Raw genomic sequence first — 57,671 nt, 5'->3', positions numbered from 1 at the left:
AAGGCAGCGGTTAAAAACCCCTAATTTTAAATTAGAAAAGTTCACGCTTGGGGTAGAAACCAAAACTGAAGTCAATATCGCTTATTTGATAAATGCAGTTAACTTGGATGTCTTAGCTGAGTTAAAAGAGCGAATTTCGAGAATGAAGAAAATTAATGTTCTTGACACCTCTTTTATTGAAGAGTGGATTGAGGATTCGACTTATTCCCCATTCCCTCAATACCGCTATACAGAACGGCCGGATACCGCTACTGCAGCTTTGTTGGATGGTAAAATCATCGTGCTCGTCGAAGGCACAGGTTCGATTTTACTATGTCCGGGACTTTTTACAGAAATGTATCAATCCTCGGAAGACTTTTACCAAAGAAGTATAATTGCCTCCTTAGTTCGCATAATGAGGATAATTGCATTTTTTATTGCTTTAAGCTTGCCCAGCATATATATTGCTTTAACGACTTTTCATCCAGAATTGATTCCTACCGTCCTTTTACTTGCCCTTATGAATGCGCGTGAGGGCATTCCTTTCCCTGCATTTTATGAAGCCGCGATAATGGAATTCTTCTTTGAACTTCTTCGGGAAGCTGGAGCGCGATTGCCAAGACAGATTGGCTCCACTATAAGTATTGTTGGCGCTCTCGTTATTGGTGAAGCAGCCATATCTGCAGGTATTGCCTCTCCATCGATGGTCGTGGTCGTTTCCTTAACCGGAATTGCTTCATTTGCCATTCCTCAATATAACATGGCTACTGCTTTAAGAATTATAAAGATTCCGCTCATGATTTTAAGCACATTCCTGGGTGGATTCGGTCTGATGATAGGTTTTCTCTGGATCTTGCTGCATTTAACAAGTCTCAGATCCCTTGGGCAGCCGTATCTAACCCCTCTAGCTCCTCTTCAACCTAAGCAATTACTGGATACACTCATTCGTGCGCCGTTAAAAATTTTACTGCGTTCACCACGCAATAAGTTATTCGGATCTAAAAAATAAAAGGCATTTTTTTGAGAGAAGGCTCTTTTATGCGAAAAACGGCATTTGCCGCCTGTATGATGGTCTGCTTACTATTGCTGCCGGGTTGCTGGGACAAGACAGAACTTACGGATCGGTCCTTAATCCTAGGCCTTGCCATCGACAAGGCCGATAAAGGAATGATTGAGCTTACTGTGCAAATATACAAGCCGGGACTTTCCGGCGGTTCACAAGGAAAGCAAAGCGGAGATGTTTCTTATATCAATGTGCAAACTAAGAGTAATACGATGTTTGATGGGATTCGTGATATTATCCTTCAAATTGGACGCAAAGCACAATGGAGCCATTTGCGGACTATCATTGTAGAAGATCAGTTAGTACAACTATATCCTATCGGTGAGGTTTTGGATTTCTTTTACCGGGATCATGAGGCTAGACTTAGTTCTTCGTTTTTTATTGCCCACGGGAAAGCATCGCAATATTTAAAAATGAAGCCTTTAATCGAAAAAACAGTAAGTCAACAATTGTGGCAAGTTACAAAAAAATCCGATCAGCACAATTACAAAACGACCAACACTTCGTTACTTGAACTATTCATCGGTCTACGCAGCCAGACGGGGATTTCGTTAGCTCCTTACATCACTAAAGGCGGAGATAAAGGAGAGCATCTGGTGGCCACCGGAATGGCAGTCTTACAAAAGGGAAAATGGAAGGGAATCGTTTCTCCTCAAGATTCGCAAATGATACATATGTTAAATAATAAGTTCAAGAGTGGAATTATCCGCGTGCCGTGCGAAACTCAAAACGATTCGAGCGATGCAAGCAATAATTCTCTGGAAATATTATCTTTCCACTCCAAACTAAAACCACAAATTGAAGGTGAAGCAGTCAAGCTTCAAGTAGTCGTTCAGTTGTCAGGAGCTATTGGAGAGATGAGGTGCATGACATTAAAAACACCGGAAGATGAAAAAAAAATTACCGAAGCCGTGGCTCGGACAGTTGAACAAGCTTTAAGAAAAACTTTCAATCGAATGAAAAAAAAGGAATTAGACCTAATTGGTTTAGGAGATCGGATATATCGTAAAGATCCAGCCCTATGGAAACGGTGGAAGAAGAATTGGGGAGAGCGTTTCGCTCATACTCAAATCGACATTAAAGTAAAAGTTGAAATAAAGAATAGCGGAACTGCAATACCAAAACCGCTTTCCATAGACCAGCAGTGAGGGAGCAAGAACGGATGGCTGAAAAAATGATTGTTGTGATTTCGAGTTATTTGTTAATGACGTTCTATAATCTTTCCAAAATAAAGAATATGGTGCTGCGCGACAAGGTCGCATATGGCGTGATCGTTTTTGTCTCTATTTATCTTTGTGTTGAGTATGTTGGAGGGTTTGGAATGCCGTTTCTTCATGACATCGCATCATGGCTGTATAAAGATTGGGCTCATCATATTGTTGAGTATTTAGACTAAGATTCAGAAAAGGAGCAGCATAATCTTTATGAATAAACAAACCATTAGTCAAGATCAATTGATCGTATTGTTTTTTGTTTATTTGACTGGCTCAGTTATTGTAAACCTTCCCGGTCCGTTAATTGGATTCGCCCATAACGGTGTGTGGATATCTCTGCTGATCTCCGGCACGGTTGCCATGATTCAATTGCTGCTTGTTCTTTACTTGGATAAGGAATATCCCGGAAAATCATTTAGTGAATACAGTCAAGCTGTTTTGGGAACCTGGCCCACCATTGTGATTGTGATCCCGTTTATTTCGCTCTTATTTGAAATGAGTACTGATATCGTACATGAAGTAGGTAAATATGTTAACAGTTCTTTAATGAGGCAAACTCCTCAGTACATATTTGATATCTTTATCTTCACCACAGTGGCCATAACAGTACGAGCAGGAATTGAAGTCATGAGTAGAATGTTTACCATTCTCATCTTTATCATGATGCTGTTCATCGTCTTGACTTTGTTGTTTTCTATTCCTAATTATCACACAGAATTTCTTTTTCCTATTCTTCCTGACGGAATAAAACCTGTATTACATGGCGCCTACCTTTCATATGGTTTCACCCACGCAGAACCGGTTTTACTCGCCCTACTCCTGCCTTTTGTTCGTCAGCCGACCCGGAATTTACATAAAAAACTGGTTATTGTGTTTGGCATCAGCATCATCCTATTGATTGCGGTCGCTATAGCAACCATTCTTGTTTTCGGACCCTTGGCCGGGGAAAGAAAGTATTCGATGGTAGAGGTTGCACGAATGATTGATCTACAACCTATTCAACGGGTCGAATTCATTGTTGGGATAGCTTTAATCGTAGGTTCCTACATGAAGGCTTGCATTATAATTTTCATATTAAATCATTTAGTTGTACGTATATGTAAATTAAAGGATGAGAACGTGTTTATATTACCTTTGACTTTTATCAATATGATAAGTGCTTTTCTTTTACAAAGAAGCGAAGCAAAATTGACCGAGCACATCACGGTGATTCTTCCAATTTGGAAGTTGACCGGATTTACAATTCCTTTGTTGCTCGTGGTTGCCATTCATCTGCTGAAGAAAATGCTTGGCTTTCAAAAGACGCCAACCAAATGAGAGGATCAGCATTTCTTGGCAATAGAACCTATATCTCATTAAATTTGAATTGCTTTTTCCAATTCAAGTTGCGGTTTTAATAAAAATTCCCCCTACAGAAGTAGGAGGAATTTAGCCTCGGGGAATGCCGAGAGGCTATTTAAATAAGCGGAGAATATCTTCATCTTTTGCACGATTCATTTCATCCAGAGATATCCTAGCCCTACGCCGTTCACGGCTCCGTTCCCCATTGGAGAGCACCTGCGATGTAGCCGGTCGTTTTGCTCCAATCGGCGTAAGCCGTATGGGTCGGGTCGAAGGAGTAATCCCCCGTCTGCGAGTAATTCGACCAATCGGACTTGGACACGCGCAGCTGAATCTCAATGCTGGCTCCCGCAGCCAAGCTTCCGGCTCCGCTCGTAAAGCCGATCTCCAGATAGTGGTCGGCCCCGGTCAGGGGAGTCGCCAGCTTGACGAAGGTGCCCGTTACATTGCTGCTGTCAACATGCGACCAGTCACAGAAAAAGTTCTGAGCGATCTCCCCATCAATCGTGTAATAATATCGCAGCAACACGTCGGACATATTAATGGCGGAAGTGCCGGTGTTCGTCAGCTTGATCCGCGGGTTCAGCGTATTGCTAGTTGCTGTAACGGTGGAATTATACTGCTGCACCTTGATGGCCCCGCTGCCGCTGGAGGTGGTATTTATCACGGATACCGTTAGAGCCGCATTCGCTCCCGCGCTGAAGTTGAACGTCAGCGTCGTTGTTCCCACCGGCTGGGCGGCCAGATAAGCCTTCTGAATCGTCACCGTCGTGCCCGATACAGTGTAGTCCGTACCGGCAACCAGGGTAGCTGTGCCATTCTTAATATTAGCAAGCGTGTTGCCGTTCAACGTCAGCGTCACTGGAATATTCGCCTGTATGGCGGTATTCTTGTCAAAGCTAGCGGTCGTCGGGCTGATGGCCGAGTTGCTAACCGACGAATCACTCACTGCGATGGATAGCGAAGCAGAGGAACCAGCGTTAAACAGAAAAGTGAGATTCGTCGTTCCTACGGCTTGCTGAGCGAGATAGTTTTTTTGCAGAGTGACCGTGCTGCCTGAAACGATGTAGTCCGTGCCCGCAACGAGGGACGCCGTACCGTTCTTAATGCTGGTGAGCGTATTGCCGTTCAGCGTCAGCGTCACCGGGATGTTCGCCTGCATGGCGGTATTTTTGTCAAAGGCAGCGGTCGTTGGACTGATAACCGAGCTGCTGCCGCTTCCCGTTGCGAATGCAGCAACAAACACCAGCCCCGAATTCCAATAGACGGTATGCTCGTTTGTCGTCCACTCTTGGAAGTTATCGTGATAGTTTTTCGCTGCAAATCTCGAAATCTGATTCCCTACCGTCTCATCGTTGGAGTATCTATTCGGTCCTCCGACCAAATACCCCTTCGGCACCCCCGGCAAGCCATCTGTTCTGAACATAATGCTGAATGGATACTTAACGCTGTTATCGCCATACCCCGATACGAAAGATACGCCTACCGGATTCTGGCCAAGGATCCAGCCTAACTGGCTATAAGTAATATCATTAATAATCGCGCGGTTGGTCTCGAAGGTTCCCAGCAATTTGGTGCCAATGATCATTTCCATCGGCGTATCAGCATACTGCATTGTGATTCCCCAATAATAGTTGCCGTCTTTTACGATACTTTTCCAGGCGCTTTCGTTGTATCTGTTCACTTTATCATTGAACCATTGCTGGAATTTGGTCGTATACCAGCTTACGACTCCAGCATTTTTATTAGCAGCCTTCATATAGCTGAAGAAGCCCGTATTCCACGTATTTTCCCAACCGCTGGCGAAATCAAGGGGATGCTCGAAAAACTGCCCCATTTCCGTGTAGTTTGCAACAAAATAATCGTTGTATTTGGCAACTTCGGTCGACCTATACAGGGAGCCTGCAGCCCAAAGTCGGTTAGCCGAGTCGTCCGTCACATCGTAAGGCCATCTGCCTGTGTTAGGCGTTTTGATCAGCTCCGGGTGCGCCTCCAAATACCCCCATGCCGCTACTGCCGCATCTAAACATTGCTGAGCAAAAGTCGGATCGATATTTTGATAAATCAGATAGGCATGTGCCAATGCGCCGGCCGCAGTAGCCGTATCTGAGGTCGTTTTGATATTTGTCCGTGGACTTACCGTATCTTTATCAATAATTTCTCGGTTCAGTAAATTGTCATCATCTTGATAAGTTACACGCGCATAAAAACCGCCGCTTGCTGCATCCTGCATTTTGAGCATCCATTCCAGTTCCCACCGTGCCTCATCCAAAATATCAGGAATGCCGTTTCCGCTCTCCGGAATATTAAATTGGCTGTCGGTAAATTTCTCCGGCATGATTTCATAGGCCCAGAACAGATCGGACAATGCTTTGGCTCCAGCGTTTACGTACTTGCCTTTATCGCCCGCATCATACCAGCCCTTGGAAACATCTTTCTTGATGGAAGGGTTGGACATTAGAGGGACCGCGGTGTCTGGCGTAAAGTCCGTTCTCTGATAATTTTGAGTGTACGGGCTGGTAATATTAATGCCTGTCCGCTGGTAATAAAAATATCTGGATACGTCAACTAGAAACGGCCCATAAATATCATTCGGATTGCCAATGGAGAATTCAGGAGAATTCTGAAGTCCCTGCAGCGCCACATAATATTTTCCCGGTACCGTTAAATTAGTAAAGTCAGCCGTGAAAATTCGCTCTCCACTGTCTATGGCATCATAGTTTTCGGTGAGGACAAGCGTTCCGGAGTAGGCTGTGGAATGATTGCCCGCGTTAATAACGCTAAATGGAGTCCCCTCATCGACCGTGAGAACATCCTCAAACCCTGTCACAAGCGCCTGCTTTACGCCATTTACAGGATACCCCACTTGATTGACCTTAATAGGTGCATACTCTTTCTCCTTATCGGGAGACGTAACCCTAATATCATTGAGCCACACCTTTAAAGGTTGAAAACCATTGTTCTTGATAGATAACGTATCTATCGAAGAAGGGTCAATTCCTTGCGAGACCTGGATGAGATCCTTTAACGGTATCTTCACATGGGTCCAGTTCGTCGTAATGCTGGCATAGCTGCTAATGTTTACTGTAGTGGTAATTTCTTCGCCAGCAGCCCTTTCGAATACTCTGTCTTTAAAGCCAAGGAGGAAGGACTCTCCGCCTGCATTCCCCTTGATATTGAACTCAAGAAAACCGTTTGCATAATAAGGCGTAAAATTATACGCTTTCCACCCGGCAACCGCGACCAGCGCGTTGAACCAGGACGGACTGGTGGGCGTCTTCGTATTTAATAATAAGGAAGGCAATCCATTGTACGTAACTGTCCAATCAATCGGCAGCTTGCTATTTTCCGTTTCCAAGCCGAATCCGCTATCTCCTGCCCAGCCGTCCGTTGTATTGCTGAATATTTGGTAATCCAGCAAGTTTCTCCACCCTGCAGGCGCTTCGGGGGTAGCGGCGTTCGTCTCGATTGGATTGGAAAATAAGATGGTAACGAACATCGTAAACGCAAGGATTAAACTGACTTTTTTCCTCATTAACTCTCCTCCTTTAAATTTGTGAAAATTTGCTCCCATTGAATCGAAACCGAATTCGCTGCGACTTCTTATCGGTATCTGCGCACCATCACCTCTTTTTCATGAAAACGCTTTCTAATGAAATTATTTTAATTCCTGAAGAGACCCCGGTATATAGAAGAAATAAACAATTATAGAAGAAAACAAGCAATTGTGCTCATCATCCTAAAAAAAAGAAGGAGGCCGTATCCGATGATCCGAATGCGGCCTCCCTTCGATTTGGTGATCGAAACGCTGTTATTGCTTGTTGTCCTTATACCAATCATTAACTTCCTTCGTAATCACGTCGCCGCCATTTTTGTAAAATTGGGCCACGAACTCATCAAAGTAAGAGAGTGGCTTCTCGCCATAAATGATGCTCAGATAGCTCTCCGTTGCGAGCTTCTGCAGGAACACCCCGTGCTTCTCCATCCCGTCTGTTAACGGCCCGTGGTACCGGTTCGGGATTTCGAGCTCCTGCTCAGAAATTGCGATCCCGGCTGCCAGCAGTTGGGCCGAATTCAGCCCTTTGATGCCCTGTTCGATCGGCGTCAGCACCTCGGCGTCCGAATTGTTCAATAATTTTTTTAGCGCATCTGCGTTCATATACGGCAGCGCCGGTGCGCCGCCGGTCAGCGGATAAAGCATCCAGCGCATATCCAAGGATGAACCGTCTGCAAGCGGCCATTCGTTATTCGGCACGCCTTCGGCTTCGAAATCGACGGTGATGACCTTGCCGTCCTTGATCACATAATCGTAGCCCTCGTGAAACCCTTGTTCGAAACGAGGATCGAAGTATGGATCCTCCGGGCCAAAATTTTTAGCAAGCAGCTTATTATAATAGGCAAACCAGGCTTCAATATGATTAAAGTCTTTGCTGAAAACCGTGTAGATGCCGTACAATGGCTTCTGCGCCTTGCCCTTTAGTCCGTCCGGTCCGGCAGGAAGGGGATACGCCTGCCAATTTGCTTTTGGATCAACCTTCACCGTGTCGCCGAGCGGCCAGGCCCCCATCCAGAACGGACCGAACATGACGCCTGCCATTCCTTTGACCGCTAGCTCGGACGCTTGGCTCGAGTCCTTCATGCCTGCATTTTTGTCCATGTAGCCCTTTGCCATCCAGGACGCCATCGTCTCCAAATATTTCTTGGCATCTGGGTGAACGGCGCCATAGATCAGGCTGCCATTTTTGTCCTCATTCCAGAACATATTGATGTTGGAGGTGCTAAGCATCTGTTTGGAGAAAGCCCCAGCTATTGCGTCAGTCTGCCCCATCCAGTTCCATGGGCCTTCCTTCAGCGGAACTGCCAGGCCGACTTCGTCGTCATTGCCATTCCCGTTAGGGTCTTGCTCGGAAAATGCCTGCAGTACGTTCTCCAACTCGGTGATCGTCGTCGGCGGTTTCAACGAAAGCTTCTCGAGCCAATCCTCACGGATCCACATGACCGTTCCTTCATCCCCCACGTTGAAGCGAGGAAGTCCGTAAATCTTGCCGTCTTTGGTTACCTCCGTCATCGTATAAGCGTACTTCTCCAGCGCTTCCTTTAGCTTAGGATGCGCGAACTTCTCAATGGCATCGTTCAACGGAAGCAGTTTACCCGCTTTAAGCAGATCCTTCAGGATGTCTCCATCTGCACCGAAGGTGTCCGGCAGTTTGCCGTTCACGGCCAGCGCCAGCCGGATTTTTGTATCTATGTCCTCGAACTTGCTGACGATCCAGTCAAATTTCGTGATCATACCCAGGTTTTCTTCCATCCAGCGGGTATGCACATTGTTCGTAAGGCTCTCGCCTGGCTTGAAGGCGTTAGGCCGATTCTCATCCACGATTGCCGTCGTAATTGTAATCGGCGGAGCATATTGAAAGTCCCATATCGGCTTCATTTCATCACTCACGGGACTGGTCTTGGTCGACTCCCCACCGCTATTCAAACAGTCGGCAACGGCAAGCAGCAGACTCCCTATCAGAACTGCCAATAGAAAGCTTCTCCACCTCCTTTGCCTCTTCACCAGCCCGACTCTCCCCGCTCCATTCCTGATCGGTATCTGTCCCTGAATTCCTGCGGTGTCACCTGATAATAGTCACGGAATTTACGAATAAACCAGTTCGTATTCGGGTAACCGATGCTTTCTCCAATATGGTAAATTTTATAATCCGTATGCTTCAGCAGCTCGCAGGCCTTGAGCATGCGCTGCTCGTAAATATATTGGGAAACGGTCGTATCCGTACATTGCTTAAAGAGTTTAGAGAGATGGTTAGGATGTACGAAGACGCGTCTAGCCAACATCGTAAGCGACAAGTCCTTGTCAATTTCCTGCCGGATGTAAGACTGCGTCTTGCGGACGATCGCCTGGCTATGGTCCTCGGATTCCTCCCCCAGCTTATCGCGAAGCGTGCGCAGCGAGTCCAGTGCCCAGCCTTCCAGCTGCGACGCGTGCAGCATCGCTTTCCCCTTTACATAAGCGGACTGTCCGGGAGTGAGCATCTGCGCCAGCGTCCTGCCGCTGCGATTCGCAATATACTGGAATGCATTGGATAGAAAGAAAAAAACGTCGCGCATGAGATCCGGCGAACCCGTGTGCAGCAATGGCGACACGAACGCGCGGATTTTAAGCTCCGCCTCTTCCCACTTCTCAGACTCTAAAAGATGCGTCAGAAGCGGCGTCTCGTAGAGCTTTCGCATGAGGCGCGCTTCCTCCTCGTTGCGCTCAGTCACCTGCCCGGGCGAACGCCCAGCACTGTCCAGGCGCGTTATGACCGCCATGTAACTGGCTTGCAGCCCTTCCGGGAAGAGACAGTCAGCCTCACCCACGGATATTTCACCTTTGAGCAAGTTCTGTACTTCCCGCTTTAACTGGTCTATCCGCTCGTGCACCCAATCCTGATCCGGCGGAGCACCCGATAGATCGTACACGAGGACTAGCAGGGTCCCTTCATCGTCCGCAGCCGACCAGCAATCATACCGCTCCATCAGCAGTTCTTCCAGCATGTTCGTTACCGCGAACCGGATCAGAGACTGCGAGTAAAGATCCTGTCCGTCGAAAGGGGGACCTAACCGAACGAGGCACAGTGAGACGTGACCTGATATCAGCAGCGGGAGGTCGAACAGCTTCAACTTTTCCGCAAGCGCCTCGCCGTTTAGGCTGCCGCTGAGCGCCTTGAGCAGCAAGCCTGCCTTCAGCTCGGCGCTGTTGTCCTGATATATACGGAAGCCCTGTTCGATCGCTCGCTCCTGCTCAAGCTGCTTAACGATTCGGCCCATTGCCTCCAATAGCTGCTCGTCCTTAGCCGGCTTCATCAAGTAATCGAGCGCTTGAAGCTCAATCGCTTTGCGAGCATAATCGAAGTCCGCATAACCTGTGTGCAGCAAGCATTTCAATTGGGGAATGCGCCTCCTGGCCTGCTCGATCAGTTCTAGGCCATTCATGCGCGGCATACGGATATCCGTCATGAGGATGTCGACAGGAAAAGCTTCCATCAGTGCAAGCGCCTCGCTTGCGCTGTAAGCTTTCAAAACCGGGGAGATGCCGAGCTTCGTCCATGGAATCGTATCTGCCAGACTGTCTGCATAGTGTTTCTCGTCATCAACCACAAGCAGGCTATTCATGGCTTTTCCTCCTTATCGTTACGTCTCCAATCTGCATTCTTCATTCTTCAGTCTCCAGACTAAGCTGACGGCTAGCCCGCCCAGCCTGGATGGAATAAATGTAATTTTGGCGTCTGCGCCATAGTTGCCCTGCAGTCGCTGATACACATTCCATAGGCCGCAGCCGGCATATTCACCAGCCGGGACACGAAGCTCCTTGTGCAGCTGGTTGATCTGCTCCATATTCAATCCTTTGCCGTTATCCTCCACTTCCAAGTGCACCCAGCTATCCTTGACGTAGACCCTGATTTCCACCCGGCCCGGGTATTCGACGTTCTCAAGTCCATGCACCAGCGCATTCTCCACGATCGGCTGGATGAGAAGCCGGGGGACGCGGAGCTGTGCAAGCTCCTCCGGCAGCTCGATGCTGTAGGTCAGCGTCTCATTGCGAAGCCTGAGAATTTCCAAGTGAATGCGTACGAACGCAAGCTCTTCGCCCATGCTGACTCCCTGATTGTCCATACGTGTTGTATACCGGTAATAGTCGGCCAAGTGATAGGCCATGTCGATGACTGCCCGATCCTTCCCCATCTTGGTCATGTTAATGATGAAACCCAGGCAGTTGTACAAAAAATGAGGATGAATCTGCGCCTGTAATTGCTTCAGCGTTGCATCGCGAGCAAGGATACGCGATTGCAAGTCATGCTCGATTAGATCTTGGATCTGCGTCGCCATCTCATTGAAGTTTTGCATGAGGAACGCGAATTCATTGTTTGATTTTTTCGGCAGACGGTAGGCGTAATCGCCTCGCTTGATCTGCTGCACCGCGTGCACGAGCCGTAAGATCGGCCTCTGTACGTTCCAGTACAAGGCAGTCGCGGCGGCGATACCGGATAGAAGCAAAATGAAAGATGACGCTCCAAACAGCACCCTCTGCTGCTTAATTGGCCCGATTATTTGGTCGAGCGGAACGGAATCGATGAGCTGCCAGTCAAGAAGGTTAGAATAATGATAGGTGATCAGATAAGGCCTGCCATCGAACGAATGAATCAAGAAACCGGAAGTACGGCTATTGACCCTGTCTCCCAGCTCTGCGACGATTCCATCCATCTTAAGTCCTTCTGCGGACCGGCTGGCGATGATGGCATGTCCCTCTTTGTAAAAAAACGGATTGTTGGAGTGGCCAGCCTTGTAGGTGTCGAGCAGATTCTCGAAGCTCCACTTGTACAGATTAATGCGAACGGCAACATCTAGCTCGTTCGGACGAGCCGGTTTGTAACCCGTAGTGACATAGGTTCGAGTAAAACCGGAGCCTATCCCCAAATCTTCACTGTAGCTCCACCCCAGCGAGAATCGGCCCTCAAACTCTTCAAGATCATATTCATAGGAGGGAGAAGAAGATATGCTATCGCCTTTTTGCGGAAAAAAGATCGTCATATCATTGCGCCAGTTGCCCGACGCGCTGGCCAGCGACAGCTTCTCCTGAATCAGCAGCCGGGTTTTCATGAGGGAATAATCGCTCATGTTGAGGCTGTACCGGTATTCCAGTACATTCGTGTCAACGAGCATGGGGGCGGAGACCAGATCGAATTTCTCTATGCTGGCATCCAGCTGTGCCATGAAAAGCTCCATCTGGTTTAGACTCGCCTTGATGAGCTCCTCCTGTATGACATTGATGCTCTTGTACGTTGAATAATAGTAAAGCGCCACGACAGGCGTCAGCAAAATCAGCAGCAACACAAGCAATTTCTGAAAGATGTTGAATTTGAATCGCATGTCATTTCCATCCTTGCTTCGAAATTGCACTTCACCCGATATATTACAATATATTGAAAGCGTTTACTATATCAATTCTTTGCTTAGAATACCTCAATCATGATAGACGCTATCTTTATAATTACACTCGCTAATTTTAAAGCTGCCGCCCTCCTATGACACCTAAGCAAAAAAAAGCCTGCCAAATGGTTCTGGCAGACCTACTATTAGTATTTCCCAAATCCATCTTCACACGTAATATCCAATTCAAGAATATCGTATAGATCTTGTTTGGAATTTTCTAATTTATTTTGAGCTTCTTCAATTTCCGAAATTTTCCCTTTAATGATGCGTATTTGTTCCTCTTTTGATATTCCTTTTTTCGAAATCATGGATTTTATATCGTGAATCGAAAATCCAACAGCCAAACAATTTTTAACAGTGTTTAGATGATTAACAATTTCTAAAGCGTAATTCCGATAGTTATTCTGTTCTCTCAATATATATTCATCCGTAATAATGCCTATTTTCTCATAGTAACGGATCGTTGATATCGGAAGATCAACCATTTTTGCTACTTCACTAATTTTCAACTTAAACACCCCGTTTTTGCTCTTGCTATAAAGTATACTTCATAGTTTACAATCCTCATAGTGCAGATAAGTTGCAGTACAATTTTGAAAACAATAGATAAAGGAGAGAAATTCACATGAGCAAAATCACCAGCAAATTCCACAAAACAAACGATTTTAATCAAATCGTCTTGGAGCGCCAATCCGTTAAAGTTTACGATCCTGAAGTGAAAATCAGCCGGGAGGAAATGACCGAAATGTTGGCGAAAGCTTCCCGCGCCCCTTCTGCCATTAACATGCAGCCATGGCGTTTCCTTGTCATCGACAGTGCTGAAGGCAAAGAAAAGCTTGCACCGCTGGCCTCCTTCAACCAGACGCAAGCTCTAACCTCCTCGGCTGTCATTGCGGTATTTTACGATGCAAGCAATATTGAATATATGGACGAAATTTTCGGCAAAGCCGTGGAGCTTGGATACATGCCTCAGGATATTATGGATATGCAATTGCAACAAGCGAAGCCTTATTATGCGAGTATGGCTGCATCCGATCTGCGTGACATGAACCTGATTGACTCGGGCCTCATTTCGATGCAGCTGATGCTTGTAGCCCGTGCTCACGGATATGACACCAACCCGATGGCCGGTTATGATAAGGAGCAGATCGCTGAAGCCTTTGGCCTGGACAAGGATCGGTTCCAACCGGTCATGTTGATTTCTATAGGAAAAGCAGCCAAGGAGGGCTATCCCTCCTACCGCCTCCCGGTTGAAACGATTACGACCTGGGCCTAATCAACCGTTACACTTGGAGACTAACCTAACGATGGATGTTGTTATTCATCAATATCATTCGAGAGTAAAGCTCGGTTTCGGGTCACGTCCAAGTGATCCAAAACCGAGCTTTTTTTGTTTTAAGCGATAGATATGTGAAGCAGCGGACATCCGTTGATCAAAACTAAGGAAATGCCACTTTGATAGCGGGGCGCACGCCGTCACGAGCTAAGTTAACACGGCCATAACTGCGTATACTGCTGCGTGGGCCAATAAAATAAGCACGTGAACAACTAACCGGCTGGGTTCTCAGCCACCACCAAGAGCAGCCTAATTCCTCACCCTTCTCGATGATATAGTCAGCTTTGACGGTTTTATCATACACATACAGGTGACAGCCATCTTCCTTTTTCAGTTTGGAAAATTCCGTTCCTATTGTCCGACGTTTCACGCTTAAAGCGACTTCATCATGTTTAGAGGTCAGTTCTTTCACCTCCGAAACACTGAGCAGAAAAACCTTGTCATCCGTGTCAGCGCTCGCCTCTCCGTTGTCCGTGCAATATGCAGTCTTGATGAACCGCTTCTCGGAATCATTGAATGCAGTGATATAAAATTCATCGTTCAGCCATTTTCGCATATCAGAATCACGCCATGAGATATCGACAAATTCACCATGATACCGCCTGCAGTCCAAAATGTATTCGCTCAACAGGAACAGCTCGCTGCCTGAATTTTGCAGCACCCGCCACCTGATCGGCGTTCTGTCTGCGCCGCCCGCGGTCTGAGGATAAATGCCGAAAGTAATGATTGCGCCGGGCTCTGCGCTTCGAAACGGCGTGCAGGCAAAATTAACATTTTCCAAAAAAATCTCCAACTTTCGTTTTTAATTCAATTGTACAACGTTGATGCAATAACTAAGCTGGCTTCCTCAAACCCTTGATTTACCGCACTATGTATTTCAAAAAAACTTAACATACGTACTTTAATGTTTTACTTTAAGTAAAGACGGCAGTTCGAGAAAGTCGGCAAGCTATTCATAGCCAAAACCGGCTCACTGCACGAAGTTAGGAGTGGGCTGGCTTTTACACATAAAGAAGACCCGATGATCTAGAAAGGCATCATCGGGTTATCGCTTCCTTATTCCATTAACGTGTCCATTAGCGGAATGGAGTATAGTTGGGCAGCCATTCCTTGCAATTATCAGCACGTAATTGCAGCTCATTATACAGCATCCCGGCATGGTAACCGTCGCATATAGCATGGTGGAATTGCCCGGATAGTGGCAGCAGTATTTTGTCTTCCTGCTGAAAGTATTTCCCCATTGTAAGGATGGGGAGCAAAAAGGTCCCCTCGTTATAGATGTTCAAATTAAAGCCTGTGAAGCTAACCCAAGGAATGCTGGAAATAGGGAAAGTATTGGGCGGTTCGTTTGGTTTAGAGGCAAATTGTTTAACCTTTCCGTAATTTTTCATATCATCAAGATAACGACTGTAGAAATCATTAAAATCTTCGCCGTACAAAGTCCACATGCTTGAAAAAGTCTTATCATCATCATGGAAAATGGTAAAGCTAGGAGACAAACGATCCCAATAGCCTAATGTCCCCTCCGAATTAAAGCATGTGCGAAATTCATGATGGCGGTTTACCACAGTAGCTATCATATGGATGAGTGCGGGATAAAGCTTTATTTCCTGACTCTTGAGTTCTTTCAGCAGCCGGGTAATATCCATATTTGCCGTCATGCTAAAGGTGCATCTGACCTTGTTTAAATAATGCTCAAAGTATGGTTTCCTACTCCAGTTATCCATAATAATCGGATTGAAGTTCATTTATAATAACCTCCTAAAATGATTGTTTTTTCGTTTTAGGAGGTTTGATCCACTGCTTTAACCATGTCCTCTTCACAATCCCTTTTATTATTTTAATGTGGAGAAAAAAAAGCCGCTCTCTTTGCGACTTTTTTCATTTATGTTATCCGGTATCTTATGTGTTTTCATCTAAAATCCCAACCGAGAGGGAGTGCCATTATAACAAAGGCGCACCCAAGGAGTAGCCTACAATCATCAGCAGCAGCACCGTGATGTGGTTCAGCGAAAAAATGAACATCGAACGCGCCCACTTTTCCTCCGGCTTCCGACGATATCCGTCGACGCTCAGAATTAACCAGGCCAAGCTCAGGAGCGCATTCGCCACAGCGATGTACGGATTAAAGGACCAGAACATGAAGCTGCTCAGGAACAATGCAACCAGATATACATTCATCTGCACGTACGTTCTGCGAATGCCCTTGACGACCGGCAGCATCGGGATGTTAGCCGCCCGGTATTCCTCCATACGACGAATCCCGATGGCATAAAAATGTGGCATCTGCCAAATCACCATTAACAGGAACAACGCCATTGCACCAGGGTGAAAAATGTCAGGTGAGATTGCGGCCCAACCGATCAGCGGAGGCATTGCACCTGACAAGCTGCCCACCTCCGTATTATAGATGGTTCTGCGCTTCGTCCACATGGTATAAGGCACGACATAGAGGAACAGCCCCAGAAAGCCGCAGTAAGCGGCAAGCGGAGATGAAATATACAACGCGACAAGGCCGCCTGCCGCGATCCAGATCCCCATGATCAGCCCGCTCCCGACGTCAACGATTCCGGATACAGTCGGCCGATTTTTCGTCCGTTCCATAATGGCGTCGATATCGCGATCGTATAAATTATTGAAGATGCCGGCCGCTCCGATCACCAAGGCAGATCCGATCAAAGCCAGCACAATGTTGCCGATCTTATCGAAGAACGATAAGTGATGAACGTACAGCGCCATGCTAAGCCCTGCGATCATCGCAATGAGATTCGACTTGATAATACCAAACTTTATCGTTTCAAAGAGCACCTTCGTAATGGAGATCGGCATTCGTTCGATACTATTTGTATTGCTTTGCATCAGCATGAGAATAACACTCCCTGTATGTGTTTTCATTTCTATAGGTTATTTCTTTAGGTTACTTCTATAGGTTACCATAAAGCTTCATTAGATGTGCCATTATTCCATCAACCCTCATGATTCTGTCAAAAACCCTTGTCGCTTTCGTGAACAACCCGTTTGCATGTCCAAGACGGCACTGTAATCAAGCTTTAGACTGACTCTTGAAATTTATGAACTAAATTCAGTTTACTCCTATAAATTGGATTTATTCACAAATAAAAAATGAGTTGAGGAAGCTAATAAGCATAGAAAAAGAGGATCGTTCAACTGGATAAAGAGGAGGTAAGAGAAAAGGGGCAGGCTGCAAGCCAATAGGAAAAAATCGAAAAATTTCATTAACTTTACCGCAGAAATGTTGGGATGAAATAGATCAAATAAGGGTAGCCCTATAAATAACTTAGGGCTACCCTTGATGAATCAACAATCATTGTAGTGACCAAATTTTAAGGTCTAATCAATACTTTGAGCGCTTTACGGTTGTCAATGGCTTGATACCCCTCCGGTACGCCATCAAATCAACCGTTACGTCAAACACGCGTCCTGGTTCGAGGGTTCCGTCCAGAATGTCCGGCAATAATTCTTCCATGTATGCACGTGTTGGTTGATAGAAGAATCCTTAAAACCCAGGAAGCCTTAAAAACAGCCGTTATTGAACTTATGTCTGAGAAAAGTTTTGACGATATTACCATTCAGGATCTTTCGGATCAAGCAAACGTCAGCCGTGGAACGATATATCTTCACTATATGGATAAATACGATTTGCTGGATAAGCTCATCGAGAAGCATATTGACGAGCTCCGGGAAAGATGCGAAGCATCAGCAGATTTGGATTTTGTAACGGGGTCCGTAATATGGACGGAGTATTTTGAAACTAATTACGCATTTTTCTCCACCATGCTGGCTAGCAAAGGAGCCTCCCTCTTCCGCAGCCGTTTTCTCGAATTTCTTATTGAAGAGTTCCAAGACGAAGTGGATAACAACCATGGCAAGAATGAAGGGTTGAATAAAGAGCTTGTCGTGCAATTCGTGGCATCTTCCTATGTAGGCGTAATCGAATGGTGGTTTATGAACGAGAGACCGGTAACTTATATCGTATTAGCAGAGCAATTAGGGGCTTTATTGGAAAGAATTTGTGAGTAGGAAGCTATACATTCGTCATTAATCAAATCGGTAATAAGACCAGGTTTATTTATACAGCCCACACAAGGCGATTCCTAAAGGGTCAATTTCCCTTACTGTCCATAATGAATTATGATTCTATAAAAAGGGAAGTGACTCCTCTGCCCATGAAATTAACGAGGTCTCAGCAATTAGCTCAAGATCATATAACAAATTACGCAAGAAGCCGCAAAAATGAGGTGGAGCAAACCATTAGGGAAATTCTTCGAATGTCCAACATCGAGCCGAAGACATTTGAAGAGGCTATCACTAAACTAAAATCTCACGCAAATGTTGCGCTACACTTTCACCCAGATAGATTAGACCCGACCATGAAAAGCGTTGCTGAAGCACTACTTGAGCAGGGAATTTATAAAAGCCAGTTTGAGACTTTCCTATCGAATGGAAGTGTATCAGCATTTTCAGGTGGTGAACGTGACGTTTGGGAGAAGAAAATGTTTGGAGGAGCGTACCAAATAAATGGCTCAACCAATAGCGAACGGCCCAAGTATGGGGCACTCAATGTCATGTTACATCCCGATGGACCTGCTCCACGTTTTGGATCATGCTATTTCCTTTTATCCACTGAGGTCTCTCATCGTTGCACTTATACTTATATGGATTCTCACCAAGACCCCACGGAAAAAGGGACGTATGAGGAATTTGACCTCATTTTGGCCGCTCTCATGAGGGATGCGTTCTATAGTGATTTTGCCATTGGTGAAAAAAACCTGACGGTTCAAAAGTTAATCGACCATATGCTCGTTAATCTTGAGAAACCATTCCAAAATCCATCAAATAAAGAGCCAAACCGAAATCTTAACCACTATATCGAAGCTCAGGTTCATGGTGACATTTTTCTTAAAGAAGACGTAAAGATGCTTGTTGCCGATCCATCATTTAAGGGCACCCATATAGGACGAATCTTAGAACAGATATGTTTAAAGTATTCAATTGATCTTTACTGGCACATGGGCTTTACACTTTTGGTTGATGAGGTTCCTATGAATTTTAGAGGTCCTTCGATGCCTTCACTAGCCAAAAGAATTGCGCAAAGTCATTTTATTGATGCAAATATGATTGGCTCTGCAGCTATGGACTTGAAACGAAATCCAAGCAATTGGAGCGATAGAGGAACCTATAATGAAGTTCTGCAACAATTAAAATTACTCTGGCATGTTTTAGTGAGATATGGAAAGCCAATGGAAAAGTGAAGATGGAGCAATTCTGTACCCTTCTCCTTCAGTCACAAGGAGTTTGAATTGTTGGCAAGTTTCTGGAGGATCCTCTAGTTTGGCGTCTTGGCCAACCCAATTTACATTAGACACTTATATAAGTTCGTGATATAGTTTTATACATGAAACCTAAAAATAACCTGACTGAGTTGAACGTTAGCGACTTCGCTATGGTGTTCGAAGATTTAACGAGGATTTTCATTCGGATGCCGTCCATTGAAAAACTAAGCTTCACTACCCTTTCCGTCCTGCACACGTTGTCCCTCAAGAGTCCCATGCGGCTTACTGAGCTGACCGTTAATGAGCAAGTTACGCAGTCGGGAATCACACAATTGGTGACCCGACTTGAACGAGACGGGCTCGTCGAGCGCCGGCCAGATCCAAATGATGGCCGAGTCGTTCAAGTGCACATTACCGCGCTGGGGGCAAATGTTATTGATTCTCGTCGTTTGAATCGCATAACGAAGCTCTCGAAATTCAGTGAAGGACTCACTGAGGAGGAAAAACAGGCAATTGCCTCCGCCATTCCCGCATTGAAGCGTCTGGTCGAACTGGGAACCGATTCGTAGTCGCGGTTGCATTTCCGTTGTTCATACCCGAGTGACGGACGAAACAAACGAATACAAGGAGGAACACTTATGACAACAGCTCCTTTCGTGCTTGAACCGAGTCCGATCCACGTATCAGATGATTTACTTGCTGATCTTCAAAATCGTTTAAAGGCCACCAGATGGCCTCTCGATGCCGGTAATGATGACTGGTTTTACGGTGTTAGTCGGAACTACCTTGAGAAACTCGTCGACTACTGGATTAACGAGTTTGACTGGCGCAAATCCGAGAAGGCGATCAACGCCTACGAACACTATAAAGTAAATGTTGACGGAGTTCCTGTGCACTTTATGCGTAAACCTGGCGTGGGGCCTAACCCTATACCCTTGATCCTGTCCCATGGCTGGCCTTGGACGTTCTGGCATTGGTCCAAGGTCATTGATCCACTAGCGGACCCTGGCGCATTCGGGGGCGATCCGGCTGAAGCATTCGACGTAATCGTGCCCTCCCTTCCTGGCTTTGGATTCTCGACGCCACTGCCGAGCCATCCAGACATGAACTTTTGGAAAATTGCCGATCTCTGGCATACGCTCATGACCGATACTCTCGGCTATGCGAAATACGCGGCAGGGGGATGCGATGTAGGTGCTCTCGTGACCGGTCAACTGGGACACAAATATAGTGACGAGCTCTACGCCATACACATCGGGTCTGCTCTAAAACTGAACTTCTTTAACGGAGATCGCGGTTGGGATTTCGCCGGAGGCCGTCCCATTCCCGACAACATCCCTGAGAAAATCAAATCGCAAATTTTGGAGTTTGATCGCCGTTTCGCATCGCATCTCGCCGTACACGTTCTTGATCCCAGCACACTCGCCTACAGTCTGAGCGACTCGCCAGTTGGAATGCTCGCATGGATTTTGGAACGATGGACCAAATGGAGTGACAATAACGGCAATGTCGAGAATGTCTTTACTAAGGACGACATCCTTACACACGCAACCATCTTCTGGGTCAACAACGCCATTGAAACCTCAATGCGCATCTATGCAAACAATAACCGCTATCCATGGACACCCGATCATAGTCGCTCGCCTGTCATTGAGGCACCAACCGGTATTACCTTTGTGGGCTACGAAAATCCGCCGGGTATCACGACCGAAAATCGCGTACCGAATTTTCTCGAAAGCGATCGGGCTCCTTGGTATAAACATGTCAACATCACAGCCCACGAGCATGGTGGACACTTCATCCCCTGGGAAGTTCCGGACAAGTGGGTTGAGGATTTGCGCCGCACCTTCCGAGGACGTCGATAAAGGATTCAACCGAATCGAGCTTTCAATAAAGGTTCGCGGTTCTTTGGTCGTTTAGGATAATTAAACAAAAAGGGAACCTCCTATTAGTCATGCATAATAGGTAGAACCCTTTTTGTTATTTGATTTTATTAAGTTTAGGTCTTGATAAATCTTAGTCTAATTCTTTTGAGGCTTCTTAATCATTTCTACGCCGTCAAAGGTAAGGCTTTCAATTTCCGTTTCCTTTTTCAACATATATCTATCAAAAAACGCCTTTGTATAAGAGGTAATAATATTGCGCTGTTCCATGGCATCTCGGGTTCCTCTGGAGGCTTCATTTGTAGTAGTAAACAAGGAATCGGAGAAGTCACCATGAGTCACATTATCAATAATGGCAAAGTAGGTTTCCTGGCTGTTGGATTCAAGAAGAAATGCATTCGTATTATACGCAAGCACGGTGCCGAGCTGCATGAAGGGTTTCTTAAGGTCGCTATCCAGGGCACCTAACATATTACCGTCAAGATTTACAGCGCCGACAAATCGGTCATCGTCACGGCTAACAATTGCCGCTGTCGTTCCTCCAAAAGAATGTCCAAACACACCCATACCGATTTCAAGCTGCAATTTGCCTTTAAACATGGATTCAATGTCACCTGTATTCATTTTGTACAGACTATCTGCGACATATCTAATATCCTCGCTCTGTAAAACGGCATATTTTGCAAACTTCACTGCTTCAGGCGCCGAAGTCAATTTGCGAGCAATCTCAATCGCTTCTTCTTCCTCGAGCTTCTCTGTCACAATTTCAGGGGGAGTTAGGGCGGCCGCTTCCATTCCGTATTTCGTTAATTCGTCCATAAATTCCTCTGTCATACCAACAGTTCGTCCATCCTTGAGTTTGTACACACCACTTTCGGCATGGCCGATTGATACCACAATATAGCCGGAGCTTGCCAGGTCTTGAGAGAACAAAGTGCCTTGCTGCGGGTAAGCGCCTGCGCCATGAACAAAGAATAAAACCGGATATTGCTTTTCCTTTTCAGACAAGGCCAGATCTTCGTAAGACCATGTCTTAAAATTGGAGTCAAAAAGCTGCTCACCACCCGCTGTAGCCCCTAATCTAACCAGAAGCTCATCCCTCAATGAATGAAACTCCGGAAATGCATATTCTGCCGTTGGCTTGCCTTCACTGCTGTCGGACGGATAGAAAAATAACGCCGTCAGTTCCCTTTCTGAATTGTCTGATGCTTTGTACTTGAAGTCCATCTGTGTACGCCCGACCGTATAACTTCCGACCGGTTTTGGAAATTCATCCTGTGCAGAAGTGCCGCTATTTTCCGGTTTCGGAGATTCCTCATGTGCGGAAGTACTGCTATTTTCCGGTTTCGGAAATTCCTCATGTGCGGAAGTGCCGCTATTTTTGCCGCAGGCGGAGAGCATGGTCAGTGCGAGAACAATTGCCAGTGTCGCTGTCAGTATTTTTTTCATAATTTCTCCTCCAATTTAAGTTATTGAATCGTGTTAACTTGTCCTGTGAAGAAGCATTCACCGAAGAGCATTCGACTCACTACTCTTCATATTCAGAGTCTTTTATTAATCCATGAAGGAAAAATTTATCAAAATATTTGCGAACCTTGAGTTGCAGATCTTCTTCCTCAATGCCGGCCTCCCTGTAAAATAAAATCAGATTAAACTGTACAGTCGCATATATAAAGGCAATCAGGTCGTCGTCAATGTCGGGCCGGAGCTTGCCGTCGTACCTCAACCGGCGCAAACTGTCCTTGAATATGGCGATGGATTCGTCTTTGAACAGATCCAGGTATAAGTGAAGCAAGACATCCACGGGAAGATTTATTACTGTTTTAACAAACTTGACTTCTAATTCATTCAATGGCTCAGCCGTGTTGTCACGAACCATAAGTTCGTAAACGTACTCTTGACCATCGTTTTTTAAAAAATCCTTTTTTTTCTGCGAAACATTACATAACATTACATAATAAAGATCATCCTTATCCTTAAAATACCTGTAAAATGTTGCCGGATGCAGAGACAATGTTTCAAGAATCAGCTTTATCGTGACGTCTTCGTACTTGTGATCGATAAAAAGTTGCATGGCCTTATTCAGCAGCTCATCCTGCTTCTCTTTATCCAAATTAAGAAATGCCTTTTGGAACATGTGAATCACCTCTCAAATAGTTGTGAATTAATTCATATTATAATGATAAAATATTATCAAGTCAAATCAAGTCAATTTTCACTAATTTAATGCCTGCTGAACAAATGCAATTTTCTACTGGGCAGTGCCCATGGCAGCAAGACCATGAGAATTTGGTAAAGAGCGCACTGAATTTCATCGGTGTCTTTTAGGAAGCTCTTTAACACGTCGGTAGAAAGTTGATTTTGATAGTCCACTCCGATTTTCAAACTGCTCGGTACACAACTTCTGCACTCACATTACTGTCGACATGCCAACTTATTGTCATTGGACACTTTTAAGTTTTTTTGAATCAACACTTAAATCAATAATATCAAAAATCCTCATCTGCTCATGCAATGTTGTTAGACTAAAAAGTAGACACGGAGAACCGAGAATCGGATAAAATAGACCTATCCAAATTTGAGATGAACGAAGTGACAAAGAAACATTATGATCAAGCATTTAAAAGACAAGTTGTCCAGATGATTCAAGAAGAGGGAAAAACCGCCCCTCAGGTTGCAGAGGAATTAGGGCTGCTGTATAAAGCCAATTTAACGGTTTTATTAGTAAACCAATATCACTTTAACAACCTCGCAAAGATTTAGAAGAGAACAAGACTTTATTGTATTAATTTTAAAAAAACAAAACTTTATTGTTCAGAACAACATTTTATTGTAATGAATTAATCATTGTAGAAAGAAAATAAAGTATTAAACTGGTCCCAACTATGAAAACAGCGGCAGCTGTGGACGAGAAAATAAAGTCCTAGACTACCGCTGTTTTATTGAGCTAACGTTTAATAAGAATCTTATAAAAATCCACGCCTTGATCAGGAATATGATCAATGAAATATGCTGATTTGAAAGCAAGAAAGTGTCTCCGCAAGACATCTAATAGTCCTCGCATATCTTCATCGTTAAATAAAGAAAAATTTGATTTAATCAATTGTTCTCTGAATGGCGCGTAACAAGCTTTCTATGCCAGGTAGCATAGGTAAGCACAAGCGGCTATTATCGCTGGTGCAGTACCGAAGCTCCAATACCTCTCTCCTATCCTTTTTGTTCGATTAAAACACAAATGACTCGCAAGATGGTCACTTTTTTCAAATTGTCCATCTTACGGGTCACAGTTCACGCTTCAAGTCTCGATAGCCTTTTTTTATACCTAAAATATTTTGCCAGATGTACAGACTGAGCAAGTAATTTAATTTTATCGTTAAGAACATCTTCGTTTAGCCCTCTTCATATTCACTTTAATCAAGCAAATTGCAGTTCACATTCAAGGGGGATATAGGCAGCAATGTTTTTTCCTGTAGAAGTTAATAATTGGCGATATCTCTGAGTTAAAATAGTTCGAGTGCCACATTCGCTATCAGGCAATGTGGTATTTCATTTTCAATAAGAAAAATTCACTAATTTTTATTAAATATCATCATTGTTCATGATATCGTGAAATTCAATGATATTTGTTGACAAATTGAACCCAAGGAATTACGATGTAATCATATTAAAGTCACTCATGTTTATTAAATTTCAAAATGATCAAAGAATATGGAATAAGGGAAGGAGGGGCGGTCACAGTTAGCATTTTGTAAGCGTTATACATTGAATCGGCCGGTCACGGCCTTCAAGTAGGAAAAGAGAGAACCTAACTGACAAGGAGAGTTATACATGAAATTCGCAACTAGACTTAATTCTTTTTCCAATGGCTCTATCGTCGAGACTATTGACCAAATCGCTGCGGTATCGGGCCTCACGCATGTGGACCTGAATTACCCGGAGCATTTTCAAACAAACTCGGTCGAAGACATCAAAGATGCACTAGAACGGAACAACATCAAGCTGAACGCTATTGCCCCGAGGTTCCGGAGTGAGTTCATTAACGGCGAGCTCGGAAACTCTGATCCGGAAGTGGCACGCAAAGCTATTGATCTGTGCAAGAAATCAATTGACGTTTGCAGAGAACTGGGCGGAGAGCACATTATTATTTGGTTGGGTTATGAGGGATTCGATTACTCCTTTCAGATCAATTATGCGCAGGTATGGAACCAAGTCGCTCGTGCATTCGAAGAAATTTGCCGTTACGGTTCCAATTTGAAAATCAGTATCGAGTATAAACCATTTCAGCCGCGTGCCTATTCGTTCATCTCTAGTTATGCAGATACTCTGCTGATGGTTGGAGATGTAGGTGCTGCCAATCTGGGTGTCACTCTTGATTTCTGCCACATGCTGATGAAGGCCGAAAATCCATCCTATGGACTAAGCTTGGTAGCAGAGCGGAACAAACTGCATGGCGTTCATTTGAATGACGGAAATAAGCTCAATGATGACGGCCTGATGGTGGGCTCGGTCAACTTCATTCAAACGCTCGAGTTCATCTTTTATCTGAAGAAGTATAATTATCAAGGAGTTGTCTACTTCGATACCTTCCCGGTCCGTGAACAGCCTTTGGAAGAGCTCAAGGCGAACATTGCCATGTTCGACAAACTGGATCAGTTGATTGACGAAATCGGAATCATTCAAATCCAATCCATCATTGATCGTAACGATGCCGTTGCAGCGCAGGCAATCATGTTCGCCTGCCTGAAATAAGTACCAATTAAAGTATTTTTTTATGCGCTGTCCCAGCCCGCATTGCAGTCGGGCTGGGAATATAGACGATGATGGTTGTAATCGGGTTTAGGTTGTAAGACGAAATGCTGATAGTCAGTATGAGAAACAAGAATAGATTCATAAGCACTCGTACGAAAGCAGGAGGAAAAAAGTAATTTGGATGGTTCAAGGAAACCTTGGTCCCACCTACCTCGGCGAATGCCTAGAGAATATACTATTATTGGGGGAAACAAGAATGAAAAGAACAGGTAATTTGAAAGCGCTTGTATTGATCTTGTTCATCGTAATATTTGTAACAGCATGTAGCTCAAAAAACGAAACAGTCAATGATACGGTTGCATCCACCGCTCCGGCAGAAACCGCAGCTTTCAATCCGGATGAGGCGGATGGCGTCGATTTTAAGCAAATGAGAGAACAAAATGGTGCAGTGCCGAAACCGTCAGGATCCATTAAACTAGGCAGTGTGTCCAAAGCATTCGAGAATGAATATTGGAGAACGTTGAAAGAAGGAATGGAACTGGGTGCCAAGACGATGAAGGAATCCGGTATTGATGTTAGCATTGACGTCAAGTCGGCTCAAGGCGAAGGGGACGAGCAAGGTCAGCTTTCAATCGTCAAAGATATGGTCAATAAGAAATATTCTGCTTTGCTGCTCTCCCCGATTTCCGACGGCAATCTTACGCCAGGTGTGGAAGATGCGAAGAAAGCCGGTATTCCGGTCATTAACGTCAATGACGGCCTGATCGCCACTGCTCCGAATTTCGTAGGTCCTAAAGCAATTGAAAACGGAGAATTAGCGGCGAAGTGGATTGCAGGTAAATTAAATAATCAAGGTGAAATCGCGATTGTGATCGGAATGCCGAAAGCGTTTGCAGCCCGTCAACGCACGGCTGGTTTTGAGAACTGGATGAAAGAGAATGCACCGGACGTAAAAATTGTAGAGAAGCAAAATGCGGATTGGGATCGGTCCAAAGCGAGGGATCTCGCCGAAACCTGGATCAAGAAACATCCTGACCTGAAAGCGATTTTTGCAAATAATGACACGATGGCACTTGGTATTGTGGAAGCGGTTAAGGCATCCGGCAAGCAAATCCTTGTGGTTGGCGTTGACGGCATCGGTGAAGCTTATGAGTCTATCAAGAAAGGAGAAATGTCAGCCACGATTGATTCTTTCCCGAAATACAAAGGACAAATTTCCGTGGAAGTAGCGCTTCGCATCCTAGGAGGACAGCAGCTGCCGCGCGTCATTTGGACGCCTCAGGCTTTAATTGATAGCACTAATGTGAATACGCCGGCTGAGGAAATCATCGGCTGGGAGAACGCGAAGTTTGAATAATCAATTAAACTGATCCAAAAGAAATAGCCGGACAGACGTCCTTGAATCTTCCGGCTATTTCTTCACAAAGAGGGTGGAGAATGATGTCAAATCCAATCATTAGCTTCAAGACGATATCGAAGACATTTCCCGGTGTTAAGGCGCTCGACAACATTAATTACGATGTGATGGAGGGTGAAATACATGCGTTAATTGGGGAGAATGGAGCTGGAAAGTCCACTTTGCTCAACATTCTGCATGGCATCTACAACGAGTACGAAGGTGAAGTCTGGATTGCAGGAAAGAAAGCCGCCTTCAAGAATACGCATGATGCGATTAAGGCCGGTATCTCCAAGGTTCATCAAGAGGTGAGCTTGATTGCGGATTTGACCGTTGGTCAAAACGTAGCACTCGGGCATGAGCCGAAGAACGGCCCCTTTATCGACTTTAAAACCCTGCATACCAAAGTGGACGTGATACTCCAACGTCTGCGCTGCAAGTTCAGGAGTATTGATCTGGTTAGTACACTGAGTACAGGTGAGATGCAGATGCTTTCGATTGCCAAGGCTCTTTTTCACGAATCTCGCATCATCTCTTTTGATGAGCCTACTGCGGCATTGACGGAAACCGAGTCACGTGCGTTGTTTGAAATCATTCGAGAATTGAAGGCAAATGGAATCACTGTGATTTTTATTTCGCATCGTCTTGATGAATTGTTTCAGATTTCGGATCGCATCACGGTGTTGCGGGATGGTAAACATGTTGGCACCTATCAAACAGCAGAAATGACACGTCAAAAGCTGATTCAAAGCATGGTGGGTCGGGATGTTGCGGCGTTCGCGGAACGCAAGAAGCTGGGATTGAAAACAAATGAGATCGTACTGGAAGTAAAGAATCTTTCCAGAACTGGCGTTTTTGAGAATATAAGCTTTCAACTGAACAAGGGAGAAATTTTGGGGGTTTCGGGTCTAGTCGGTTCCAAGCGTACCGATGTTGTTCGTGCCGTCTTCGGCGCCGACCCGAAGACGTCCGGTGATATATATATGAAAGGCAAGAAAGTGAAGATTCAGACACCGAAGCAGGGGTTAAAGCACGGCATCGGACTGATTCCGGAAAACAGAAAAACGCAAGGATTTATCCATAATCTGAACAATGCCGAAAATATGGGACTTGCCTCTTTAGAAAAATTTTCTCACCTAGGCTTCATCAACCATAAACAGAAAATTGAAAACTGTAACCATCTCACGAAGGAGCTTCAGTTAAACCCAAAAGATCCCTATTATATGACCTATAATCTCAGCGGAGGCAATCAGCAAAAGGTTGTCCTCGGGAAGTGGCTCACCACTGACGTGGATGTCTTGATTTTTGACGAGCCGACCAAAGGTGTTGACGTCGGTGCCAAAGCCGAAATTTACAGGCTGATGGAAGATCTTTTGGCGGCAGGCAAATCAATCATCATGGTGTCATCTGAGCTGCCGGAAGTTATCGGAATGAGCGATAGGGTAATGGTCATGCATGAAGGGAAAATGATTAAGGAGCTTCAGAGGCAGGAACTGGATGAAGAAACGATATTACATTACGCCATGGGTGGATCGGAGCAAAAGTCATGAATTTAATAAATCGTTTGACCAAAGGTATGGGTAGGGAAATAGGCTTGCTCGTCACCCTATTCCTGATGATTGCGATTTTCGCGCTTATTGATCCTATCTATTTAAGTCCTGGTAACCTGCTGGACATCGTGGATCAAAGCACCATCAACGGTATTCTCGCTATTGGTATCACCTTCGTCATTATTACGGGCGGAATCGATTTGTCTATTGGATCGATAATGGCGATCGTCATTGTCAGTGTAGGCTGGTTTCTAACCAAACAGGGGATGAATCCTATTCTGGCTATCATTTTAGGAATTTTGCTCGGCGCGGTTATCGGGCTCTTTAACGGCCTGCTCGTAACTAAGTTTAAGCTCCAGCCGTTTATCGCAACACTAGCAACCATGAGCGCCTTTCGGGGTGTGGCTTATATCATCACCAACGGCTGGCCTGTATTGGATATTCCCCAGAACTATCGGGATATGATGGATGGAGATCTGGTCGGGAACTTCCCGATATCAATTCCGATCTTGTTAGCCTTTGCAATCATTAGCCACATCATTCTCAAGAAGACGAGAACAGGCACCTTTGTGTTCTCCATTGGAGGCAATGAGGAGGCGACGCGCTTGTCCGGCATTAACGTTGATTTCACCAAAATGGTTACTTACGCTTTGTGCGGCGTTGGGGCAGCGCTGGCCGGGATGGTTATGCTGGCTCGACTAGGCACTGGTGAGCCTGCAGCGGGGCAAGGCTATGAGCTTTATGCCATCGCGGCAGCCGCCATTGGCGGAACTAGCCTGGCAGGCGGGAAAGGAAGCATTCTCGGCACGCTGCTCGGCGCGCTGATATTATCAGCGCTAAAAACAGGTCTGGTTGTTGTTGGCGTAGATTCGTTCTGGCAATATATCGCTACGGGTTCTATTATTGCAGTAGCCGCTTATTTCGAAATTATTCAAAGTAAATTCAGTGGTTTTGGAAAAAGATTGTCCTGAAAAAGATAATCGGACCACAAGGTGGATAAGGTGAAAGCAGGATAGGAGTGGGCAGAGTGAAAGAGAAGATCATTACTGTGATTGGTAGTTTAAATTTCGATATAATCTTTAAGCAGCAGCGGTTAGCTGTAATTGGAGAAACCTACTCGGCTGATAATATGACCATCACGGCTGGAGGCAAAGGGGCTAATCAGGCCGTTCAATGCGCCAAGCTTGGCGCACCCACCTACCTGGTCGGTTCAGTTGGCCGGGATGTTCTGGGGGATCAATTACTGCAGGATTTGGCCGATTATGGCGTAAATACCGATTACGTCACCCGAGTGGATGCAACGACAGGTGTCGGGGTCGTTAATGCCTTAGAGGATGGAGCCCTGATGTCGACGATCTCCAAGGGAGCAAACTATGCGATGACTACAGAGAGAATCGATGAAATCGAGTCTCTGCTGAAACGCAGCTCAATCGTGATTCTACAGTTGGAAATTCCGATCGAAGTCGTGGAATACTGTATTCATAAGGCCCATGACCTAGGCTGTTTTGTTATCCTTAATGCCGCCCCTGCAGCAGCCATTTCTGTGGATGCACTAGCGAAAGTGAATTGTTTGGTTGTAAATGAACCCGAAGCCACTTTCTATTGTGGAGAGTTGATTGATGATCTGGAGTCCGCATTGAAGTGTGGACGCGAGCTCTACGAAAAAACAGGCGAGCTGCTGATCATTACGTTAGGCAAAATCGGGAGCGTGCTGTTTGACGCAGCCTCCCACGTTCACGTGAAAGCAACGGAGGTTGAGGCGATTGAAACGACCGGCGCGGGCGATTCCTATATTGGTGCGTTCGCCTGTCAGCTTCTCGACGGGAAAGAAATTGCCGCTGCGGCGGGGTATGCGACAAGGGCGGCGGCGATAACCGTAACAAAAATCGGTGGACAGCCTGCGATGCCAACATTAAGAGAGCTTGAAATGCCCGTTCCTAATGAAACTGGGCATATGGTATAATCGAATTAACTTTTTTAGACTAATAAGGCTGTATTGCTTAAGGGCTGAGGTGGATCAATCATGATTCCGTATGTACGCAGAAAGCAGATTCTTGAAGAGGTCGAAAAGAAAGAAATTGTATATGTCGAAGAACTGACTCAATCGATGAAAAGCACTTCGGTGTCTACGATCCGCCGGGATCTCAAAATTCTGGCTGACGAAGGGCAAATTGAGCTTTTGCGGGGCGGCGCCGTCCGAATCAAAGAGGATGCCTATGAAACTCCGATCCAAACCAAAGTGTTATTGAATATTGAGAAAAAGGATCAAATTGCGAAGTTTGCAGCTTCGCTTGTGAATGAAGGGGATGTCATCTATATCGATTCTGGGACTACCGTGTTCGAGATGATCAAATATTTGAAAGAGAAAAATATCAAAGTGGTCACTTCCAACACTAAAGTGATCGCCGAAATTGATGATGCCAAATTCAGCTGTATCGTCCTGGGCGGAGAAGTTACGAAGTCTATCGCTTCCATTGCGGGCCCGTTAACAGAAACCCAACTGGACAGCATGTTTTTTGACAAGGCGTTCCTTGGCGCCAGCGGTTACAGTCTCAAGAGCGGGATCAATACGCCGGATCCGAAAGAAGCCAAGAAGAAGGAAATCGTAAAGAACAACTCGGCGGATATATATGTTCTGTTGGATAGCACCAAGGCAAATAAAACAACCTTCTGCAAGGCGTTCGGCATCGAAGAATGTATTATCATTACCGATGAGTCCAACGATACCCTGGAGAAACATGCAAAGTATTTCGTAGCAACATGATCCGAATTGGATTTATTCGTCACGGGACGACGGAGTGGAATTTGTATGGCCGTATGCAGGGACTAATGGACATCCCGCTTGCGCATATTGGCCGAGATCAAGCTGTATTATTGGGAAAATCTCTTCAGCATGCGGATTGGGATGGGATCTTATCCAGCGATTTGGACAGAGCGAGACAAACAGCAGAGCTGTTAGCAAGCTCATCCGAGATTCCCTTCCTGGGCGTGGATGAACGGCTTCGTGAACGCGGATTCGGGGTATTAGAAGGGACCACCCTATCGCAAAGGATTGCAAGATGGGGAGAGAACTGGCGTGAGTTGAATTTGGGAAGAGAGTCGCTGGAATCCGTGCTCTTTCGTTGGGACTCTTTTTTAGAGGAAAACTCGCGTATTTATGACGGAAAACGAATTCTGATCGTTAGCCATGGGGGAATTATTGAACCTGTACTGGCCAATCGATATGGTACGGTGGTACAGCAGCATTTGACGAACACTTCCTTGTCTATCCTGGGCTTTTACACGTCCGGTTGGCGCTGTGATTTGCTGAATTGTAGTAAGCATTTGGAATGAGTTTACACGAGATTCTAATCGATTTCGATTCAATGTTAAGAAGTAATTTCTGTGGCAAGGAGCTCGGTTCGCCTCCATACTGAAAACCCGCTCAGTGAGTGGGTTTTTGCTTTTCCAATGGCGGAATTTTAGAAGGATTGTGGACAGGAAGTTTAGACTAGTTGTCTACAATAGAATCATCATAAGTAGATATATGTGGAGTGCTGTACGTAGCTGAAGCTGAAGGATTACTATTTCCCATTTCAATTTCACTCAAGTTCCCTTGAGAAATCCCGATGGCCTTTGCGAATTGAGATTGGTTTTGATTATTCTCTTTTCGAATACATTTTATTCGATATCCGATTTCTCCCATACCTTTCACCACCAAATATCGATTTAATAAAAAAGAGGAAAGCCCGGAATCATTCCCTCAGACTCCCCTCTAGATGCATCATCATCTTACATGCTGGTTCCACACATTTTTTACTGGTTCCACAGTTTTTCATCACCGAACAAGGTGTCCAAAGAAAATAAAGACCTAAGTATAATGAGGAAGTGGATCCTCAGCATGTAGCTATGTATATTATATCCTGTATAGAAGGTGGCCTTTTACTTCAAAAATTATACCCTGAGTCTGCTTCAATAAATATTGTTTATGAACAGCTTATTAAATTTATTGACAATGAATTAGCGATTGCTTCCGTATGATTTATTTACCCTCTAATTATTAAATATAGTACCTTATTGATTTTATTGAGCTATCGTTTCCCGCACAATGACCATTTACATAAGTCCTGATTTAACTCCTACTTCTCGCTTCGCTAGACTCATTGTTCTTTCTGTTTGGTTTAAACACATAAATCCTTATCAGAATGAACAATAAAATTATGATTAACAAGGTAACCCCGTCTAGGACAACATATTACATTCCCATTCCCGAAACAAAAAATTCGCTAATTTAGCGATTTTGATCGAAAAAGATTTTCTTTTCATCAACCAATTTGGATGGGGTGACATCATTACCTTTAGAATCTACCACGGATACCGCAAGCATCGTTGTTTGAACTTGCCCTCGAATCATTTTCAAGTAATTTTGCCGAAGCTCCTTCTGTTCTGATCTCTCCTGGTCGGTCAAACCACTATTACTTTGTTTCCTGCTTAATTCATTAATTCTGTCCAGATATGGGATAAGCATGTTCATACGCTCCTCTGTTTTTATTTGTGGAACCAAGCTTGATTAAACTTAGCAAATTTGATCATACATATTTAGCAAGCTAAATATATGTCGAAGAAATAGAGAGTCATACTATATTCCTCTCCATTTGTTGCATTAAATGTCTTAAAATCAACCGATCTTCCTTAGAAATGGATTGAAGCAATTTCTCCTGCTGCTCCCTCCATTTCATCTCAACCGGTTTTTCTAATTCTTTTCCTTTGTCCGTTAGAAAAATACGCATGATTCTTGCATCTTGTACATCACGTTTACGATATATAAATCCGTTCTGCTCCAGTGATTTAACCATGTTCGTTACCGTAGGCGGTTCGCACTTCAAGTGTTCACATAGTTGCATCTGTGTTACCCCATCACCCAACCACAGACGATACAACAAATTATCTTGTCCTACATAGAGATTAAGTTCCCTAAGAGATTCACTATAATTTCGACGCATTTGGAAGGAAATCCTATCCAACGACTGTCGAATATCACAATCTACTGCATCTGTCATGAACTATCCCTCCGAGTCATCCAATTGATATTTAGCAGACTAAATGTATCACGGTGAACTACAGGTGTCAATTTACCTTAGAGCTACCGCCTATTGGGGGGCAGCTCTAAGGTTCAAAAGGACTTTGTTCGAAACTTATTTTTTGGCAAATCCTTGTTTGTTCAAATACTCCATCATTTGAGGCTGAATACTTCTCTGGAGATGATCTTGGATGTGGTCACTCCATCCTTTTACTTTTTTCACGGTGAAAGGGGCTCTCGTCGGACGATTTTCATAATACTTCAACATGGTTTCATCATAGATAGCTAATTTTTCTTGATCAAGAGATTGATACTGATTTTCAAGTAAAACCATGGATTGAGGCAGCCGAGGTTTCAGCTCAGGCTTTTTTTCAGCTGGATGACCGATGCATAGCCCCACTAAAGGAATCACATACTTCGGTAAACCCAATACGTCAGATAGTTCGTTAATATTTGCTCTGATCCCACCAATATATACCCCGCCTAGCCCCATGGATTCGGCAGCAGTCAATGCATTTTGTGCTACCAGTCCGGCGTCGAATGAACCGATTAACAGAAATTCAATATATTCGATATCCACTTCCGGAGCAATTTGATGATTCCGGTTGAAATCTGCACAGAAAATCCAAAACTCAGCCGCTTCTTCAACATAAGGTTGATTGACAGAAAGGTGTCTGACTTTTTTTCGAAGAATCGGATCGGTGATTCGAATAATGGACACGGCCTGCAGGAGACTGAACGATGAAGTTTGATTCGCTGCCTGAAAGATCGCATCGATTTGTTCCTGAGTCAGGGGTTGAGATGTGTAAGAACGAAATGATGTATGGTTATGAAGCAATTCAAGTGTATGATTCATTAAAATTCTCTCCTCTATTCGTTTATTCCATATTCCCGCATTCCATATTCGTAAGGAATGCTCATATTCTCGCGTAGTGTTTTTCCTTCATATTCCTTATGGAACAAACCACGCTCCTGCAAGATGGGTATAACCTGATTTACAAAATCCGCAACACCATCAAAAGATACGTCGGGTACGACTGAGAATCCGTCACATGCTTCAGCCAAAAACCATTCTTCTAAAAAGTCAGCAACCTGTGTGGGTGTGCCTGCAACGACGGGATGATAGTTGATTACCCCGTGAGCGAGAACATCCCGAACGGATAGACCTTGCAACAACAATTTCAAGGCTATTGGAGAACGTGGGTCCCTTGGGTTGGCATATGCATTTTTCAACAAGTCAGCCGGTATTGGCTTATCGATATCAACCAAGTTTACCGATAAGGGTACACCAATCATGGAACCGAGATAACTTACCCTATTGGGGATTTCCTGGGGATTGAAGTTCATAAGCTGTTTCCGACGATTCAGAGCTTCTTCTTCCGTTGAAGCCAGAGAAAACATAAAACCTGCAAACATCTTGATATCATCAGGGTTTCGACCGAAACGGACAGCACTTTGTCGGATTGCTTGTCTGTGTTCACGAGCAGACGCTATATCATAAGGATTGGCGTAGACACCCGAAGCATATTTCCCCGCCAATTCTAGTCCTTCTCTTCCTCCACCTGCCTGGAAAATAACAGGCTGTCCTTGCTCGGAAGGGGGAATGGGCAGAGGACCACGAGATGCATAATATTGACCCTGAAGGTTTATAGGCTGGATTTTGTCCATATCGGCAAATCTCCCTCCTTCTACATCTAACGTCCATGCGTCTGATTCCCAACTCCCCCACAAGGCCTGAACAATTTGTATGCTCTCATGTGCCTTGTCATATCGCTCTTTGCGTTCGGTAACCCGGGCACCGAAATTTGCTGCCGCTAAGGGGTCGGATGTGGTAACCGCATTCCATCCCACACGTCCATGACTGATTACATCCAGTGCTTTGAACTGACGTGCGATGTTGTATGGGTAATTAAATGTCGTAGAGAGAGTAGCAACAAGCCCAATGTGTTTCGTCTCTCTTGCTACAGCCATCAGTGCCAACATAGGATCCATAGGGAACATAGGCGTCTGAGAACCTAAGTTGTTGGATAATACGGGAGTATCGGCAATGAAGATCATTTGAAATTTTCCTTGTTCAGCTAATTTAGCCCGCTCCACATAACTATCCATATTGGTGTAAGCTGCAGGGTCCGTGCCAGGCATCCTCCATGCGCTGAATTCAGCACCATATCCAGAAACCATCTGTAGTGCCAGTTGCATCTTACTTCTTTTTTCCATAACGTTCTTCTCCTTCATTACGGATGGGCCAAGAGTGGAATCACCCTTTTGTAGCGCCATAATAATTAGCCTACTAAATAAATATTAAATGATTTTGTTCTGTTCAGTGACATTGACACCATCATAAATTTATTTGTTACATCTGCAAAGAGGGCAATTTGAATGAACATAGTACAACTTTTTGTACCTTTAGATTAGGAGTGTTTGCAAACGGTAAAAAATCCGCAGCTGCAATGTGCTTGCTTGTTCGCTGCGGATTCGAGTTTTTAAACATTAAAAGTATTGACGTTCACCGGTCTGTGCTGATTTTTCGATAGCATCCAGTAACTGATGAAGTTTCACCGCATCCGCGAAAGTAGGAGCTAAGGATGTTCCCTCTTGAATATCTTGGGCGAACTTACGATAAGCTTGAGCCATATTCAGAACAAACCCTGAGTCATTCTTTAGAGATTGCGGGGCCCAGTAATAGGAATCCGGAATGGTTAGTTCACGAAGCTCGTTATCAGTAGGTCAGAACAAACCCTGAGTCATTCTTTAGAGATTGCGGGGCCCAGTAATAGGAATCCGGAATGGTTAGTTCACGAAGCTCGTTATCAGTAGGTCCTGCACCACGTAATTGGTGTGATCCGAATTGAATGGATGCAGGCGCACTCAGCACGATTGTGCCCTTATCTCCAAAAATTTCAAGTGTTAGTCCTGTTTGATGAATTAGCTCAATAACTGCATGATATCCATAGGGAATGTCTCTTCTGCTTGTATTCTACGCTCGTATAGGTCGTACCAGCCTCTGGCCAACTCAATTACTATTCCAATTACTGTCCTTAATCCCCCTCAACTCTTTGGTCAAATCGGTCTGCAAACTGCAGGCGCAGGCACAAATCTCAGAGTTCAAGTTCTTGCCCTTGGCTCGGGACAAGAACTTGTAACGAAAAAGTACGTTTACCATCAAGCTCAAACCGATCAACGACTTCAAGAGAAGCCGTTCTTGCACCAAAGCCCGACATTAAGTGCCTGTGGAGTCTTTTGATAATTATTGCTGATCAGCATATTGACTCTCTCCCAACGATATTTTTTATTTGCTATCAGCTTTAATTGAGGCATAGCTTGGTAACAATGAAACCGACAGTCATAGAAGGATGAAATTAATGGCCTGTTGCTGTTTGGGTCGCCATATCGTTAAGTTGCATTACAAAAGTTCCTTCATTCGGGCCTTGATTATCACGAATCATTTTCGCTTGTTCCACTAGAACCTCTTCAGCATCCGTACCGAGTAATCTTATTGTTTCTTCAATGAATGCTCCAAGTGGCATCGCATGCGGACTGTCACTAAGATCTGTCATGAGTTCCGTTTGAACCCCAGGTGGTATGATTTCTAATACTTTTACTGTTGTATCTTTAAACAAATAACGTTGTGATAAGGTATAGGAATGGAGCGCTGCTTTGGTCGCCGAATACACCGCAGTCGCTGCGTACGGAACAAACCCGACCGCAGAAGTCGTATTAATGATCACAGCTTCTTCTTTAGACTTCAAATGTTCGATTAATGAAGACGTCATTCGAATTGGTCCAAGCAAGTTTGTTGAGACCGTTGAAACCAGAACCTCTTCATTAATCACACCCGCAGCCTCATCGAAAAGCATGATGCCAGCGTTATTAAATAAGACATTCAAATCAGGGAAGTCCCGAATAAGTTGCTTAGCGGTTGCCTCAATACTGGAAAGATCCTGTATGTCCAGTTCAACTGAAGACATTCCGGGATTAGCACTTATTACTTCCTCCAGACGCTCTTTTCTTCTACCTGAGATGATTACTTTGTTTCCAAGGTTGTGTAAAGCTTCTGCCAATGCACGTCCAATTCCTGAACCGCCACCTGTAATGAAGATCGTGTTTCCTGTAAGTTTCATTTAAAATTCCTCCAATATTTGGTTTTTAATTACTTTGAAATTTTATTACATTGTTAGATGAAATCTGTACTTACTATTAACCTTGCACTTTAAAGTTTCTGAATGGACTAACCACCTTCTTAGTATTATACTATTACAACAATAGTTGCTTTAGTAGTTCAATTGTATCCGGAACATCATTGAGGAACAACCAACAATGCGAGCCATTTGTTGGTTTAAAAAAAGGAGCTAGATCCATGGGACTTAAAGTAAGAAATATTCGTACAACTCGAACAAGAGAATCCATTTTTGAGTCACTTTTTGAACTGATGGAAGAAAAAGATTTTGATAAAATAACAATACAAAATTTAACGGAACGGGCCCAAATCAATAGAGCAACTTTTTATGCTCATTTCCAAGATAAATATGAATTGTTGAATGAGATTATACGAAAATCAGCGGAAGAACTTATTCAACAACATACTAATGGTGTGTGTACATTTACAAAAGACAATATGATGCAATTAGTATTCGCAGCATTTGAGTATCATCAACAAGTCAAAAAGAAATGTCGCCGGAACTATAACAAAATTATTCCTCTACTCTCTTCAAAATTAGTCATTGCACTAAAGCATTATTTGAATCTTTGTATGCAGGAAATATACTCTGATGAACGTACTTTGTACGTACAAATCTATGCCAACATGATTAATGAAGCAGTTACTCTGCATACTGCTGAACAAACTAAACTAACAGAACAAAGTATAGCTGAGCATATTGTTCAAATGATACAAATTGACTAATCGAAAACATCGAACTAAGCATTAAAAGTATTGACGTTCACCGGTCTGTGCTGATTTTTCAACGGCATCAAGTAACTGATGAAGCTTCACCGCATCCGCGAAAGTAGGAGCTAAGGATGTTCCCTCTTGAATATCTTGGGCGAACTTACGATAAGCTTGAGCCATATTCAGAACAAACCCTGAGTCATTCTTTAGAGATTGCGGGGCCCAGTAATAGGAATCCGGAATGGTTAGTTCACGAAGCTCGTTATCAGTAGGTCCTGCACCGCGTAATTGGTGTGATCCGAATTGAATGGATGCAGGCGCACTCAGCACGATTGTGCCCTTATCTCCAAAAATTTCAAGTGTTAGTCCTGTTTGATGTTTGACTCCTCCTTGAATATGAACACTGGCCGCGGCACCACTCGTTAATTTTCCAGTAATCAGTATTTGATCATCTGTCGTCTTCTTGATGACTTTCTGAATATCCACCAATTCGACTTCAGGAAACTGCTGTGCTGTAAGGGCAGAAAGTTCGGTAAAGTCCCCGAGCATGTAGGTAAATGCATCCAGATTATGTCCACCTACAATTGTTAGCAAGTTCCCTCCAATCTTCCGATCAAACAAGTACGCACTGGACTTGTCACCCACGCCACCCATGCCATCAATGGAGATCTTTAGATTGGCAGACAATACTTTCCCAACATAACCTTCTGCCAATAAATCTTTCACATACTGAATGGCTGGGGCTTGTCTGGCCTGTAATCCAATCGCATTTGGCAATTTTGAGGAAGCTACCCATTCTTGCATTTCAAGTGCTTCATTCGTATTTGATCCCAGTGGCCATTCGCAATAGATCGGTTTTCCAGCAGGCACAATGGCTTTAACCGCATTATAATGTTCCTTGACGTTAATACTGACGACGACCATGTCCACATCAGGATGTTGAGCCAGATCCTCCATGTTATCAAAGCCGTGATCTGCATGGAAAGCTTCTGCGCTCTTCTTCGCACTCACCATATTACTTGTCCCCACTGCAGTAAGCTCAAACTCATCCAAATGCTCAATGGCTGGAATATGTGTACCACTCGCCCAACCATTATTAATTGAAGCACCTATGATTCCTGTACGAATTTTTTTATCCAATGAAAACATCTCCCTTATTTTTAAATGTACTAATTCAGCTGTATCCTGTTCTTAATCAGATCAATCACTTATGAAAAAATCTTGATATGTTCTACTGTTCATCTCATTCAACTGTTCTGCGTATTGATTAAGCTTGTCCTGGCTTCTGGATACCAGAGCGATGCGAAAACCATGTTTTCCAAAAGTTTAGGCCAGTGAGAAACCTAGGCCGGGCCCAGCGCCGATTATAGCCATTGTTTTCAAAAAGTAACCTCTCTTCTTTGGGTAATTACACAAATGGAATAGCAACTCCAAATAATCCCTTTGCTCATTCTGATATTAAATCAAAAATATTTAGCCTGTTGCATACATAAAGAAGATGGAGAGCTCATGATAAATTCCTCTCCAATTTCTGAATTAATTTTCGGAGGTTCAAACGCTCTTCTATAGTAACGGCCTGTAGCAATTTTTCCTGTTGTGCTTTCCATTTGATCTTAACAGGAACCTCTAATTCTTTTCCTTTGTCGGTGAGATAAATTCGCATGACTCTTGCATCTTGTTCATCACGTTTCCGGGTTATAAACCCATTTTGCTCTAATGATTTAACCATATTGGTTACCGTAGGAGGTTCGCATTTTAGATGTTCACTGAGTTGCATTTGTGTGATTCCATCATCTAACCACAAGCGACACAGTAAATTATCTTGACCCGCGTAAAGGTTTAGTTCTCTTAGAGAGTCGCTATAATGTCGACGCATTTGAGAGGAAACTCGGTCTAACGACTGACGAATATCACAATCCACTTGATCTGTCATTCATTCATCCTCACTCTCATTTTATTTAGCGGGCTGGCTATATCGAGGGAGATGGATGTGAAAATTAACGTATGATGAACTTCCTTCAAATTTTATTAACATAAATAAAAGTGATAGTATATGAGGCTTTGATTATAGCTGGCCTCATATACTAACTTTAGATTTGCAACCTCTTGAGACTGCCCTAATCTTTTGATGGGTATTTCTTGCGCGCGTTCTGTAATTTGGTCTTTGCTCAGAGCCTTGGATAAAGCTTGAATAGCAATGCATTGATATCTAGTGCCAAGTTCCAATAATCAATGGTTGTATCCTTGTAGGACTTCGTAGCTGCAATTCCAGCATTGTTGACTAAAATATCAACTTTCCCATAAATTTCCACGATTTTTCTGACTACCTCATTCCAATCGTTCTCGGAAGATACATCAGTCGATTAGCCATGTCTTCTGCACTCGTTGATTTTTCCGTTTGACCGGTTCATTTCTCCTCTTTTCTAACAATTTATTACTTCTTATACCTGTTTTCAGGGTATGGCAGTTCTAAATTACCTCGTAGTGTGTTGTCCTCATATTCCTTTCGGAATATGCCCTTATCTTGCAAAATAGGTACAACTAATTGAATAAAATCCTCAAATCCTGCCGGATAGTCTTGTCTAATCAGCAATATATCCATAACGCCTGCTCTATACCAATGTTCTATTTTTTCTGCAACATTCTCAGCGGATCCCATCAATGTAGGTTTTGGCATGCGATAACCTTTAGGCATCCATGATTCCATTTCCCTTAGCTTTTCTAATGCTTCTTTTTCCGTTTCGCCAACTATGGGGCTATGTGAAGGCATAATCAGTAGATCGTTTGGTGAACGTCCTTGATTTTGCACTCTTTTTTTGAGTTCAAAAACGAATCCTTTAAGATAATCAAAATCACCTGGCGCCATGATGACTTCGGCATGCTTTGCAGCTACATTCATGAAGTCCAAGGAGGTGCCGGCTTGAAAGACGACCGGTCTTCCTTGTCGAGATCGACTAACATTTAATGGCCCCTCCACTGAAAAGTAATTCCCGCTGTAATTTATCGGATGCATTTTACTAGGATTGAAAAATATCCCGCTTCCTTTATCACGTATGAAAGCATCGTCCTCGTACGAATCCCATAGGCCTTCAACGATCTCTAAAAACTCTTTTTTCATGGGATAAAGATCTGCTTTACTTAAATGGGACCGACTGTAATTGGCTAATCCTCCTGGATTGGAGGTGATCGCATTCCATCCTGCTCGGCCTTTGCTAATCTTGTCCAGCGAGGCTATCTGCCTGGCAACCGTAAATGGATCAGCATACGAAGTAGCTATTGTTGCGGCCAAGCCAATGGAGTGAGTCACCATACTTAATGCAGACAATATAGATACGCCCTCAAACATGCTTAGATAGTGTGGTATCATGCCAGGTCCAATATGGCTGACGTCAGCTAAAAAAATGAGATCAAACTTACCCTGCTCAAGCTGTATGGCTTTTTGAACGTAATAATCAACATTTTCACTGGCATCTGCAGGAATATCGGGGTGGCGCCAACCCGTGTGATTCCAACCAACGCCATCAATGATACCACCTAATTTAAGTTTTCTTCTTTCCATTGTTGGGTGGTCTCCTTTACGCGAGTTCATTGCTCCCCCTGCGATAAATTTAATTCCTTCGCCAATAATTCATGCCCTTTCTTTCGGCTTTCTTGATTAGGATAAAAGTCTGCAATCATGATTTCATCCACTAAACTTGCTTTCGCAATTTGTTGAAGTTGCTCAGCAACCTGTCCAACGCTTCCAATCACAAAACGTTCTTTATTTCGTTCCCTCGCCAGCTCTTCATGAGGAGTGTATGTGTGATTTTTGGCTTCTTCAGGTGTAGGAAACGTAAGATTTCTCGTCCCTGTACTCATCTGTGCCCACATTAACTCCGCCGGTCCTGCTATATATTTAGCCTCTTCTTCCGTCTCAGCTGTAATAACGATCGTCGTTAACATACTTTGGGGTTCACTTAAATACGACGAAGGTTTAAAACCCGAATGATAAGCTCTTAACATGGGAATAGCTAGTTGAGGGGCCAAATGAGCAGCAAATACAAACCCTAATCCTTTTTCCAAGGCAAAATGCAATCCACCCTCGCTAGATCCCAACATAAACATATCTGGAACCATTGATTTATCACCAGGAGGATTGATGTGACTAAACGGGTGGTTTTCTTTAAAGTTACGTTCAAAAAAGGAAAGCAGGTTATCTAATTGCTCAGGAAAATCATTAACCTCCATTAATTCTCGTGATCTTAACAATGCCAACATGGTTCTGCCATCAGTACCCGAAGCCCTGCCAATCCCGAGGTCAATACGCCCTGGATATAATCCTTCGAGAAGAGTAAAGTTCTCCATCACTTTCAAGGGGCTGTGGTTAGGCAACATGATCCCCCCGGAACCTACTCGAATGCTTTTGGTGTGAGCTGCTGCATGCAGGCTCAGCAAGTCTGGTGAAGTACCCATCAAAGTTGTTGTGTTATGGTGTTCAGTGAACCAATACCTGTTGAATCCCCACTGTTCTGCGAATTGAACCATTTCCGTCATGTCTTGAAGACTTTTCGTAGCCGCAGTTCCTTTATAAATATGAACAAAGTCCAAAATCGAAAGTTTTAGTCTATTGGCTGTATTCACTTATCAATTACTCCTTTCTGTGTTATATTTTAATTAGCTTACTAAATATAAATTCGAAATTTCATTTAGCTTACTAACTGTTTACTTGTGTTTGATGACATAATCATAAAGTCATTAGGTTCATTTGCAAAGAGGGCAATATAGATGAACCTAGTACAACTTTTTGTACCTATAGAGTGGGAGTGACAATAATGAAGGTTTGTAATGAAGGATTTGAGCAAGAATTTATGGATGAAAATAGAGACATGTATGCGATAGCCTTAACTCAAAATGTCCTTTCAGGACGTTGGAAATATTTTATATTATGGTATCTAAAAGGAGAAACACGCCGTTACACGGATATAAAAAAATTTCTTGGAGATTTATCACAAGGCTCTCTCACAAAGCAGCTTAAAGAGTTGGAGAACGATGGAGTTATAAAACGTGATGTTTATCCAGAAGTTCCTCCGCGAGTAGAGTATTCGTTAACAGACAAGGGAAACAAATTACTACCGATCCTTGAAAAAATGGAGGACTTCGGTAAAGAATACGGTGAAAAACCTTAAGCTCGATAGAGTTCCAAACTAAGGCGTATACGCAAACTTATTTAGGCCATAAACGAATGGAATGCAGCGCCAAAAAAGTCATGAGCATATTCCGGCTCCATCACCATTTTTGTCGCCATCTGGACGATGCTTTCTTGGAGAGCAGGAATGCCTTAGGGGCGCATCTTTCCGTCCGACTTCAGTATTTCCTTTCTCCTTGCTGATAAGGAATGTTACTTCCCTACTTTCAGACTGTTTTGGACTTCGTTTACAAATCCTTCTTCCCCGTAGTCGTCTTTGACGATATAAGTGATGCTTATCCCATCCAAACCACCGCTCCGCCCCTTGCTTTCACTCGCCTACATGCTTGCCAGATGATATCGTCACGGTGCACTTTGTGACTTAGCTCCTACCTCGACCGAACTCTCACCGGCTAGTTGTGCCTAGCTTCGCTAGTCATACTATTTAGAAAAAGGCTGCCGAAAATTTCTCGACAGCCCGTATCCTCTCTAACCTTCGCGTGTTCCTGGTATGCTTGCTCAACTGGTAAGTCTTGCCATTAGTTCAATGGGGAACATCCTGTCGACAGGATGAGCAGATTCCCCCTTCGTTTCAATAGATTGAATTATTAGCTCAGAGGCATTCTTCGCCAGATCGTTAATCGGATGCCGGATCGTGGACAGACTGAGCAACTCGGATACAGTCGGCATATCATCCACACCCAATACCGCAAGCTTCTCCGGTATGGACAGATTCAGATCCTTACAAGCCTTCAACACCCCAATGGCAGTGATATCATTGAGGCAGAACAACGCCTGCGGTAGCTGGCCATTCTTGACCAACTGCATCACAGTTTCGTACCCGAAGCTTTCTGTCATATCTCCTGTAATGACCGTCGTCAGATTCCCTTTCTCCTGAAGAGAGCGGGAAGCACCATTCAACCTATCGTCGAAACCAGGAACCTCACCATGTGGATAGGTCAGAATGATAATTTTCTGATATCCCTGAGACATTAAATGGTCCACTCCCGTTTGGCCGCATTGATAGTCATTCACTCGGACAATATGGGCGCCGTAGGATAGATTATGCCTGCCAATGGTAATTACCGGAACGTTGAGTTCCATAAGTCTGGGCATGAATTTTTCTGTCTCCGAGGTGGCCTTTACGATAATTCCATCGACCATTTGGATATTCATAAATATCTCATCAAAGTCCAGGAGGATCAGCTTGTAGCCCATAGTCTTCAGTTGTTGCTTCAACACCTTGGCAAAATGCAAGAAATACAAATCTTCAAAATAACCATCGTATGTACTGTTTGACAGAACCAGTCCGATGGTATGCATTTTGCCGGTAATCAGGCTTTTGGCAACGGGATTTACCTGATATCCGAGCTTGGTGATCGAGTCGCTTATTTTATCTCGTGTCTCCTGACGCATCCGGTGAAAATTGCCGTTCATGAAATGAGAGACCGTTGCAGGCGATACGCCCGCGTCTTTGGCGACCTGAACTACCGTAACTCTTTTTTTTGCCATTTGATGCACCTCTGCGAATTTACTTGGACAACGCCTGCACCTCCGCAGTTATCGCGGACGCCTGTCCATTACTGCCGGAAATTCTGGAAACGACTGATGCGGTTCAGTCTGATACCAGTAGCTTACCGAACTAATATCGTCACTTCGTTCAAATAAAGCTTGGCCATCATGTCCAATTTGCTGTACGGTCACCCTCAGATCTTCTTCGAACAGTATTGGATCAAGGATATGCCAACGATAGAAGCCCCGCATCGGGCAAGCCGCCCCATCATAAATATGTGACCGTGTATTGTCTCTCGTCTCAAAATAAGGAAAACCCATAAAGGGAGTCGAATAGGTTTGCTCATGTACCGGGTTTCCGTTATCATACTTTACAAACCCCCATGCACCGCCGAAATAATCCTCGGCCCCGGTACCGCAAATCGTCGGCCAATCTTGGTCGCCGTCGATGTAGAATTTCACTTCTCCTTCACCATACCAGTAACGGGATAGAGAAGTCCAGGACATATAGGTACCGATAAATTTGCCTCTTCCTTTAATTCCATCAATAAGGGTGTAATCCTGCCTCAGCACAGTCGGATTTTCTCTGCGAAATTGGGCGTGAAAATACTCGATATCCTCATCCAATTCATCAACCAGCATATAGTCGAATTGATAGAAAAACGCCTCAATACTCTGCGGATGCTCATTCGTAATCGTTACTTTCGCAGCTTGGCGGAAGGGCATGGCAAAGTAGCTGTTCATACCGCCGACCGGATTAACGACAATCGGCAGTGAATTGACAACCGTACGTGCCCCAAAGCCATTGCAGAAGAAATCGCCCAGCGGTACTTCAACGGATGGATGTTCTTCATTGTCCCAGTACATGCGCAGCACAAGATCGCGCAGGACGAACCAGCCCGATTCGGTCTTATCTGTAACGGTCATCCAGATATGCTGAATGATTCCGGGTCCTTCAATATCAACAAGCGTTGCGGTTTCTCCCTGCGCGAGCGATATGAACGCTTTGCCTTTGCGGGCAACGCCAAGGGGGCCTTCCGCTTTACCGCCCTCCCCTTTGAGGCCCTGTGGATTCTCCGCCGTAATCGCTCTGCTCCTACCTTTCATTCTACCAAACAGCTGATTCATGGATTGCATGGTTAATCGTCTCCTTATCCTTTAACTGCGCCATCAGATACACCGGCCATCACATATTTATTCAAGAACAAGTACGTAACAATAATGGGAATAATGCTGATGCTGATTGCTGCAAAAGTCTGGCCCCAGTCTGTAGCCCCAAAGGCACCAATAAATTCCTGCAGCCCAACGGCAATCGTCTTGTATGCCTTATCATTCGTGAACGTATTAGAGAACACGAAATCATTCCAGATGAAAATAAAGTTAATAGATGCCACCGTAATGGTGGTATTAACCGTAAGCGGCGAAACAATTCGGAAAAACACCTGAAAAATGTTGCATCCGTCGATTACTGCAGCCTCTAGGAGTTCACCCGGCACATATCTGTAGAAGCTGGTGAAGATCAGAATAGACAATGGCAAGGCAAAACCAACCTGAGGCAGGATCAGCGCTGCATACGAATTGAGCAAACCATAATCTTTGTACATAATAAACAGAGGAATCAGCGTAACCTGAATCGGAATCATAATGCCTATCGTGAAGAACAACAGCAGCTTCGAATTCAGTCGGTTGATCATTTTGACAAGGGCAAAGCCTGCCGTCGCGCTCAGAAACACAATCAGTGCGAGACAGGCAAACGTCACAATAGCGGTGTTCTTGATATATAGCAGCAGACTGCTCTCCCGGAATACACTCGCATAGTTTTCGAACGACCAGGACGAAGGCATTGCAAACGGCTGTGTAGTCAACTCGATGCTCGACTTAAAGCTGGATAGCATCAGCCAGACTACCGGATAAATTTGAATCAGCAGAATCGCAATGACCAGAATATACAAAAGAGAATAGGAGAGCTTTTTCTTCTTGGACATGTCAGGCATCTCCTTTTCTTGAATTAAAAATAGCCCGTATGAGCAATACTGCAAGCAGACTTTCGATAACGATGAACACAGCAATCGAACTTCCGTATCCATACTGGATGGTGGAGAACGCTTGTTTATACATATAGGTGGTAACCAACTCTGTTGAAGACCCTGGCACACCGATAATGTAAGGAATATCGAAGCCCCTCAGAGCCCCTGTAGTACACATAATCAAAGATAGGCTTAGCACATGCATGATGCTCGGAAGCTTAATATAACGAATAAGTTGCCAGCCGTTTACACCGTCAATCTTAGCCGCTTCTTCAATTTCTTTGGGAATTGCAATTAGCGCCGCATAAAAGATAACCATATACATCCCGATAAATCGCCATCCCTCAGGGATGGATACAGCGATTAATGCAGTATCGGGATTGGAGAGCCAGGCGGACTGAAGATGGCTCAGGCCCACCCAATCTAGAAACATATTCAATAGACCAAGAGGCTGAAGGGAATAAAAATTTCGGAACATTTGCGCAATAGCTATGGTTACAACAACTGCTGGCAGGTAATACAGTGTTCTGAAGATTCCTGCACCTTTGTTAACATAGGAGAGCAACAGGGCAAAAAACAAGCCGATAAACACTTGCATAAATACCACTATTACCACATATACCAGATTGTTTTGCACAGCATTCCAGAAATACGAATCTTTGAACATTGCAATATAATTATCAAAGCCGATGTAACGTGGCTCCTGAATGCCGTTCCATTGTTGAAAGCTGTAATTCAGCGACTGGATAATAGGGACAAAAACCGTTCCCAGATAAAATATCAAAGCCGGCAAGATGAAGACTAGCCATGCTTTTTTGTCTTTAAGCACATTCATTTAGGGTCACCCCTCTTTTGTAATTACGCTATTATTAATATAGGGCTCCACCCGGACCTCAAGGCCCAGGCGGAGAAATATCATCGTATAAGAAGAACTACTTTATTTATTTGCTGGCTGTATTCTTGGCAATGGCATCATCAATCTGCTTGGCAAAATCCTCTGGAGTCATAAAGCCCATGGTCAGTTTGGTAATCAGGTCGCTCATCACCGAGTTGGTGTTCGGATCAAGCAGAGTATCCCAAGGCTTGGCAAACTCTGAGCCGTAGTTGTCCATATCCTTTTTAATCCGCAGGAACAGTTCGGAGAATTTGGACTCGTCATCAATGGTGAATTTTAGCGGTGACATTTGTTGTTTGGCCACATAGACATCACTGTAATTTTTCAGCACATAGCTCAGGAATTCCTTAGGCAGTCCATCGAATGTTTTCGCGGAAGCTCCAAGTCCGATGCCGCTGTTGCCGAAAAATTCATTGTTCGGTGTGACCGCATTGCTGGTGGTTGGCAGATAGAAATAATCCACATTGCCCTTGAGTCCTTCCGGCAGGCTGTCTTCCACAAAGGATGGTATTTCCCAAGTTCCCATGTTGTACATGGCAGCCTGGCCGTTCAGAAACAGATTTCTGGCTGTCGTATAATCGGTGGTAGCGAATCCATCCTGAAAGTATTTTCCGATTTGAGAAGCAAAGTTCGCCGCCTGCATGCCTGTCGCATCGGACATTTTGGCTTTGCCTTGACTCAAATCCCGGATGAACTGATTGCCTGTGGTCCGGAACGGGTACATAGCCGCATAACGCAATACTGGCCATACATCAACGCCGTCAACAGCGATAGGTGTAATTCCCTTGTCTTTAAGCGCATCGCTGACCGCAAGCAGATCGTCGAGGGTTTTGGGCACTTCAAGGTTGTTGTCAGCAAATATTTTTTTGTTATACCATGTCATTTCCATATGGTATTCCATCGGCAGAAGATACAGGCTTCCATCCGGCAACTCCTGATATTTCAGCGCAGGCTCATAGAACTGGTCGTACACTCCCTCCTCCTTCAGGAATTTCTCCATGTCCACCAGGTAGCCTGCGTTTACAAGTTCCTGAGCGAAAGGATCGGCATCACTATCAATGAAGTCCGGCATATTTCCTGAAGCAACCAGCGTTCTCAGTTTGGTCAGGTAAGAAGGCCTGTCCGCTGTTACCTGAATATCCAGCTTAAAGCCCGGATGATCGGCGGCGAATCGGTCAGCAAGCTCACGAACCGTCTGAACAATAGCCCCATTCTCCGGTCTGGCCGAGAGCCAGGTCAGCGTTTGCTCCTTAGGTGAATTCGAGGAACCAGCATTATCTGAGCTATTGTTGTCTGCGGAGCTACCGCAGCCTGCCAGAACAGTTGCTGCCAAGGAGAAAACTGCAAGACCAGTGATAACCTTTGACAATTTTTTTGTCATATTAAAACCCCTCCAATAAATTAATCCCTATAATTGCCGTGAAGCCTTTTTGCCAGTTAAAGCTCAACATTTGTCTTCATGGTGATGTCCTGAACCTTTACAGCTCCTTCATTTACGAAAAAACCAAAATGACCGTCCTTGAAGTTATAAATTCGCGTTGTCATGGCGACTTCATCATTTACATACAGGCATAGGATATCTTCTTCGAGAATCAACTGAAAATGAATCTGGCTGTGACTCGCAAAATCAAATGGACGCTCCAGCTCAATCATTTGCGGCTTGTCCCCGGCAATTTGCCATTGAAAGAATCCCGGTTCTGTTCTTGGCCACATATCAAAGGCAATCCGGTTATGAAAAGGATCAAATTTGATGAAGTAACCATTGTCCAGCGCCTTGTCCGTGCGAACTGCGATGCCAAAGTCCTTCACACGCTGCCAATCCGTAAAGGAAGCCTCAAGCATGACCTGAGAAGGCAAAGAGTTAAGCACGCTATAAGCTAGACCATCCGGAGAAGAAAGCTGCAGCCAGTTATCCTGCTGAATGCAATTTTTCTCCTCTTGCAGCAGAATTCGCTCTTCCTTGTTAAAATGTCCATAGATGGAAGACGGCATTCTCACAAGAAGTTCTCCGTGTTCGTTCTGGTGCAGCTCATGGGCAACCAGAGTGCCCGCCCACTCCCAATCCCCAAAATCATTCGAGCCCTTCTTCGATGGAACCCAGCCAAAGGCGTACCGCTTCAAGCCGTCGGAAGCTGTTTTGGCTGCATAAAATCCTCTGCCGTCAAAGGTGTCCAGCGTCGGTGATGTGTATAAGCCATCGATTGTTTTGCTCTTTTTATAATGGGTGACGAACTTCTCACTGAAGGTGGAGTAGATCAGGTAGTGCCATTCCCCCATCTTGAAATAATCGGGACATTCCATCGTAATGTATTTATCCGGGCTGTAGAAGGGTTCACCATATTTCCAGTTCACAAGGTCATCAGAAGTCAGAAGTGCGATGCACCCTCCTCTTTTCTCGGAAGAGTTCATTTCCCTAGTGGTGACCAGCATCCAATATTCCTGCTTCTCTTCGTTGAAGAATACAAAGGGATCACGCCAATCAAATTGCTCATAAATCACTTCATCCCCGTACAGTTTAAAACCGCTATCCTTCGTCCAATGAATGCCGTCGGTACCCGTAGCCCGCAGCACAACTTGTAAGGGCTTACCATCCTTGCAAAACGCAGGGTTGGGATTATGTCCCGTGTAGAAAAGATGGTACATACCTTCCTTGTCCTTGATCACAGAGCCGGTATACGCATTCCGGTCTAGAGCAGTTTCATCTCCGTTCGGCAGAACCTCTCCATAATCCTTAAAGTCAAGTCCATTTCTGGTGGCGAGCAAATTCCATGAGGTATGGTTGCCATAGTCTCCTCTCTCTCTCTCGTCGTGAAGATAGTAGAGCTTGTACTCCCCATTGTCATAAAACGGAATCACATCACCAACCCAGCCATTCGCAGGCCTGTAGAACACTTTCCTCATTCTCATCATCTCCATTAGTAAAACGTTTTACAAACATATAGTAACACAATTTTTAGTCTTGTCAACGGTTTCATTTGTTTGTATATTAGTATTAATGATGCGGAAAACATTTTTGTAATTATATTATAGTAAAACGTTTACCAAAAATAAAAATTGGAAAGTCCATCCTTTCCTAGACAAAGGAGACGTAACATGATTATTGGGGCAATTGAAGCAGGCGGAACAAAATTCATCTGCGGAGTAGGCAATGAGGAAGGTGAAATTCTGGACCGGATCAGCTTTAAGACGGAGACTCCGGATAAGACATTGCAACAGGCGGTTGATTATTTTAAAGATAGAGGGGTTCAGGCTATTGGTATCGGGTCATTCGGGCCGATTAATATGGATCTATCCAGCCCCTTGTACGGGCATGTGACCACTACACCCAAGCCGGGCTGGGGAGGTTTTGACTTCGTGGGGGTTATGAAACAGCATTTTCCAGTGCCGATTGGGTTCGATACGGATGTGAATGCTGCCGCCCTTGGTGAAGACCAATGGGGCGCGGCCCAGGGGTTGGACAACTGCGTCTACTATACAATCGGGACAGGTGTTGGAGTGGGCGTATATGCAGAAGGCAGGCTGATCCACGGACTTGTTCATCCCGAAGGCGGTCATGTCCTGACTCGGCGGCATCCAGAGGATCGCTTCGAAGGCCTATGTCCATATCATGGCGACTGCCTGGAAGGATTGGCCTCTGGATCGGCAATCGAGAAGCGTTGGGGCGTCAAAGGTACTATGTTGCCAGCGGAGCATCAGGCATGGAAAATGGAAGCTTATTATTTGGGCCAAGCCATCGCAGGCGTGATTCTTCTGATGTCTCCGAAGCGTGTGATCCTGGGCGGAGGCGTCATGCACCAGAAACAATTGTTTCCACTGATCCGAAGCGAAGTCCGTCAGGCGCTGAACGGCTATGTTGCTGCGCCTGAAATCCTGGAGCCAATGGATACTTATATAGTACCTCCTGGTCTAGGTGACAATGCTGGCTTAAGCGGCGCTCTGGCGCTAGGGATCAAGGCTATAAAGGGATGGGCTTAAGAGGTAAATTATATGAGTGCAGGTGTACAAAACCGGAGGCTGCCCGTTATTAGATACGGACAGCCTCTCGCTTGAATCAGAAAGCCTATTCGAATCAGCTTTCCTCCTTGGCGTGTATTTTATCATTCTGGGGAGTTTCAATCTTAACCCGGTTAAATTCCGCTGTGCCCTGGCTGACGAACATGGCCAGCTTTCCATGTTGAATGTCGTACATTCTGGCACTCATTGCTACTTCTCCGCCAACATAAATTTCGCAAATCGTGCCATCAATAAATACCTTTAGCTCATATTCATGTTCCGGCAGCAGCTTGAACGGACGTTCCAGCTCAACCTCGTAGGGGAAGGTTTTGCCCCCTTCTTCAGATTGCATAATTGGCCCGCGGAAGGTAATTCGGCTACGTTGGGGCTCAAGCGTGATGTAATAGGCAAAATCCAGACTTTCGCCTGCCCGAACCATGAACCCGAGACCCTGGGTCGACTCCGAGAAACGAACTGCTGCAGAAATCTTGCACAAATCGGGGAGTTCCTCCTTTGTGATACAACCGGCAAAGTTATAAGGAGATACGCAGAGTAGTGCATCGTCCGTGATCGACCAATCTCCAGTGATTCCCTCAAAATTCACGGTTAACTGTTTGGTAAAGGCTGAGTCAATCGTTTCGGGTACGTTGACGCCAAGCGTTCCATCCGGACGCTGAATAATTTCGTGCACAATCATATTCCCCCCCCAATCCCAAGTGTCATAATCTTTGCCTGAAGCTTTTGGCGGGTTCCAGCCGAACAGATCGTCATTTTTTGTTGGATTCCAGCCGAACAAATAGCGTTTCTGACCATCGGACGCCGACTTGGCCGCATAATAAGCGCGTCCATCAAAAGCCTCTTCTTCTGGAGTTATCCAAGGGCCATTTAAAGATTGACTCATCCGATAAAAGGTCCCGAAACGCCCCGTATAAGAAGAATAGATCAAATACCACCAATCTCCGATACGGAACAAGTCCGGGCACTCATGCGCGCCTACATGCAGGTTCGGAGCATACAACGGCTCGCGGTACTCCCAATGCTTGAGATCTTTGGAAGAGAGTAGACCCGTACAGCCTTTTCGGTTTGTCGGTCCTTTGGCCAGAGCAGCAATTAACATCCAGTATTGACCTTCTTCTTCATTCCAGAAAACAAAGGGATCACGCCAGTCTGCCAGCTCATAAATCTCGCCATCCGGACCAAAAGTATCTTCAGGAATGGGCTCCCATGTTTTTAAATCCTTGCTGACGGCATGACAAGCAAACTGCTTTCCTTCAGGAAAAATACAGTAGAACATATGATAGACATCGTCAACTTTTAGAATATGGCCGGTCCCGCCTTCAATCTTGCAAGCACCATCTTCTCTGTAATGCACGAAATCTTTCGTTCCAAGCAAATGCCAGCCATGATCAAGGCCTTCCTTGTGGTTATCTCTCCACCCATGCAGATAGAATAGCTTAAACTCTCCATCTTCATAATAGGGAATAACGTCTCCTACCCAAGCATTATCTGGACGATAAAAAAATTCCTTCATATTATAACCCTCCTCTAAGTGGCTAAGCGTTCATTCAACGAAACCGGCATATAAGCATCTCTTGTATCCCGCTCCTGATACCAATATACGGTTGCGGCATATAAACACTGGTTATTAATGCCCCACTGATTTCCTTTAGCAGTTATTGATTGACTTTTTCAAGCAACAGTGATGTGACTTGTGCACTTTCTGCACGGCTTACTTTTTCATGCGGCATAAATAATTGGTTCCCGCGGCCGCTGATTAATCCAAGCTCCTGTAGGGCAGCAACAGAATTTGCAGCCCAATTGCTGATTGTACCGGCATCCTTAAAATTACTTAAGCGATTAACGGCGTTGCTCTGTTTTGTATGGAATAGATATGCTTTGTAAAGCATATCCGCCATTTCTTCACGGCTTATGCTTTGCTCCGGTGCAAAGGTGTTTATGCTTCTTCCGGTGACAATTCCCGCTTCATATGTTGCAGCTATTGAAGCAGCGTACCATTTCGTTGGTTCCACATCCTTGAATATCACTGAGTGAGCCGGTGTTATTCCGAGTGCACGAGCGATCAAGGAAGCAAACTCAGCCCGTGTCACGTTTTGTTTTGGTGCAAATGCCGTATCGCTTACACCAAAGACAAATTGTTTGGCAGCCATCTTTTGAATCACCTCATGGGCCCAATACGATGCATCAACATCTTCAAATGACTTGTCATAGATAAGGACGCCAAATTTACTGAAATGATTCACTTTTGAAGTCCATTTATCCCTTGAATAGCTTCCGCCCCTATACTCCAGGTTCCCTTCATCGGCGATGGAATAAATGCCTGTCAGGTGCTGGAGCGAATTCGCCTTCGCACTCATCCTGATTGTGACGAATGTAGAGAATTTATTAAGCGTAAGCGCGGTACCGTCGGCCTTCACGATAGATAATTTAAATTCATAAATCTCCCCGGTTGCAGAGATGTCTGCGTGGTTTTTCTGTCCTGCCCGAGCAAGTAGTTCCTTGCTCTGCTCGGAAGACAAAGGTTCCATTTCAAAAGAGATTTTTGCATGTGCAAGCTCGCTGTCCGTGACCAACGCCTGTAATTCCTTTAATACGGCTGCGGGGATTTCGATTTCCACATTTGTGTTTGTAACCTTTAAAGCATTTTTCCCGTCATTTGCCGGTATGGTGGTTGGAAACAGCACCTGCCGCTCCCCCTTTGCTATCTCAAATGACAAGTTGCTCTGATTCTCCGGTTTGTTTACCGAAATTACAGGCTGACTTGGAGGAGGGGTTGGATTAACCGGATTCTCCACCTTAACCGGTACATTGAAATCATCGACATTAATATGTCCGAAACCGCCTGTGGATTGGTCAACTACCTTGATGTAAAGCTCCTGGCCGATATATTGCGACGCATCCCAAGTCTTACGTTGGTACTCCTCATAATTTGTAGCAGTCTCTTTAAACAGTTCTTTGCCGTCCGAGACTCGAACCAACGCAACATACAGCTTATCAATATCATTCCCGCCGCTGACCAGGAAGTTGATCTTGCCGTTCCCGCCAAGGAAGAAATTCTGCGATTTCAGCGTTCCCGTTAAGCTGTCACCCCCAGCTTCCTCGTTGAAGCCCCACAAATGATAGCCGCCCGGAATTTTATGCGACGGATTGAAGTAGATCGTGTCCCAGAAAAACTGAGCATCGGTCACATGGACATCCTGGAAAGCGTCTCCTTCTGAAATCCAGCCTGTTAAGTCCCCTGTAGCAAAATCATGGTTAGGTAGCTCCGTAGTATCGGTGTACACGGAATTGTCCCAGTTATCAGGTACATCGACCGGAACTGCTTGTTCACCCGTCAAAGCATTCATATTCCATACTTCCATCGACTTGACCGTAATATCTTTGTCGGCCCATACCTGTAAGCCCAAGGAATCGTATCTTCCTACATAGACGCGTGTGGTCAATTTTTTCTTGTAATTGGCAAAAGCTTCGATAACGGAGCGATCCAAGAAGATATGCAACTTCAGGTTCTCTCCGTTCAGATCCACATATCCGCCTTGGATGCCATCCACACGAACATCTGGATCAATGCTGCTCTTGGTCCGGTCTACATTGAAGGTCCCGTTCATCTTGTCATAGTAAATCATTGTTTCTTCTTGGCCATTATCGGATCGCCGTACCTTAAGACCGAATTTTTGAGCTTCGCCCGGATCAATTTCCATCACGATCTCCAGCATGTCCCCTTTGACATTTTGGATCAATTGATTGGCAGCCTGCAAATTTTTATCTGCAAAATCAACCAATTTAGCATCTCGTAGCCCCTGTAATTCTTGAATCGGCTCTATTCGCAATTTATCTTGCTCATCCAAGCTTAGTGAAACCGGCAGTGCCAAATTATGGGCCCATCCAGCTTGATATTCAGCCTGCGGTGTTCTTACATTCTGCACCATGGAATAAATAACCGTTCTTCCGTCTGGGGTAACCATACCGCTCTCTGCGGTTAAATAACCGTCACCCACATCCATTTTGGAAGGCGCCTCCTGATCGGGTATAAATTTAAAGTTATCCCGGTCCCAGGTGCCAATCCAGTAAAACACTTCAACATCTCTTTGCACATCGTTTGCCGGAGGAACATGCTCCGGCTTTTCATGAGGATTGACTATGAAGATATGCTTTTGCTTGCCCGTGCTATCCTTTCCTAACGGTAGTAGTACCGGCAGTTCCCACACCGTCCCAAGCTCCGGATATAGGCTTCTGTCACTGACGTATAAAGGCCCCTTATACTCCCAGTTGTACATATCGTCGGATACATACACCAAAGCTGTGCCGCTGCTGAAGTCTTGAAGACCGGATGTTACTAACTGATACCACTTATCCGTCTCTTGGTCATACCATACAAACGGGTCCCTGAATTCATTGTGAATACCGTTTCCATTTTGTTCTGTAACCGGTTCAGGATATTTATCCCATTTTTCTAAATTAGTGTCCGATAAATCAGCCGGAGTTGCTATCCCTGTTCTTTGGTTCGGAGACAGCGAGTCATTACCAGCGGTGTAAAACAGAACAGGATTGCCGTCGCGGTCATATGCTGCACTGCCTGACCATGCACCATCCGGGTCAAGGGTACCCGCTTCAGGCGCAAGAGCAGGTCTCACATTTTCCCAATGCACCATATCGTCGCTCACCCAATGTCCCCAGTGGATTTGATGCCAGTATGGACCTTGCGGGTTATGCTGATAAAACAAATGATATTTGCCGTTATAATAAATCGGTGCATGCGCTTCATTCATCCAGTTTTGTGGAGGCATCGCATGGTACTGCGGACGGTGCTGATCACCGTCGAACACACTGGGGTCCTCATCAATATCCCCATTGGGAATTTCCGGAACCGTGCCGCCGTGAAGCGTCTTTACACTCTCATATTCAGCAAGGATCTCTTGATCTGTGAGTGCTTTATTCTGCAGTTTCACTTCATCGATGAGTCCACTGAACATATTGTACGAGAACAGGCCTGCCAGCTCTACGGGTTTATTATTTTTCCCGATAATCAGGCTTTCCGCAGAAGGTGTTATCGGAACGTTGACAGGAGTTGCTTGGGATGCTACTTCCTGACCGTTTAAATATAATTTAATGACTCCCTCCCTTTTATCGAACGTAGCCGCCACGTAATTCCACATGTATTTCTCAAGTGGATGATCATTAACCCATACCTGAATCCACTGTCCACCAATACCGACCTGCATCGACCAACTGCCGTGCCGGTACATCCCAAGGGCAAAACCTTCAACCTTATCTTGATCGGACTGATTTACAATTGCAGACAGCTTGTTGCCGTCTCCCCATTCATAGCTGCGT

50 protein-coding genes (2 of these 50 cut by a window edge) are annotated in these 57,671 nt (G+C 44.7%); 20 read left to right on the top strand and 30 right to left on the bottom strand.

Annotation, left to right across the window (positions count from 1 at the left end; genetic code table 11):
• The 4 genes in view from ASF12_RS09795 to ASF12_RS09780 are tightly spaced (at most 29 nt apart) and all read left to right on the top strand, a layout consistent with a single transcriptional unit that may run on beyond the window.
• A protein-coding gene (locus tag ASF12_RS09795) for a spore germination protein (protein WP_056033327.1) crosses the window boundary here: on the top strand, positions 1-988 show its 3' portion. Its footprint begins 527 nt before the window's first position; the window shows 988 of its 1,515 coding nt (coding positions 528-1,515); the start codon falls outside the window, past its left edge; it ends in the stop codon at positions 986-988.
• A gap of 29 nt (positions 989-1,017) precedes the next feature.
• Positions 1,018-2,190 carry a Ger(x)C family spore germination protein gene (locus ASF12_RS09790; RefSeq protein ID WP_056033325.1) on the top strand — a complete coding sequence of 391 codons (1,173 nt, stop codon included), beginning with the start codon at positions 1,018-1,020 and terminating at the stop codon, positions 2,188-2,190.
• Positions 2,191-2,204: 14 nt separating this feature from the next.
• Positions 2,205-2,438: a hypothetical protein gene (locus ASF12_RS09785; protein WP_056033322.1), complete on the top strand. Its 234-nt coding sequence runs from the start codon at positions 2,205-2,207 to the stop codon at positions 2,436-2,438.
• Between the two features lie 28 nt (positions 2,439-2,466).
• The gene (locus ASF12_RS09780; protein ID WP_056033320.1) at positions 2,467-3,573 is read left to right on the top strand and encodes a GerAB/ArcD/ProY family transporter; all 1,107 of its coding nucleotides are present in this window, start codon (positions 2,467-2,469) and stop codon (positions 3,571-3,573) included.
• Positions 3,574-3,784: 211 nt separating this feature from the next.
• Here ASF12_RS09780 and ASF12_RS09775 read toward each other — a convergent pair whose 3' ends face one another.
• The 5 genes from ASF12_RS09775 to ASF12_RS09755 all read right to left on the bottom strand — a co-directional run bounded on the left by ASF12_RS09775 (position 3,785) and on the right by ASF12_RS09755 (position 13,082).
• Positions 3,785-7,132 carry a glycoside hydrolase family 9 protein gene (locus ASF12_RS09775; RefSeq protein ID WP_056033317.1) on the bottom strand — a complete coding sequence of 1,116 codons (3,348 nt, stop codon included), beginning with the start codon at positions 7,130-7,132 and terminating at the stop codon, positions 3,785-3,787.
• A 276-nt stretch (positions 7,133-7,408) separates the two neighbouring features.
• Complete coding sequence (locus ASF12_RS09770) at positions 7,409-9,124, bottom strand: hypothetical protein (protein WP_056033314.1); 1,716 nt, start codon at positions 9,122-9,124, stop codon at positions 7,409-7,411.
• Between the two features lie 29 nt (positions 9,125-9,153).
• A complete protein-coding gene (locus ASF12_RS09765; RefSeq protein ID WP_056033311.1) occupies positions 9,154-10,755 on the bottom strand; it encodes a response regulator transcription factor in 1,602 nt (533 codons plus the stop codon).
• Positions 10,756-10,773: 18 nt separating this feature from the next.
• On the bottom strand, positions 10,774-12,510 hold the full coding sequence (locus tag ASF12_RS09760; protein ID WP_056033309.1) for a cache domain-containing sensor histidine kinase: 1,737 nt from the start codon (positions 12,508-12,510) through the stop codon (positions 10,774-10,776).
• Between the two features lie 206 nt (positions 12,511-12,716).
• Entirely contained in the window at positions 12,717-13,082 is a 366-nt protein-coding gene (locus tag ASF12_RS09755) for a helix-turn-helix domain-containing protein (protein ID WP_056033506.1), read from the bottom strand.
• A gap of 116 nt (positions 13,083-13,198) precedes the next feature.
• On the opposite strand from ASF12_RS09755, the gene ASF12_RS09750 reads away from it, so the two are divergent.
• Complete coding sequence (locus tag ASF12_RS09750; RefSeq protein ID WP_056033306.1) at positions 13,199-13,849, top strand: nitroreductase family protein; 651 nt, start codon at positions 13,199-13,201, stop codon at positions 13,847-13,849.
• A gap of 163 nt (positions 13,850-14,012) precedes the next feature.
• Here ASF12_RS09750 and ASF12_RS09745 read toward each other — a convergent pair whose 3' ends face one another.
• The 3 genes from ASF12_RS09745 to cyoE all read right to left on the bottom strand — a co-directional run bounded on the left by ASF12_RS09745 (position 14,013) and on the right by cyoE (position 16,774).
• Positions 14,013-14,690: a DUF6273 domain-containing protein gene (locus ASF12_RS09745; RefSeq protein ID WP_056033303.1), complete on the bottom strand. Its 678-nt coding sequence runs from the start codon at positions 14,688-14,690 to the stop codon at positions 14,013-14,015.
• A 295-nt stretch (positions 14,691-14,985) separates the two neighbouring features.
• Entirely contained in the window at positions 14,986-15,657 is a 672-nt protein-coding gene (catA, locus tag ASF12_RS09740) for a type A chloramphenicol O-acetyltransferase (protein WP_056033301.1), read from the bottom strand.
• A gap of 196 nt (positions 15,658-15,853) precedes the next feature.
• Positions 15,854-16,774, bottom strand: a complete 921-nt coding sequence (cyoE, locus tag ASF12_RS09735) for a heme o synthase (RefSeq protein ID WP_155972994.1) — start codon at positions 16,772-16,774, stop codon at positions 15,854-15,856.
• A 693-nt stretch (positions 16,775-17,467) separates the two neighbouring features.
• Here cyoE and ASF12_RS09730 point away from each other — a divergent pair.
• The 4 genes from ASF12_RS09730 (at position 17,468) to ASF12_RS09715 (ending at position 21,068) form a co-directional block, all read left to right on the top strand.
• Positions 17,468-17,950 carry a TetR/AcrR family transcriptional regulator gene (locus ASF12_RS09730; protein WP_235533114.1) on the top strand — a complete coding sequence of 161 codons (483 nt, stop codon included), beginning with the start codon at positions 17,468-17,470 and terminating at the stop codon, positions 17,948-17,950.
• A 146-nt stretch (positions 17,951-18,096) separates the two neighbouring features.
• Positions 18,097-19,182 (top strand): DUF3626 domain-containing protein, encoded by a 1,086-nt coding sequence (locus ASF12_RS09725; protein ID WP_056033295.1) that lies wholly within the window; start codon positions 18,097-18,099, stop codon positions 19,180-19,182.
• A gap of 170 nt (positions 19,183-19,352) precedes the next feature.
• Entirely contained in the window at positions 19,353-19,772 is a 420-nt protein-coding gene (locus ASF12_RS09720) for a MarR family winged helix-turn-helix transcriptional regulator (RefSeq protein ID WP_235533113.1), read from the top strand.
• Positions 19,773-19,841: 69 nt separating this feature from the next.
• Positions 19,842-21,068 carry an epoxide hydrolase family protein gene (locus tag ASF12_RS09715; RefSeq protein ID WP_056033289.1) on the top strand — a complete coding sequence of 409 codons (1,227 nt, stop codon included), beginning with the start codon at positions 19,842-19,844 and terminating at the stop codon, positions 21,066-21,068.
• Between the two features lie 156 nt (positions 21,069-21,224).
• Here the strand turns inward: ASF12_RS09715 and ASF12_RS09710 are convergent, their stop codons facing one another.
• Positions 21,225-22,535: an alpha/beta hydrolase gene (locus ASF12_RS09710; RefSeq protein ID WP_235533112.1), complete on the bottom strand. Its 1,311-nt coding sequence runs from the start codon at positions 22,533-22,535 to the stop codon at positions 21,225-21,227.
• A 79-nt stretch (positions 22,536-22,614) separates the two neighbouring features.
• Complete coding sequence (locus ASF12_RS09705) at positions 22,615-23,223, bottom strand: TetR/AcrR family transcriptional regulator (RefSeq protein ID WP_056033286.1); 609 nt, start codon at positions 23,221-23,223, stop codon at positions 22,615-22,617.
• Positions 23,224-23,678: 455 nt separating this feature from the next.
• Between ASF12_RS09705 and ASF12_RS34360 the strand changes: the two genes are divergently transcribed.
• The 8 genes from ASF12_RS34360 to ASF12_RS09670 all read left to right on the top strand — a co-directional run bounded on the left by ASF12_RS34360 (position 23,679) and on the right by ASF12_RS09670 (position 32,114).
• Positions 23,679-23,849: a hypothetical protein gene (locus ASF12_RS34360; RefSeq protein WP_155972991.1), complete on the top strand. Its 171-nt coding sequence runs from the start codon at positions 23,679-23,681 to the stop codon at positions 23,847-23,849.
• A 1,065-nt stretch (positions 23,850-24,914) separates the two neighbouring features.
• Entirely contained in the window at positions 24,915-25,835 is a 921-nt protein-coding gene (locus ASF12_RS09700) for a sugar phosphate isomerase/epimerase family protein (protein ID WP_056033281.1), read from the top strand.
• Between the two features lie 256 nt (positions 25,836-26,091).
• Positions 26,092-27,192, top strand: coding sequence for a sugar ABC transporter substrate-binding protein (locus ASF12_RS09695; protein WP_056033273.1), 1,101 nt, complete (start codon positions 26,092-26,094; stop codon positions 27,190-27,192).
• A gap of 80 nt (positions 27,193-27,272) precedes the next feature.
• Positions 27,273-28,781 (top strand): sugar ABC transporter ATP-binding protein, encoded by a 1,509-nt coding sequence (locus ASF12_RS09690; RefSeq protein WP_235533111.1) that lies wholly within the window; start codon positions 27,273-27,275, stop codon positions 28,779-28,781.
• Positions 28,778-29,752, top strand: coding sequence for an ABC transporter permease (locus tag ASF12_RS09685; RefSeq protein WP_056033271.1), 975 nt, complete (start codon positions 28,778-28,780; stop codon positions 29,750-29,752). The genes ASF12_RS09690 and ASF12_RS09685 overlap by 4 nt, the downstream gene beginning before the upstream one ends.
• A 77-nt stretch (positions 29,753-29,829) precedes the next feature.
• Positions 29,830-30,744: a ribokinase gene (locus ASF12_RS09680; protein WP_235533110.1), complete on the top strand. Its 915-nt coding sequence runs from the start codon at positions 29,830-29,832 to the stop codon at positions 30,742-30,744.
• Between the two features lie 60 nt (positions 30,745-30,804).
• Positions 30,805-31,545 (top strand): DeoR/GlpR family DNA-binding transcription regulator, encoded by a 741-nt coding sequence (locus tag ASF12_RS09675; RefSeq protein WP_056033266.1) that lies wholly within the window; start codon positions 30,805-30,807, stop codon positions 31,543-31,545.
• Complete coding sequence (locus tag ASF12_RS09670; protein ID WP_056033263.1) at positions 31,542-32,114, top strand: histidine phosphatase family protein; 573 nt, start codon at positions 31,542-31,544, stop codon at positions 32,112-32,114. Before ASF12_RS09675 ends, ASF12_RS09670 begins: the two co-directional genes overlap by 4 nt.
• 157 nt (positions 32,115-32,271) lie before the next feature.
• On the opposite strand, the gene ASF12_RS33590 is transcribed toward ASF12_RS09670, so the two are convergent.
• The 7 genes from ASF12_RS33590 to ASF12_RS09645 all read right to left on the bottom strand — a co-directional run bounded on the left by ASF12_RS33590 (position 32,272) and on the right by ASF12_RS09645 (position 37,961).
• On the bottom strand, positions 32,272-32,466 hold the full coding sequence (locus ASF12_RS33590; protein ID WP_081418722.1) for a helix-turn-helix transcriptional regulator: 195 nt from the start codon (positions 32,464-32,466) through the stop codon (positions 32,272-32,274).
• A gap of 585 nt (positions 32,467-33,051) precedes the next feature.
• Positions 33,052-33,288, bottom strand: coding sequence for a DUF896 domain-containing protein (locus ASF12_RS09665; RefSeq protein WP_056033260.1), 237 nt, complete (start codon positions 33,286-33,288; stop codon positions 33,052-33,054).
• A 106-nt stretch (positions 33,289-33,394) separates the two neighbouring features.
• Positions 33,395-33,820: a MarR family winged helix-turn-helix transcriptional regulator gene (locus ASF12_RS09660; protein WP_056033256.1), complete on the bottom strand. Its 426-nt coding sequence runs from the start codon at positions 33,818-33,820 to the stop codon at positions 33,395-33,397.
• Between the two features lie 135 nt (positions 33,821-33,955).
• Entirely contained in the window at positions 33,956-34,696 is a 741-nt protein-coding gene (nfsA, locus tag ASF12_RS09655; protein WP_056033253.1) for an oxygen-insensitive NADPH nitroreductase, read from the bottom strand.
• A gap of 14 nt (positions 34,697-34,710) precedes the next feature.
• Positions 34,711-36,057 carry an NtaA/DmoA family FMN-dependent monooxygenase gene (locus ASF12_RS09650; protein ID WP_081418721.1) on the bottom strand — a complete coding sequence of 449 codons (1,347 nt, stop codon included), beginning with the start codon at positions 36,055-36,057 and terminating at the stop codon, positions 34,711-34,713.
• Between the two features lie 273 nt (positions 36,058-36,330).
• Positions 36,331-36,474, bottom strand: coding sequence for a hypothetical protein (locus ASF12_RS34355; RefSeq protein WP_155972988.1), 144 nt, complete (start codon positions 36,472-36,474; stop codon positions 36,331-36,333).
• Between the two features lie 725 nt (positions 36,475-37,199).
• Positions 37,200-37,961, bottom strand: a complete 762-nt coding sequence (locus ASF12_RS09645) for an SDR family oxidoreductase (RefSeq protein WP_056033246.1) — start codon at positions 37,959-37,961, stop codon at positions 37,200-37,202.
• Positions 37,962-38,197: 236 nt separating this feature from the next.
• On the opposite strand from ASF12_RS09645, the gene ASF12_RS09640 reads away from it, so the two are divergent.
• Positions 38,198-38,743: a TetR/AcrR family transcriptional regulator gene (locus tag ASF12_RS09640; protein WP_056033243.1), complete on the top strand. Its 546-nt coding sequence runs from the start codon at positions 38,198-38,200 to the stop codon at positions 38,741-38,743.
• A gap of 21 nt (positions 38,744-38,764) precedes the next feature.
• Here ASF12_RS09640 and ASF12_RS09635 read toward each other — a convergent pair whose 3' ends face one another.
• The 5 genes from ASF12_RS09635 to ASF12_RS09620 form a co-directional block, all read right to left on the bottom strand.
• Complete coding sequence (locus ASF12_RS09635) at positions 38,765-39,868, bottom strand: Gfo/Idh/MocA family protein (protein WP_056033240.1); 1,104 nt, start codon at positions 39,866-39,868, stop codon at positions 38,765-38,767.
• 367 nt (positions 39,869-40,235) lie between these two features.
• Positions 40,236-40,661, bottom strand: coding sequence for a MarR family winged helix-turn-helix transcriptional regulator (locus ASF12_RS09630; RefSeq protein ID WP_056033237.1), 426 nt, complete (start codon positions 40,659-40,661; stop codon positions 40,236-40,238).
• A gap of 235 nt (positions 40,662-40,896) precedes the next feature.
• The gene (locus tag ASF12_RS33585; RefSeq protein ID WP_235533108.1) at positions 40,897-41,040 is read right to left on the bottom strand and encodes an SDR family oxidoreductase; all 144 of its coding nucleotides are present in this window, start codon (positions 41,038-41,040) and stop codon (positions 40,897-40,899) included.
• 122 nt (positions 41,041-41,162) lie between these two features.
• A complete protein-coding gene (locus ASF12_RS09625) occupies positions 41,163-42,287 on the bottom strand; it encodes an NtaA/DmoA family FMN-dependent monooxygenase (RefSeq protein WP_056033233.1) in 1,125 nt (374 codons plus the stop codon).
• A 26-nt stretch (positions 42,288-42,313) separates the two neighbouring features.
• Complete coding sequence (locus tag ASF12_RS09620; protein ID WP_046232312.1) at positions 42,314-43,348, bottom strand: LLM class flavin-dependent oxidoreductase; 1,035 nt, start codon at positions 43,346-43,348, stop codon at positions 42,314-42,316.
• Between the two features lie 191 nt (positions 43,349-43,539).
• Here ASF12_RS09620 and ASF12_RS09615 point away from each other — a divergent pair, with 191 nt between their 5' ends.
• Positions 43,540-43,893, top strand: a complete 354-nt coding sequence (locus tag ASF12_RS09615; RefSeq protein WP_081418719.1) for a winged helix-turn-helix transcriptional regulator — start codon at positions 43,540-43,542, stop codon at positions 43,891-43,893.
• Positions 43,894-44,411: 518 nt separating this feature from the next.
• Here ASF12_RS09615 and ASF12_RS09610 read toward each other — a convergent pair.
• From ASF12_RS09610 to ASF12_RS09585, 6 genes are all read right to left on the bottom strand, one after another.
• The gene (locus ASF12_RS09610; protein ID WP_056033230.1) at positions 44,412-45,404 is read right to left on the bottom strand and encodes a LacI family DNA-binding transcriptional regulator; all 993 of its coding nucleotides are present in this window, start codon (positions 45,402-45,404) and stop codon (positions 44,412-44,414) included.
• Positions 45,405-45,452: 48 nt separating this feature from the next.
• A complete protein-coding gene (locus ASF12_RS09605; RefSeq protein ID WP_056033227.1) occupies positions 45,453-46,541 on the bottom strand; it encodes a glycoside hydrolase family 172 protein in 1,089 nt (362 codons plus the stop codon).
• A 14-nt stretch (positions 46,542-46,555) separates the two neighbouring features.
• Positions 46,556-47,389 (bottom strand): carbohydrate ABC transporter permease, encoded by an 834-nt coding sequence (locus tag ASF12_RS09600; RefSeq protein ID WP_056033224.1) that lies wholly within the window; start codon positions 47,387-47,389, stop codon positions 46,556-46,558.
• 1 nt (position 47,390) lies between these two features.
• Positions 47,391-48,266 (bottom strand): carbohydrate ABC transporter permease, encoded by an 876-nt coding sequence (locus ASF12_RS09595; protein ID WP_056033221.1) that lies wholly within the window; start codon positions 48,264-48,266, stop codon positions 47,391-47,393.
• Between the two features lie 106 nt (positions 48,267-48,372).
• Entirely contained in the window at positions 48,373-49,707 is a 1,335-nt protein-coding gene (locus ASF12_RS09590; RefSeq protein WP_056033218.1) for an ABC transporter substrate-binding protein, read from the bottom strand.
• A 56-nt stretch (positions 49,708-49,763) separates the two neighbouring features.
• A complete protein-coding gene (locus tag ASF12_RS09585; protein WP_056033215.1) occupies positions 49,764-51,227 on the bottom strand; it encodes a glycoside hydrolase family 32 protein in 1,464 nt (487 codons plus the stop codon).
• 192 nt (positions 51,228-51,419) lie between these two features.
• On the opposite strand from ASF12_RS09585, the gene ASF12_RS09580 reads away from it, so the two are divergent.
• Positions 51,420-52,301: an ROK family protein gene (locus ASF12_RS09580; protein ID WP_056033211.1), complete on the top strand. Its 882-nt coding sequence runs from the start codon at positions 51,420-51,422 to the stop codon at positions 52,299-52,301.
• 94 nt (positions 52,302-52,395) lie between these two features.
• Here ASF12_RS09580 and ASF12_RS09575 read toward each other — a convergent pair whose 3' ends face one another.
• Both ASF12_RS09575 and ASF12_RS35530 read right to left on the bottom strand, forming a co-directional pair.
• The gene (locus ASF12_RS09575) at positions 52,396-53,850 is read right to left on the bottom strand and encodes a glycoside hydrolase family 32 protein (protein WP_056033208.1); all 1,455 of its coding nucleotides are present in this window, start codon (positions 53,848-53,850) and stop codon (positions 52,396-52,398) included.
• 142 nt (positions 53,851-53,992) lie between these two features.
• On the bottom strand, positions 53,993-57,671 hold the 3' portion of the coding sequence (locus ASF12_RS35530) for an S-layer homology domain-containing protein (protein ID WP_081418718.1). The gene runs 1,964 nt beyond the window's last position; only the last 3,679 of its 5,643 coding nucleotides appear in the window; its start codon lies beyond the right edge, outside the window; the stop codon is at positions 53,993-53,995.

This window comes from Paenibacillus sp. Leaf72, from assembly GCF_001422685.1.
Classification (GTDB): Bacteria; Bacillota; Bacilli; order Paenibacillales; family Paenibacillaceae; genus Pristimantibacillus.
This window is presented reverse-complemented; position numbering and strand designations above follow the sequence as displayed.

What these genes read in the sequence shown, in the direction of transcription:
- ASF12_RS09790 (WP_056033325.1), top strand. Translation starts at nt 1,018, where the DNA reads ATGCGAAAAACGGCATTTGCCGCCTGTATGATGGTCTGCTTACTATTG.
- ASF12_RS09785 (WP_056033322.1), top strand. Translation starts at nt 2,205, where the DNA reads ATGGCTGAAAAAATGATTGTTGTGATTTCGAGTTATTTGTTAATGACG.
- ASF12_RS09780 (WP_056033320.1), top strand. Translation starts at nt 2,467, where the DNA reads ATGAATAAACAAACCATTAGTCAAGATCAATTGATCGTATTGTTTTTT.
- ASF12_RS09775 (WP_056033317.1), bottom strand. Translation starts at nt 7,132, where the DNA reads ATGAGGAAAAAAGTCAGTTTAATCCTTGCGTTTACGATGTTCGTTACC.
- ASF12_RS09765 (WP_056033311.1), bottom strand. Translation starts at nt 10,755, where the DNA reads ATGAATAGCCTGCTTGTGGTTGATGACGAGAAACACTATGCAGACAGT.
- ASF12_RS09760 (WP_056033309.1), bottom strand. Translation starts at nt 12,510, where the DNA reads ATGCGATTCAAATTCAACATCTTTCAGAAATTGCTTGTGTTGCTGCTG.
- ASF12_RS09750 (WP_056033306.1), top strand. Translation starts at nt 13,199, where the DNA reads ATGAGCAAAATCACCAGCAAATTCCACAAAACAAACGATTTTAATCAA.
- catA (WP_056033301.1), bottom strand. Translation starts at nt 15,657, where the DNA reads ATGAACTTCAATCCGATTATTATGGATAACTGGAGTAGGAAACCATAC.
- cyoE (WP_155972994.1), bottom strand. Translation starts at nt 16,774, where the DNA reads ATGCTGATGCAAAGCAATACAAATAGTATCGAACGAATGCCGATCTCC.
- ASF12_RS09730 (WP_235533114.1), top strand. Translation starts at nt 17,468, where the DNA reads ATGTCTGAGAAAAGTTTTGACGATATTACCATTCAGGATCTTTCGGAT.
- ASF12_RS09725 (WP_056033295.1), top strand. Translation starts at nt 18,097, where the DNA reads ATGAAATTAACGAGGTCTCAGCAATTAGCTCAAGATCATATAACAAAT.
- ASF12_RS09715 (WP_056033289.1), top strand. Translation starts at nt 19,842, where the DNA reads ATGACAACAGCTCCTTTCGTGCTTGAACCGAGTCCGATCCACGTATCA.
- ASF12_RS09710 (WP_235533112.1), bottom strand. Translation starts at nt 22,535, where the DNA reads ATGAAAAAAATACTGACAGCGACACTGGCAATTGTTCTCGCACTGACC.
- ASF12_RS09705 (WP_056033286.1), bottom strand. Translation starts at nt 23,223, where the DNA reads ATGTTCCAAAAGGCATTTCTTAATTTGGATAAAGAGAAGCAGGATGAG.
- ASF12_RS09700 (WP_056033281.1), top strand. Translation starts at nt 24,915, where the DNA reads ATGAAATTCGCAACTAGACTTAATTCTTTTTCCAATGGCTCTATCGTC.
- ASF12_RS09695 (WP_056033273.1), top strand. Translation starts at nt 26,092, where the DNA reads ATGAAAAGAACAGGTAATTTGAAAGCGCTTGTATTGATCTTGTTCATC.
- ASF12_RS09690 (WP_235533111.1), top strand. Translation starts at nt 27,273, where the DNA reads ATGATGTCAAATCCAATCATTAGCTTCAAGACGATATCGAAGACATTT.
- ASF12_RS09685 (WP_056033271.1), top strand. Translation starts at nt 28,778, where the DNA reads ATGAATTTAATAAATCGTTTGACCAAAGGTATGGGTAGGGAAATAGGC.
- ASF12_RS09675 (WP_056033266.1), top strand. Translation starts at nt 30,805, where the DNA reads ATGATTCCGTATGTACGCAGAAAGCAGATTCTTGAAGAGGTCGAAAAG.
- ASF12_RS09670 (WP_056033263.1), top strand. Translation starts at nt 31,542, where the DNA reads ATGATCCGAATTGGATTTATTCGTCACGGGACGACGGAGTGGAATTTG.
- ASF12_RS33590 (WP_081418722.1), bottom strand. Translation starts at nt 32,466, where the DNA reads ATGGGAGAAATCGGATATCGAATAAAATGTATTCGAAAAGAGAATAAT.
- ASF12_RS09665 (WP_056033260.1), bottom strand. Translation starts at nt 33,288, where the DNA reads ATGCTTATCCCATATCTGGACAGAATTAATGAATTAAGCAGGAAACAA.
- ASF12_RS09660 (WP_056033256.1), bottom strand. Translation starts at nt 33,820, where the DNA reads ATGACAGATGCAGTAGATTGTGATATTCGACAGTCGTTGGATAGGATT.
- nfsA (WP_056033253.1), bottom strand. Translation starts at nt 34,696, where the DNA reads ATGAATCATACACTTGAATTGCTTCATAACCATACATCATTTCGTTCT.
- ASF12_RS09650 (WP_081418721.1), bottom strand. Translation starts at nt 36,057, where the DNA reads ATGGAAAAAAGAAGTAAGATGCAACTGGCACTACAGATGGTTTCTGGA.
- ASF12_RS34355 (WP_155972988.1), bottom strand. Translation starts at nt 36,474, where the DNA reads ATGGCTCAAGCTTATCGTAAGTTCGCCCAAGATATTCAAGAGGGAACA.
- ASF12_RS09645 (WP_056033246.1), bottom strand. Translation starts at nt 37,961, where the DNA reads ATGAAACTTACAGGAAACACGATCTTCATTACAGGTGGCGGTTCAGGA.
- ASF12_RS09640 (WP_056033243.1), top strand. Translation starts at nt 38,198, where the DNA reads ATGGGACTTAAAGTAAGAAATATTCGTACAACTCGAACAAGAGAATCC.
- ASF12_RS09630 (WP_056033237.1), bottom strand. Translation starts at nt 40,661, where the DNA reads ATGACAGATCAAGTGGATTGTGATATTCGTCAGTCGTTAGACCGAGTT.
- ASF12_RS09625 (WP_056033233.1), bottom strand. Translation starts at nt 42,287, where the DNA reads ATGGAAAGAAGAAAACTTAAATTAGGTGGTATCATTGATGGCGTTGGT.
- ASF12_RS09615 (WP_081418719.1), top strand. Translation starts at nt 43,540, where the DNA reads ATGAAGGTTTGTAATGAAGGATTTGAGCAAGAATTTATGGATGAAAAT.
- ASF12_RS09610 (WP_056033230.1), bottom strand. Translation starts at nt 45,404, where the DNA reads ATGGCAAAAAAAAGAGTTACGGTAGTTCAGGTCGCCAAAGACGCGGGC.
- ASF12_RS09605 (WP_056033227.1), bottom strand. Translation starts at nt 46,541, where the DNA reads ATGCAATCCATGAATCAGCTGTTTGGTAGAATGAAAGGTAGGAGCAGA.
- ASF12_RS09600 (WP_056033224.1), bottom strand. Translation starts at nt 47,389, where the DNA reads ATGTCCAAGAAGAAAAAGCTCTCCTATTCTCTTTTGTATATTCTGGTC.
- ASF12_RS09595 (WP_056033221.1), bottom strand. Translation starts at nt 48,266, where the DNA reads ATGAATGTGCTTAAAGACAAAAAAGCATGGCTAGTCTTCATCTTGCCG.
- ASF12_RS09590 (WP_056033218.1), bottom strand. Translation starts at nt 49,707, where the DNA reads ATGACAAAAAAATTGTCAAAGGTTATCACTGGTCTTGCAGTTTTCTCC.
- ASF12_RS09585 (WP_056033215.1), bottom strand. Translation starts at nt 51,227, where the DNA reads ATGAGGAAAGTGTTCTACAGGCCTGCGAATGGCTGGGTTGGTGATGTG.
- ASF12_RS09580 (WP_056033211.1), top strand. Translation starts at nt 51,420, where the DNA reads ATGATTATTGGGGCAATTGAAGCAGGCGGAACAAAATTCATCTGCGGA.
- ASF12_RS09575 (WP_056033208.1), bottom strand. Translation starts at nt 53,850, where the DNA reads ATGAAGGAATTTTTTTATCGTCCAGATAATGCTTGGGTAGGAGACGTT.